Origin of the sequence: Olsenella intestinalis, from assembly GCF_023276655.1 — a bacterium.
Lineage (GTDB): Bacteria > Actinomycetota > Coriobacteriia > Coriobacteriales > Atopobiaceae > Olsenella_J > Olsenella_J intestinalis.
In genome coordinates this window covers 115,343-173,013 of sequence record NZ_JALGRK010000001.1, presented here as the reverse complement: position 1 = coordinate 173,013, position 57,671 = coordinate 115,343, and the positions used below count along the sequence as shown (strand labels likewise).

Sequence of the window (57,671 nt, the reverse complement as noted above, 5' to 3'; positions counted from 1 at the left end):
TCGAGGACCTCGGCCTCCTCGTGCTCCTCGGGGTGCTCCATCGCGTCCATCCACGCGGCCGAGTTGTAGGCGGCGTCGAAGTCGAAGCGCCCGGTGTCGAGCAGCTCGGACATCGGCACGTTGGCGCCCTCGGCCTCGACGATGACGGCGTCCTTCTGCAGGCTGCGGACGATGGCCTTGAGCTCGGCGATCTGCTCGGGGTTCACGAGGTCGCACTTGTTGAGCACGAGCGTCGAGCAGAACTCGATCTGCTGGATGAGCAGCGACTCGAGGTCGTCCTCGTCGATGTTGTCCTCGAGCAGGGCCTTGCCGCCGGCGAACTCGTCGAACATGCGGGCGCAGTCGACGACGGCGACGATGTTGTCGAGCGCGAGCGGCGCCTTGCCGCCGGCCTTCTTCTGGTCGCAGAACGCCGAGATGGTGTAGGCGATGGGGATGGGCTCGCAGATGCCGGAGGCCTCGATGATGATGTAGTCGAAGTTGCCGCTCTTGGCGATGTCGTCGAGCTGGCGCGCGAGGTCGTCGGAGAGCGTGCAGCAGATGCAGCCGTTGGTGAGCGGGATCAGGCTGTCGGTCTCGGACAGGCCGCCGTCTGCGATCAGGTCGGCGTCGACGTTGACCTCGCCGATGTCGTTGACGATCACGGCGGCGCGGACGCCCTCGTCGTTGGCGAGGATGTGGTTGAGAAGGGTGGTCTTGCCGGCACCGAGGTAGCCGGTGAGCATGATGATCTTGACCTGCTTGTCGCTGGTCTCGCTGGTGGTGGGCATGGTTGCTCCTTAGCTGGTTGGGGCGCGGGCGGCGGGTGCCGTCCGAGCGCACAGTATACAGAAGACCCTCGCAGGCTCCGTGGAGGTGGCTGTGTGCGCACACGGCAGAATCGCCGCACCGGCTCGGTCAGCAGCATTCTTTACTCTGTGGTTTCTGCCTCGTCGGATGCCGTCGATGTGCGCGATACTTCTGTCGGAAGACGACGCCGCAAAGCCCGCCCCTCCGACGGGGTGCCGCCCCTTGCGCAGAAAGGGAACGACATGAGCGAGAGCACCAGGCCCGAAGCCCAGGGCAAGGCCACGTCCGACGCCGCCGCGGTGGCCGACGATGCCCTCGACCGCGCTGAGTGGGCCATCGACAGCTCCTTCTCCACCGGCCGTGCCGACCGCGCGTCCATCACGCGAGCCGCGCGCGCCAGCGCAAAGGAGGCCGTGCGCATGGTCGACCTCGCTATGGGGGCCGACGAGCTTGCCGACGACGCGCGTCGTCTCACCCACATCGCCGAGAAGAGCGGCAACCGCGACAACATCCGCGCCGCGCGAAGGCGGGAGCGTGCCGCCCGCAAGAAGGCCAACTCCGAGCACGACGCGGCGACCAGGTCCGCGCGCAGCGCCCTCAACGCGATCAAGTTCAGCGCGCCCAACCGCCTGGGCATGATGCGCGTCGTCCAGGTCATCTTCGCGCTGCACATCGCATCCGTGCTCATCGCCCTGCTCCTGACCTCGCGCGACACGATCGTCTACAACTACGTCACCGTGGTCGACTGGGTGTCGGTCATCCTCGAGGCCGTGGCGTTCTGGTTCTTCGTCAACCGCTACCGGGTGGCCCGGCCGCTCGTGCTCGCCATCGCGGCCTTCAACCTCGTCGTCCCCATGGCGGCCGGCGCGATTGCGGGCAACCTCGCGCTGCCCGGCTCGATCGCCAACACGGTCTACAACGTCGCGCTCATCCTCTACTTCGCCACGTCAGCGCGCGTCAAGGCGACGCTGGTCAACGACTTCTCGCTCGAGCGCAACGCCTACCGGCCCGAGGAGGTGCGGATCGCCCGCCGCGGCTGGCCCTTCGTGCGCAACCTCATCATCTACTTCATCGTGTTCTCGCTGCTGGGCCACTGGATGGAGGCCGGCATGTGCCAGTTCATCCGGCTCGGCCTGGTGCAGGGCAAGTACGACCCCACTAACACGATGCTCTGGCGCGACTGGCTCTACCCCTACCCGATGGAGGGCGCGGCCGTCGTCGTCATCGCGCTTCTGCTTTACCCGCTGTGGCGGTGGCTGCTCGCCCACCTCAAGAGCCGCGTCGCCGCCTACGCGCTGAGCTTCGTCGCCAATGCCCTGACCTGCACCGTGATCGAGTTCTCCATGGGCCTCGTGGTCAACGCCAACCTGCAGCTCTGGGACTATCGCAGCAACTTCGGCAACATCATGGGGCAGGTCTGCCTTCAGAACACCATCGCCTTCGGCGTGGCCGCCTCGCTCATCGCCTGGTTCGTCTACCCGCTGCTCGAGCGCTGGCTCGCGCGCGTGCCCGAGGACATCATGAACATCGCCTTCGTGGCCATCGCGGTCGTCGGCGGAATCCTCTGGTCGCTCTACCTGGTCGAGCCGCCCCAGACCACCGAGGTCCAGCAGGTGATCGGCGCCACGTCGACCCAGGGCGGCGAGTCGCTCGGCCGCATGCGCGCGGACATCGAGGCGGAGCAGATCGTCAACGAGACCCTCTCGTCGCGCATCGAGGCGATCGACGACTCCGCCCTCAGCCCCGAGGACAAGGCGAAGGCCAAGGAGCACGTCCGCCAGGTCGACGAGCACCTGCGGTCTCTCGAGAAGATCGTGGATCCCACGTCCTAGCTGCCTCGGCTCCGCCTAGCGCCCGCGCCCGAAGAGGTCCCCGCCGCGGCGCGCGCTCTTCTCGTCCTGGCGGCGCGCCTCGTCGACGGCTCGCCTCAGCAGGCTCGGCGTGACCATGAGCCGCTTGAAGTCGAGCCTCTGCGCATGACGCAGGATGCGGCGCTGCCCGGTCGGGAGGCTCCCGACGAAGGCGCGCAGGCTCTCCTGGCGCTCGGAGACCGTCTCGCCCGCGCGGCCGAGCGCCTCGGCGCCGCTCTCGCGCAGGCGCCCCGGCGTCTCGCGGATGGTCGAGGCCGCCGACGAGATGGTCTCGCTCGTCGTCGAGTAGGCGCGCCCCATGGCCTCGTTGATGCTCGCGTCGTACTCCTGCACGCGCTTGAGCAGGTCGGACAGGGTCGACACCGTGAGCGTGGCGTCGACGGTCTCGACGATGGCGAGGAGAAGCGCGAGCGCCTCGAAGGCGACGGCGGGTACGGCCGCGTTCACGGCGCGGACCGGCGGCAGCACGAGGTAGGTGACCACGAGGCCCATCACGCCGAAGAGCAGGCTCGCCGGCAGGCAGATGCGTCCGTTGAGGTTGAGCGGCATGTTGGAGTAGTCCCACCACACGGCGCCGAAGGCGCGCTCGAGCGCAAAGGATGTGACGTACTCGATGACGGCGCTGCCGGCCGCGCAGACGAGAAACACCGCCCAGGGCGGGAAGGCGCCGCTTGAGATGGCCGCGTTGTCGAACAGCAGGAGCGCGAGCGTCGCGCTGATGCCGTAGATCGGGCAGATGGGGCCGAAGAGGAAGCCGCGGCGCTCCCACTCGCCGTTCGTCACGGCGCAGTAGGTCGACTCGAACACCCAGCCCAGAAACGACAGGGCGCTCGCCCACACGACAACCTGGCTTATCGACACGTGACCTCCTTCTGGGGGACTTCCATGGCTGCGGGCCCGCCGGCTTGGGTAGAGTGGGGGCAGCACGATCGCTGCGGCACGGACGCCGCAGTACGAACGATTCTAGCAGTGAGTTCGAGCGCGCCGCGTAAAGGCGGGCGGAGCGAGGGCGGGGGATTGCATGGACTCCTCGATCAAGTCGCAGCAGGAGACGCGCGAGCAGGCCGTGGTGCGCGTCAGCGCCATCGGCATCGCGGCCAACGTGGCGCTCGTCGCGTTCAAGATGTTCGTCGGTGCCGTCACCGGCTCGATCGCGGTCATCCTCGACGCGGTCAACAACCTGACCGACGCCCTCTCGTCGGTCGTCACCATCGTGGGCGCCAAGCTCGCGGCCAAGGCGCCCGACAAGAAGCATCCCCTCGGCTACGGCCGCATCGAGTACGTGAGCGCCATGATCGTCGCGGCCATCGTCCTGTACGCCGGCATCACGTCACTGGTCGAGTCCGTCAAGGGCATCATCTGGCCCGAACCCGCCTCCTACGACACGGTCTCGCTCGTCATCATCGCGGCGGCCGTCGTGGTCAAGCTCGTGCTCGGCCGCTACGTCAAGGCGCAGGGCGAGAAGCACAAGTCCGGCGCGCTCGTGGCCTCCGGCGCCGACGCGCTCTTCGACGCCGTGCTGTCGGCCTCGGTGCTCGCGGCCGCGATCGTCTTCATGCTCACGGGCCTCTCGCTCGAGAGCTACATCGGCGTCGTCATCTCCGTCGTCATAGTCAAATCCGGCGTCGAGATGCTCCTCGAGACGCTCGACGAGATCCTGGGGCACCGCGTCGACAGCGAGCTCGTGGAGCAGGTGAAGGAGACCCTGCGCTCCGACGACGCGGTCATCGACGCCTACGACCTCGTCCTTCACAGCTACGGTCCCGAGAAGTACATAGGCTCCGTCCACATAGAGATTCCCGACACCATGACGATCCCCGAGCTCGACGCCCTCGAGCGCAAGCTCGCGGGCCTCGTCTTTCAGGAGCACGGCGTGGCGCTTGGCGGCATCGGCATCTACTCGGTCAACACGAGGGACTCCGAGGCGATGGGGGTTCGCAAGCGCGTGTACGACTGCACCGCCTCGCACCCCGAGGTCCTCCAGACGCATGGCTTCTACCTCGACAAGCAGGCCAGGCAGATCCGCTTCGACGTCATCCTCGAGTTCGGCTGCGACACCGCGGAGGTCGTCTCCGCCATCAAGGGCGAGCTCGGCGAGCTCTATCCCGGCCACGACGTCTACGTGCAGGTGGACTCCGACATCGACCTGTAGTGCCTGCCCCCGCTCGTTCTGTGGGAATGCTTCTATTTGCCGGTCTAAAGCCAAGAACAAATGCATGGAGGCGTTAGTCGCATGATGCGGGGCTTCGGGGGTCGCGCGAACGGTGCAAAAGCATGCCTCCGTGGAAAGATTCGAAGGGTGGCCATGCAATTCGGGCGCCCCGTGGCAAGGTTATAGCGACTGCATACCGCCCGCGCCGACAGGCGTTGCATAAAGAACCACGAACTCCCATATACAAGAGAGAAACTATGCACATACGCCTGGCAACCGCCTGGCATATGCGTGCACCAGATTGCCACGGAGCATTGTTTTTGCGCACCGGACGCCCCTCACGGACGCCCTCGGAGGGACACGCGCAATCAGGATGCATAGACATCGGCATCGCAGCACGTAACCGCGAAGAATATGCAATACCGCAATCATCGCGGAGCGCACGAGGGGCGGGGCTGCCTCCCGCCCGCATGCACGACCGCCTCGAGAGGGCGCAGCCTCCCGGCCACCGTCGACGGCGCCCTGCCCTCCCCGCGCGATTTGTGCGCACCTTGCGAAGATGGTTGAACGCTCGCTCAACAGTCCTATAGTTGAGCGTCGGTTCAACAATTGGTGCGCGGGGGCATCTCCCGCGCGGCAGGGGAGGAGGTCCCGATGCCTGCAGGCACGCCATACGAGGACGCGATCCATCCGGACCTGGTGGCCAGCGTCGCCGCGCGCATGCCCGGCGAGTGCGAGCTCGACGGCCTCGGCCAGCTCTTCGAGGTCCTCGGAGACCGCACGCGCATGCGGATACTGCTCGCCGTCTCAGAGTCCGACATGTGCGTCCAGGACCTCGCGTCCCTTCTCGGCATGACCAAGTCGGCGGTGTCGCACCAGCTCGCGAGCCTCAAGGCGAACCGCCTCGTCTCCAGCCGCCGCGAGGGCCGCGTCGTCTACTACGCCTGCGCCGACGAGCACGTCTCGCAGTTCATGGCCCTCGGCCTCGAGCACGCCGCGGGATCCTGCCGCGCACCCCACGCGCACCACCACGAAGACATAACGGAGGAATAACCCATGGCTCTTCTCGTCACCTTCCTTGCGGGCGTCTCGATGGCGCTCGGCGCCCTCGTGGTCAAGCTCGACCGCCACCCCGACCTCATCGGCAACCTCTCGGTCGCGCTCGCCCTCGGCTCGATGGGCGCCCTCGTCGCGCTCGACCTCGGTCCCGAGGCGGTCGAGGCCGCCGAGGAGTTCGGCGCCACGCCCGCGATCCTCGCGGTTGCCGCCGGCGCGGCGCTCCTTCTCGCGCTCGACCGCTTCATCCCCGACCACGACGACGAGCACACCCACGAGCTGCACCGCAGCGCCGACGACATCGCCGTCCACATCGGCCTCATGACGGTGCTCGCGCTCGTGATCCACAACATCGTCGAGGGCATGACCATTTACGCGCTGTCCGCGGCCGACCTGCGCCAGGGCGCCATCTACGCGCTCGGCGTCGGCCTGCACAACATCCCGATGGGCATGCTCGTCTACTCCACCCTTCGTCACGAGAAGAGCACGGTCAAGCTCGTCGCCTTCGGCGGGGCCCTGCTCTCCACCGTGCTGGGCGGCCTGGTCATGATGGTGCTCAGCCCCGTCGTGACCGACCAGGTCATGGGGATGCTCACTTGCGTCGCGCTTGGCATGATCCTCTACATCGCCATCGCCGAGCTGCTGCCGCACTCGCTGAAGGTGCGTCCCGCGTGGGTGCCCGTGAGCGGCACCATCGTCGGCGTCGCCGTCGTGTGGCTCGCCACGATGCTCGGCTAGCGCCCTCGCGCCCAGCACCCTCGCTCCCATCGCCGGTCGCGCGGCCGCGACGTGCCGCTGCGCCGCGAGATTGGCTCGCTGCCCCCATTACCTGCCGTGCCAGGCGGCGCGCCCCCTGGCGCGTCGCCTATACTGCGGCTAATGACCGCTATCGCAGAGGGGGCGCCTGCCATGAAGGACGAGAGGGAGACCACCATCAGCTGGAAGACGTGCATGCGCGTCGCGTTGACGATCATCGTGCTGCTCCTTCTCGCGCGCTACTGGGAGGGGGTCGAGGGGTTCGTCGGTGCGCTCTTCGGCGGCCTCGCGGCCATGTTCGTCGGCTTCGTCGTTGCCTACGTCGTCAACATCCCCCTGCGCTTCTTCGAGGGCCTGTTTCCCGGCGAGCATGGCGACGGCACCATGAACCGCACGCTCTCGCTCCTGGTCACGGTCCTGTGCATGATCGTGATTGCGGTCTTCGTCGGCGTGCTCGTCATCCCGCAGCTCGTCAACGCCATCATGACCCTCATCCGCATCGCGCCCGAGGCGACCAAGCAGCTGCTCAACATCCCCTTCGTGCGCAACATCATCCCGCCCGACTTCCTGGCCGGCGAGTCCTCGATCGACTGGGCGCAGATCGGCGACAGCGTCATGAACTGGGCCAAGAGCGGCCTGTTTGGCTCCATCGCCCAGGTGACCTCGCTCTTCGGCGCCATCGGCGCGGTCTTCATGGGCTTCGTCTTCGGCTTCTGGTTCATCTCCGAGAAGGACGGCCTCTCCAGCCGCTGCCACCGCGTCGTCCGCACCTACGTCAGCCCCGCGGCCGACGACTTCATCACCCGCACGGCTCACATCGCCGACGAGTCCTTCAGTGGCTACATCGTCGGCCAGTGCACCGAGGCCCTCATCTTCGGCACGCTCGTCGCGATCATCAGCTTCGTCTGTGGCGTCGAGAACCCGCTCATGCTCGGCGCCCTCGTCGGCGTCATGTCACTCATCCCCATGGTCGGCGCGCTCATCGGCGCCATCCTCGGCGCGTTCATCATCATGGTCAGCTCCTGGCAGCAGGCGATCATCTTCCTCGTGGTCTTCTTCGTCGTCCAGCAGATCGAGGCCAACTTCCTCTACATCCGCGTCGTCGGCAAGAGGGTCGGCCTCACCGGCATGTGGCCCATCGTCGGCCTGACGCTCGGCGGCGCCATCTTCGGCTTCGCCGGCGCCTTCGTGGGCGTTCCGCTCATCTCGTTCCTCAACCGCGTCCTCGAGTCCGACCTGTCGCGCCGTGAGAGCGACCCCGAGGTGACCTCGACCCCGCTAGAGAAGCTCAAGGACACCATCAAGAATTAGCGCCCGCGCACCTCGCGCATCCCGTGCACTCCGCGCACTTCGCGCATCCCGCGCACCGCACGCGCGACGCACGCGCACCGCGCGCCAGTCGCAACCGCGAGACGACGGCGGCCTCGTCCCCACACTCGGGAACGAGGCCGCTCTTCTCGGCGTATTCGTGCTTCTCGCCCTGGTGGGCGAGAAGAGCCTGCCTTAGTGGTGGAAGAGTCGCATGCCGGTGAAGGCCATCGCGATGCCGTACTTGTCGGCGGTCTCGATGACGTTGTCGTCGCGGATGGAGCCGCCGGGCTCGGCGATGTAGCGCACGCCGGACTTGTGGGCGCGCTCGACGTTGTCGCCGAAGGGGAAGAACGCGTCGGAGCCCACGGTCACGCCGTCGAGCTTGGCGATCCAGGCGCGCTTCTCCTCCATCGTGAGCACCTCGGGCTTGGTCGCGAACCACTTCTGCCACTCGCCGTCGGCCAGGACGTCGTCGTGCTCCTCGGAGATGTAGACGTCGATCGCGTTGTCGCGGTTGGCGCGGCGGATGCCCTCGACGAACTGGAGGCCGAGCACCTTGGGGTGCTGGCGCAGCCACCAGGTGTCGGCCTTGTTGCCTGCCAGGCGCGTGCAGTGGACGCGGCTCTGCTGGCCCGCGCCGACGCCGATGGCCTGGCCGTCCTTCACGTAGCAGACCGAGTTGGACTGCGTGTACTTGAGGGTGATGAGGCTCACGATCATGTCGATCTGGGCGTCCTCGGGGACCTCCTTGTTCTTGGTCACCACGTTGGAGATGAGGTCGCGGTCGATCTTGAAGAAGTTGTGCCCCTGCTCGAAGGTCACGCCGAAGACGTCCTTGGTCTCGATGGCGGCGGGCTCGTAGGTGGGGTCGATCTGGACGACGTTGTACTTGCCGCCCTTCTTGGCGCGCAGGATCTCGAGGGCCTCGTCGGTGTAGGCCGGAGCGATCACGCCGTCGGAGACCTCGTGCTTGAGGTAGAGCGCGGTACGCGCGTCGCAGGTGTCGGAGAGCGCGGCCCAGTCGCCGTAGGAGCTCATGCGGTCGGCGCCGCGCGCGCGGATGTAGGCGCAGGCGATGGGGGACAGCTCGCCCTCGTCGTCGACGAAGTAGATGCTCTTCTCGACGTCGGAGAGGGGCTTGCCCACGGCCGCGCCGGCGGGGCTCACGTGCTTGAACGACGCCGCCGCGGGAAGGCCGGTGGCCTCCTTCAGCTCGCGGACGAGCTGCCACGAGTTGAGCGCGTCCAGGAAGTTGATGTAGCCGGGCTTGCCGGAGAGGACCGTGACCGGCAGGTCGGAGCCGTCCTTCATGTAGATGCGCGACGGCTTCTGGTTGGGGTTGCATCCGTACTTGAGCTCGAGCTCACTCATGCGAATCTCCTTGTCGTGTGGTCTTCGGGTTGCGGGTCGCGGGGCGCGGCTAGTCGCCGAGGTGCTTGTTGTAGAGGGTGACCTCGCCGTTCACGTTGGCGTAGAGCGAGACCTTGTTGTCGGCGTCGAGCGCGGCCCAGACCTCGTCGGGCTCGCACATCGCGACCTCGACGGGCTCGCCGGAGAAGGTCGGCAGCGGGTTGCCGTCGCCCTCGTAGGTGCTGATGAAGAAGCCCTGGCCCTCGTCGGCGCCCTCGTAGCAGAAGAACTCGCGCAGGCAGCGGCCGCTGGCCTGGTGCTTGAGGATCGAGAGGTCGAACGAGCCGTCGGGGTGCACGATCGCGGAGATGCGCGGCGTGAAGTTGGGGTCGTCGGGCTCGAACTCGCGCGCCATGCAGCCCGCGAAGAAGTCGTTCGCCTCGACGATCGTGTCGGTCTGGTCGCCGTTGGTGACCACGAGGTCGTCGCCCATGGTGCGCACGGGGTGGTAGATGATCAGGCTCGGGTCCTCGAGCAGCGCCGGGTCGTGCGCCTCGGTGCGGATGCCGTCCTCGCACGCCGTGAACACGCGGTTGCGGCTGTTGGAGCTGCGTCCCATGATCCAGTAGTAGACGCGCCCGCGTCCCACCACGATCCCGCGGCCGGGGTAGGGGTTGCCCCTCAGAAGCTCTGCCAGATCTTGCATCTATCATCCTTTCGCGACGGGCCGGAAGACCGGCGTCCCTACCACGCATGGGATGGGGCCAAAAGGAACCAAAAAAGGGCAGGCCCCTCCCCAAAGAGTGGCATGCCCAGACGGTCGGCAGTATGGTCTCGCGCCGCTCCCCCGTGGTGACCCACGACAATCCGTCAGTGACGGCGCGCTGTGTACGAGATGAAGTGTAGCACGACGCCCGCGCCCGGGCGCCCGCTTCCGCGCTAGGCGTCCATCCCCGGGAAGCCGTTCTGGCGCAGCGCCTCGTACAGCACGATCGACGCGGCGTTGGCGAGGTTGAGCGCGCTGATGCGCCAGTCGTCGGGGTCGACGAAGTTCCCGCAGATGTCGCGCTGCATGAGCGCCGTGTGCTCGAGGGTCGACGCCCCGCCGCCCAGCTCGTCGGCGCGCGCCGCCCACTCCTCGCGGTTGTCGAGCGCGCTTGCGTCGGGCAGCATCGGGATGCGCTCGCAGCGCTCGGCGAGCTCGGCCAGAAGCTCCTCGGGAAGTCCTGCGCTCTCCTTCCCGAACACGAGGTAGTCCTCGTCCGCATAGCTCGCCTGCGCGTAGGTGAGACGAGCCTTCTTCGTGAGCAGGTGCAGCCTCGCGGCCCCGGCCTCGCTCACGCGCCCGGACTCGTCGGCGAGCCCGCAGCGCTCGAGGAAGTCCGCCCAGTCGCGGTAGACGGTCACGTCGAGGCTCTCCCAGTAGGCGAGGCCCGCGCGCTTGAGCTTGTGGTCGTCGATGTCGAAGCCGAGCGGCCCCACCAGGTGCAGGCGCGCGCCGGCCACCACGCAGGTGCGGCCGATGGCTCCGGTGTTGGAGGGGATCTCGGGCTCGAAGAGGACGACGTTGAACACGGTGCTGCCTTTCTGTAGTCTGCGTATCGCACGACAGTATCGCACGACGGACGGAAAGGGAGGACGCGATGGCAGGGCCGAACGTGATGGAGGGAACCATCGCGCCCGAGGACGTGCTTTCCCCCGAGGCGCTGCGCACCCCCGGCGCCGAGCTCTTCTCGGGCACGCACTGGCGCGTCGCGGGCGAGATCGACTCGGGCCTGCCGCCCCTGCTCTGCCTGCACGGCGGCCCCGGCTCGACCTGCGCCTACTTCGAGCTCCTCGATGACCTCGCCGCAGGCGGCCGCGCCGTCGTCACCTACGACCAGATCGGCTGCGGCGGCTCCTTTCTCGACGGCGTCCCCTCGCTCTGGCGCGCCGAGACCTGGCTCGCCGAGCTCGAGGCCGTCGTCTCCCACCTCGGCCTCGACGACTTCCACCTCCTCGGCCAGTCGTGGGGCGGCATGCTCGCGATCACCTACCTCGCCGAGCGCCGCCCGCCCCAGGTTCGCTCCGTGATCCTCTCGTCGACGCTCTCCTCCTCCGCGCTCTGGGGACGCGAGCAGCGCCGCATGGCGCGCCAGCTGCCCGAGGCCGACCAGGCCGCGCTTGCCGCCGCCGAGAAGAGCGCCACCTTCGCCGGAGCCGCCTACCAGCGTGCGATCGACCGCTACATGGACCTCCACTGCGCCGACGTCACGCCTGCCGCTGACGCGCCCGACTGCCTCAGGCGACCCAAGAGAAGCGGCCGCGAGTCCTACGTCTGCGCCTGGGGCCCCGACGAGCTCACGCCCCGCGGCACCCTGCGCGACTGGGACTACACCGACCGCCTGCCCGGCATCGACGTGCCCGCCCTCGTCGTCAGCGGCACCGACGACCTCTGCACGCCGCTCGTGGCCAAGACCATGGCCGACGCCCTGCCGCGCTCGCGCTGGGAGCTCCTCGAGGGCTGCCGCCACCTCTGCTTCGCCGACGACCGCCCGCGCTATCTGGAACTTCTGCGCTCATGGCTCGCCGACGTGGAAACGGGCGCCATCTAGCAGATAATGGGCACGCGAAACGACACGTGCCCGCGACGACTACGCCGGAAGGCCAGGCCCCGCGCCCGCCCCGGTGCGAAAGGAAGACACATGATCAAGGAGCTCGTTAAGGACGAGGCCGTCCTCTCCAAGAAGTGCACCCGTGCCACCGCCGAGGACGAGAAGATCGCCCGGGACCTCATCGACACCATGAAGTCGATCGAGGACTGCGCCTGCCTCGCCGCCAACCAGATCGGCGAGACCGTCGCCATGGGCGCCTACCTCGACGACAACGAGGACGCCCACGTCCTCTACAACCCGCGCATCATGATGGGCCTCGGCGCCCAGAAGCTGACCGAGGGCTGCCTCACGCGCGAGGAGCCGTCCAAGGTCACCCGCTACGCCAAGGTCAAGGTCTCCTTCGACGAGCTGGTCGACGGCGAGCTCAAGCCTCGCAAGCGCGACTTCATGGGCTGGACCGGCCAGATGATTCAGCACATCTGCGACCACTGCCAGGGCAAGCTCGTCTAGGCGTCGCCGCGCCCAAACAACCCACGCAGAGGACCCGTCGGACGTCACTGTCCGGCGGGTCCTTTCATGTCACGCAACCTCATGTACCCCGATGCGCTTGTGTGAACTACTTCTCGCGTTATACAAATACTCGCATACATGAAGGTCAGATACCCTATCGCGCGGGTACTTGAAACCTCCACAGTTACATCTTTGTTGACTTGTCACAAGCAGCCCGTTTTGTAGATGTGGACGGAATGCCTAGCTGGCGTGTAGACGGTGTGAATCACGTGACAGAAAATTCACCATGCGCAAGAATATCCGAGGCCTAACGGCCGTAATCACCGATAGCAAGGCGCTCCATCTGCACGGCGGGGCGCATGTGGTAGGAGGATTAGCGTGTCTTTTGGTATGAACTCTCTTCTCAGGCCGCCCACGAGCTCGTTCACCAAGCGTGACCTGTGGTGCCAGAGCAACGGCGAGCGCCTGTACAGCGTGCTCGTCGAGCCGCGCGACGCCCGTGGCGCCCGTCCCGCGATCGTTTGCGCCCACGCCTTCGGCGGCAGCTTCCGTGACACCCTGGACTTCGCCGAGTCGATGGCTCGTGCCGGCTACGTCGCCACTGCGATCGACTTCCGTGGCGGCTCTTCCCGCTCCCAGAGCGAGGGCGAGGTTGAGAATTCCTCCGTGGCGACCATGACCCGCGACATCGAGAGCGTCGTCGCCGAGGTCCGCTCGCTGCGTTCCGTCGACTCTAACAACGTCTTCGTCATGGGCCAGGGCGAGGGTGCCTCTGCGGCCATGCGCGTGGCCGCCTCCCAGGGTGACGCCATTCGCGGCCTCATCCTGTGCTACCCCACGTTTGGCCTGCACGACCGCATGGTCAAGCAGTTCGGTCACACCGACAACGTCCCGACCACGATCAACCTCTGGCAGATCGCCGGCCGCGACTTCGGCGTCGACGCCGTCGAGTTCGACCCCTTCGAGCACATGGTGGCCTACCAGGGTCCCGCCCTCGTCTTCCATGGCGACGCCGACAAGATGGCCCCCATGCGCTACTCCGAGAAGGCCGTCGACGTGCTGCCCAACGCGCGCCTCGAGGTCTTCCCCGGCGCCTGCCACGGCTTCAACGGCGTCAACGAGCGCCGCGTCGTCGAGGGTGCCCTCGACCTCATCAAGCAGGCCGTCACCAAGGACGCCTACGTCGCGGCCTAGCGCCTCGCGCGAACGTCCCCAAGAGTTCCCCCTTGGCCGGGCACCCCATCGGGCGCCCGGCCTTCTTCATGTCGGCGGCCTTCCGCGCCCGAGGCTCGGCTGCTCGGCTAATGTCACCGCGCGCCTGTGGATTCTGCGTGTTTGGGCATGTCGCCCGATGGCGGCGGGCGTTGCAGAATAATGTTCCCAATCAAAAATTCGGGGTCGGCCCTGCTCGACGCGCGAGCCGACCGTGTGTTGCGTGCGTGCCGGTGGCCTGTGGGCGCCGAGCTTTGCGTGGGGAGATGAGTCGTATGGAGAAAGCCCTGGAGAAGTTCTTCCATCTCGAGGAGCGCGGGACCAACGTCAGGACCGAGCTGATCGCCGGGGCCACGACCTTCGTCACGGCCGCCTACATCCTCGCGGTCAACCCCTCCATCCTCTCCGAGACCGGCATGCCCCAGGGCGCCGTCTTCACCGCGACGGTCCTCATTTCGTTCATCGGCACGCTGCTGATGGCCGCCCTCACCAACTACCCGTTCATCCTCTGCCCCGGCATGGGCATCAACGCCTACTTCACCTACACCGTCTGCCTCTCGATGGGCTACTCCTGGCAGACCGCGCTCACGGCGATCTTCGTCGAGGGCATCATCTTCGTCATCCTCTCGCTCACCAACGTGCGCGAGGCCATCTTCAACGCCATACCCATGAACCTCAAGCTCGCCATCACGTCGGGCGTGGGCCTGTTCATCACGATCATCGGCCTCAAGGGCTCCGGCCTCGTGGTGCCGAGCCCCTCCACGCTCGTGACGATCTTCTCGGTCCACTCCTCCATCGCCAACGGCACCTTCGCCACGGCCGGCATCACGGCGATCCTCGCCCTCGTCGGCATCATCGTGACGGCGATCCTCGTCTGCAGGAACGTTCGCGGCAACATCCTGCTCGGCATCCTCATCACCTGGTCCCTCGGCATCGTCTGCCAGTTCGCCGGCCTCTACGTCCCCAACCCCGACGCGGGCTTCATGAGCCTGCTGCCCGACTTCTCGCACGGCATCGCCATCCCCTCGATCGAGCCGATCGCCTTCAAGCTCGACTTCTCCAACATCGCTAGCGTCGGGTTCCTCTCGGTGGTGCTCGCCTTCCTCTTCACCAACCTCTTCGACACCATCGGCACGCTCATCGGCTCGGCCTCCAAGGCCGACCTGCTGGACGAGAAGGGCAAGCTTCCCAACGTGAGGGGCGCCCTCCTCGCCGAGTCGCTCGCGACGACCTTCGCGGGCCTCATCGGCACCTCGTCGACGGCGACCGCGGTCGAGTGCACCGCCGGCATCGCCCAGGGCGGCCGCACCGGCCTCACGGGCGTGACCTGCGCCATCCTCTTCCTGCTCTCGCTCTTCCTGTCGCCGATCTTCCTGGCGATACCGTCGTTCGCGACCTCTCCCGCCCTCGTCGTCGTCGGCTTCATGATGTTCGGTGCCGTCACCAAGATCGAGTGGGGCACCCCGACCGAGGCGATCCCCGCCTTCATCGCGATCGTCGCCATGCCGTTCATGTACTCGATCGCCGAGGGCATCTCGCTCGGCATCATCTCCTACGTGGCGATCAACGCCACGACCGGCGCCGACAACCGCAAGAAGATCTCGGCCGTCATGTGGGTGCTGTTCGCGCTCTTCTGCGTGAAGTACTTCTTCATCTAGCCGCGCGCCCCGCACGCGCTCGTCCCCACGCCCGCCCGTCGCCTGCCGCGGCGCATGGCGGGGCGGGCGCCTGCGTTGCTATCATGGGGGAGGCTCTTCTCGGCGGCATCGCGCGCGCGTGGCACGCGCATGGCGCAGGGCGAGAAGAGCGTACGTTTCCAACGGAAGGCTGGTTCGTGGAGCTCGCGGCACAACTTCTCACCGTGCTCGGCATCGCCCTGATGACCTACAACGTCATCAGGGTCGGCCTCTACGTGCGCCTGCAGAACGACCTGCTGGTGGGCGCCAGCTCGGCGTGGCTCGCGCGGGTCGTGTTCGGCTCGATCGTCGTGTTCGACGTCGCGTACGTCGTGATCCTCCTGCAGAACCTGGGCCGCCTCAGCGTGGGGCTCATCCTCGCGTCCGGCGCGGCCTTCGTGACCGTGGTCATCTACTGGCTGATCTCGCTCGACGCGTCGATGCGCCAGGACACGACGCGCCTGGTCGAGACCCTCGTGGCCGTCATCGAGGCGCGCGACCCGAGCCTGCGCGGCCACAGCCGCCAGGTGCGCGACGTCTCGCTCATGATCTACGACGTGCTGCCGCGCCCGCAGCGCCGCAAGGTGAACCGCGAGCAGCTGGGCTATGCGGCGCTTTTGCACGACTTGGGCAAGATCGGCATCCCCGAGGCGATCCTCAACAAGCCCGGGCCGCTCACGAGCGAGGAGCGTGCGATCGTCAAGGCGCACCCGCAGATCGGCGTCGACATCGTGCGACCCATCGGCCTGCTCGACGACGCGACCGACTGGATCCTCTACCACCACGAGTACGTCGACGGCACCGGTTACTTCGGCATCGCCGGCGACGCCATCCCCCTCGGCGCACGCATCATCTCGGTGGCCGACGTGTTCTCGGCGCTGTACATGAACCGCCCCTACGCCGGCAGCATCGGCTACGACGAGTGCGTCCGCACCATGCGCGACGAGGCCGGCACGCACCTCGACCCCCAGATCGTCGAGGCGTTCTGCTCGATCCCGCGCGAGGACGTCCTGGCGACCGCGCCCGACGCCACGCCCGCCGCCGCGCCTGCCGCCGCATCCGCCCCCGCATCCGCCCCGCAAGCCGACTAGGAGCAAGCAGATGAGAAGAGCAGACCGCGAGCTGACCGACGTTGCCGACATCAAGCGGATCGTGGCCGAGGCCAAGGTGCTCCACCTGGGACTCGTCGACGACGGTCGCCCCTACGTGGTGCCCCTGCACTACGGCTTCGACCTCACCGACGACGCGCTGACCTTCTACATGCACGGCGCCCGCGAGGGCCGCAAGCTCGACGTGATCCGCGCGAACCCCACGGCCTTCGTCGAGCTGGACTGCGACGTCGAGCAGGTGAGCGGGGGCGACGTGCCCTGCCGCTATGGCTCGCTCTATGCGAGCGTGATGGGGGAGGGCGAGGCCTGCGTCCTCGAGGACGCAGACGAGAAGGTCCGCGGCATCGAGCTTTTGATGCAGAACCAGACCGGGCGCGACTTTGCGGTGACGCCCCAGATGGCCGCGGCCGTCTCGGTGATCCGCGTGCGCGTGCCCATGGGCGCCGTCACGGCGAAGAGCAGGGCGAAGCGCTAGGTCCCGCGCCAGGCGACGCTCCCTCGCTAGAGGTCGATCCAGTAGCGGCGCTCCAGGCCGCCGTCCTCTGAGGGCACCTTGTTCTCGAGCACGCCGCCATTCTTCTCGATGGTGCGCGCGGAGGCGACGTTCGTGTCGTCACAGGTCATGAGCACGCGCGTGATGCCGAGTCTCCTGCACTCGTCGAGGGCGAGCGCGACGAGGCGCGTGCCGAGGCCGCGCCCGCGCTCGCTGGGACGGATCCCGTCGCCGATGTGGCCTCCGTGGGCGAGGAGGACGTCGTTGAGCTCGTGGCGTATGTCGGCGGCGCCGAGCAGCCGGCCGCGCTCGTCGTCAAGCAGGAAGAAGACGGAGTTGGCCACGAGGCCCTCGGGCACGGGGTCGGGCTCGAGGCTGGCGACGTAGGCGTCGAAGTCGCTCGGGTCGGCCCTGAAGATGGCGGAGGGGGAGCCGTTGGTGTGCCTCGTCTCGATGTCCAGGCTCCACTCGTCGAGCATGCTGCGCAGCTCGTCCTCGTACGCGCGTGTCAGCTTGATAAGCCTGAGGCCCACGGCTCTCTCCCTCGTCGCGTGGCAGGTCCCGCGGCCTGCACCCGGTTCGTTGGGACGATTGTAGGAGGGCGGCTGGATGGGCAGGGGCGCGGCGCGCGGTCGTTTCGACGCCCGTAACACGGCTCCCTCGTGGCGGGCGTGGTACCGTTCAAGTTGAGAATTCGGCCGATTAGCTGCTGTGGTTCAAATTAACGTTGGCTTCGTCACATAAATTGAACATTAGAGTGCTAACGTGACACGAAATTGAACTTCAAATGAAGCTCAGTGAACCTAAATTGAACTTTTGGAGCTAGATGGTGGAAGAGACGTTTGCGGCCCGGCTCGAGGCCGCCATGGAGCAGGGCGGGCTCAAGCAGGTCGACCTCGTGCGCGGCGCGCAGGCCCGCGGGCGCAAGCTCGGCAAGAGCCAAGTCAGCCAGTACCTCAGTGGCAAGACCGTGCCGCGACCCTCGATCATGGCTCTTCTCGCCGAGCTGCTGGGCGTCGACGCTAAGTGGCTGGCAGGAGGGTCGCCTCCCGGCGTGGAGGGCGACGAGGGCAAGCGGCCCGTCGAGACCATCACCGAGGCACCATCTGCGAGGCAGACCAGCACGTCAACCGAGACGAAAGGCATCAAGATGCGCAAGTTCACGAAGTCACACAAGCTCGAGAACGTCCTGTACGACGTGCGCGGTCCCGTGGTCGAGGAGGCCAACCGCATGGAGGAGAGCGGCACGCACGTGCTGAAGCTCAACATCGGCAACCCCGCGCCGTTCGGCTTCCGCACGCCCGACGAGGTCATCTATGACATGCGGCGCCAGCTCACGGACAGCGAGGGCTACTCGGCCTCGCGCGGGCTCTTCTCGGCACGCAAGGCGATCATGCAGTACGACCAGATCAAGGGCATCCCCAACGTCGAGATGAACGACATCTACACCGGCAACGGCGTCTCGGAGCTCATCCAGCTGTCGCTGAACGCGCTGCTCGACAACGACGACGAGGTGCTGATCCCGAGCCCCGACTACCCGCTGTGGACCGCGTGCACCACGCTCGCCGGCGGCCATCCCGTCCACTACGTCTGCGACGAGCAGGCGCACTGGTACCCCGACATGGACGACATCCGCGCCAAGGTCACCCCGCGCACCAAGGCCATCGTCATCATCAACCCCAACAACCCCACGGGCTCGCTCTACCCGCAGGAGGTGCTGCAGGAGATCGTCGACATCGCCCGCGAGCACCAGCTCATCATCTTCTCCGACGAGATCTACGACCGCCTGGTGATGGACGGCAAGAAGCACGTCTCGATCGCGAGCCTCGCGCCCGACCTGTTCTGCGTGACGTTCAACGGCCTGTCCAAGAGCCACATGATCGCCGGCTTCCGCATCGGCTGGATGTCCATCTCGGGCAACAAGGAGCTGGGTCGCGACTACATCGAGGGCATCAACATGCTCTCCAACATGCGCCTATGCTCCAACGTGCCCGCGCAGTCCATCGTGCAGACCGCGCTCGGCGGGCACCAGTCGGTCGAGAGCTACATCGTGCCGGGCGGCCGCGTGTACGACCAGCGCGAGTACGTCTACGAGCGACTCTGCAACATGCCGGGCGTCACGGTTGAGAAGCCCGACGCCGCGTTCTACATCTTCCCCAAGCTCGACGTCGAGCGCTTCAACATCACCGACGACGTGCAGTTCGCCGTCGACCTTCTCAAGCAGCAGAAGGTGCTGGTCGTCCAGGGCACGGGCTTCAACTGGAAGGACCCCGACCACTTCCGCATCGTCTACCTGCCGCGCATGCAGGTGCTCGAGGACGCCATGGACAAGCTCGAGCGCTTCCTGGAGACCTACCACCAGGGCTAGTCGGGCCGCGCACGCGTCTGCGGCTGGGTGTCCGTCTGCGAGCTCAGCGCAAAACACCGTCGAGGGCGTGAGTGCGAAGGCCTTCAGCGCAAAAGGGCCTCGAGGGCGCGAATATTATGTAAAGTACAGCGCAAAACCGCCTCGAGGGCGCGATTTTTCGGGGCCTTGCAGCGCAAAACCATGTTGAGGGCGCGACCGTCAGCGCAGAATGGCCTCGAGGGCGCGACTGACCTCACGCCCTCGAGGCGGTTTTGAGCTGCAGCTCACGCCCTCAACATGGTTTTGCGCTGACCCCTCTCGCCCTCGAGGCTACTTTGCGCTCAGATTCACGCCCTCGAGGACATTCTGCGCTTACGGGTTCCCGCGGCTGGCGAGGGGAGTCCTTTGTTCGCGCGAGACGGTGACGTATCATCGACAGGGTCGCTACCTGCGGATGCAACCGCAGGGCGCGCGCAAGTTGCCATAAATGCAGCCGCAGGTTGGTGGAGACGCGGGCCTCGCAACCGCACCATGGATGCTGCAGTTGTTGATGCCAGCGAGAAAGAAGGTCGAGATGAGCTTTCGCGACAACCTCCAGCACCTACGCGCCACGCGCAACATGACCCAAGAGCAGCTTGCCATGATGGTCGGCGTCTCGCGCCAGTCCGTCACCAAGTGGGAGGCCGAGCGCGCCTACCCCGAGATGGACAAGCTCCTCAAGATATGCCAGATATTCGACTGCACGCTCGACGAGCTCGTGCAGGGCGACCTCACCGACCGCGAGGCCGAGCCGGAGAAGAGCGTGCCCGCCGACGCCGGCGCCCGCGACACCATCGGCTACGTCGACCGGTTCAAGACACGCGCCCGTCGCCTGGCAGTCGGCGTCATGTGCTTCATCATCGGAGTCGGCCTTGGCCTCATGGCCTCCGGCCTTGTGAGCGGCTCCATGGCCGACGGCTCCCTCATTGCCGTGTTCATCCTGCTCTTCGTCATCGCGGGCCTGGCGATCGTGATCCCCGAGGCCAACCGCCACGTCCTTTTCATGAAGGAGCACCCCTTCGTGATCGACTTCTTCAGCGCCGAGGAGCGCGCCGAGCAGAGCGCGTCGAGCTCGCGCGGCCTCGTCGTCGGCATCGGCCTCATCATCTGCGGCGTCATCCTGGTGCTGGTCTTCGGCGGCAGCGCCACGACCGACGCCGCGGGGTCGGTCCTCTGCGGGACCATGATGGTCCTGATCGCCGTGGGCGTGGCGTTCATCGTCCACGCAGGCGTCCTTCTGGACATGCTCGACGTCGAGAAGTACAACTACGACGCCATCTGCGAGCTCTCCGACTCCGAGGCCGACGCCCTCCTCGACACCTTCGACGCCGAGAAGCGCGAGCACTACCTGCGCAACCGCCGCGTCAACAGCATGGTCGGCACCGCCTGCGGCATCATCATGCTCGTCGCCACCGTCGTCGGCCTGCTCCTGCTCTTCGTCGCCCGCGCCGAGATGTTCTGGGTCCCCTGGCCCATCGGCGGCGTCTGCTGCGGCATCGCCGGCATCGTGGGCGGCTTCTTCAAGAACCGCAAGTAGCCGACGCCCCGCCGCTCGACGCCCCTCCCATGCGGCGCCCCGCCGCCCGAGCCCGACCGGCCCGGGAGACGGGGCGCCCTCTCGTTGCGAGGTCTTCGCCCAAGGCGCGTCTACAGTGCGTACCAGGCGATACCCTCGTCCGACCAACCCAGCGACACGAGGTGCTCGTGCTCCGCCGCGCTCGTCGTGTAGTTGTGGGTGCCGACGGTGGCGTTGGGGTTGTACTCGCGGTAGAGCGGCGTGGCCTGCGCGTCGTCGCTGTACCAGCCGATGCCCTCGTAGGACCAGCCCGCCGCCATGAGGCTGTCACGCTCGACCGAGCTCGTCGTGTAGTGGTGGTCGCCGGCATACGGGTTGTAGAGGCGATACACCGGCGTGCCGCTCGACGCGGGCGCGATCCAGCCGACGCCCTCGTACTGCCACCCGACGCTCACGAGCTGGTTTCGCTCGTAGGAGCTGGCGGTGTAGAAGTGCTCGCCGCTGTAGGGGTTGTACAGTCGGTACATGGCACCCTCCTGCTCCTGCTCGGTGCCGTCCTGTCCGCTCTGGCTGGGCGGCATGCCCTGTCCCGGCTGCGTGCCCTGGCCCGGCTGCCCGGGCTGCGTGCCCTGGCCCGGCTGCGTGCCCTGCGAGGCGCCCGAGCCCGTGGTGGCGCTCGTGCTGGTCGACCCGCTGGCAAGCGTCAGCGTATCGTTGCCCGACAGTCCGTCGGTCGAGAAGAGCGCATACGATCCGCTCGAGGCCGCGGTGGTGGTGAAGAGCGTCGTCGAGCCCGAGGACACGGTCGTCTTCTGTCCCGCCGAGACGATGCCGCTCGCCTGCGTGGTCAGCTCGTCTACGCTGGTCTCACCTTCGCCGGAGTCGTCCATGGGCCTCATGCCGCCCTGGCCGGGCCCTCCGCCCATGCCGCCGGGCCCGCCGCCCATGCCACCTTGCGCGCCGAAGAGCGCGTAGGTGCCGCTCGAGGGCGTGATGCACATGTCGGATCCCACCGCGAAGATCGTGCCGCCGGTGATCGAGAAGGTCCCGCGCACCTCGCCCTCGGCGCCCTCGCCGATGTCGAGGGCACCGTTGCCCGAGCCGGTGCAATAGACCTCGGTCGTGCCGCCCGAGATCGCAAGGTCGCCGTTGGAGTCGATTCCGTCGCCGCCTGCAACGATCCTCCAGCTGCCGCCGGAGACGTTGATCGCGTACTGCCAGCCGTACGTGGCGAGGTCGGCGTTGGCCGCGTTGACGCCGTCGTCGGCCGTCGTGATGTCACCGGTGCCGGAGAGGAGGTTCACCGTCGCGCCCTCCAGGCCCTCCTGGGCGCCCGCGACGTTGATGGTCGGCCCCGCCGTGCCCGCGGCGCCGATGGTCAGCGTGTTGTCCGCGTGCATCGCGTCGTCCGTGACGTCGATGTCGAACGTGCCCGAGAGGACCGTCAGGTCGCCCTCGCAGTTGATGGCGTCGCAGCCCTCGGTCTCGCCGTCCACGACCTCCGAGTAGCTCGAGCTCAGGCTCAGCGAGCCGGTGCCCGAGATGGTCAGGTCGCCGCCCTCGGTCGTGCCGTCGGACGCGTAGGCCACCTCGCCCGCGTCGTCGGTGGCGGCGTTCGCCTTGATGACCGCCTTGTCACCCGAGGTCGAGAGCGCGTTGGTCCCCTCGACCACGATGGCGCCCGACGACCCCGCCTTGAACTTGATCGCCTTGTCGTTCGCCTTCGAGAGCGTGAGGTCGCTCAGCACGATGGTCACGCCGCTCACGCCCTTCTTGACCTCGATCGAGCCGTCCGCGCAGGAGCCGCTGACAACGTAGGTTCCTGCCTGGGTGATGGTGAGCGTCGTGCCCTCGATCTTGTAGCCCTCGCCGGCGCTCGTCTCGGCGATGCCGGAATCCGAGAACGTCAGCCGCGCGCTGACGTCGGCCTGGCTCGAAAGCGTCCCGACGGACTCGGCCGCGGTCGACGCCTCTGTGCCGTCGGTGTTCGCGAGCGCCGTAAGGGGCGCCCCTCCAAGGGCCAGCGCCAGCGAGAGTCCCGCGGCGATGGCGGCGTGCGTCGTCTTCCTCATGGTGGTCACCTCTCTGATGTCGCCCATCATTGGATGACCCGATACTACGCAGGAAAACGCCAGTATGGCGCGGCATCGCGCCGCTTCTACAACCCTCGCTCAATGCTGATGGAAAGCCAAAGTTGGCTGAGCGAAGCCTGAACCTCGCCCCGCCTGGGCACCCGACCGGGCACCCGCCCTGGCGGGCGCGCCAGTGCCTGAGCTACCTGCGCGTGAACAGCGGCAGTCGCTCGACCCTGCGCTCGCCGAGCGGCCTCTCGCGCGCGGCCAGCCCCCGCTCGTTCGCCGACTCGCTCATGAACGCCGGCATCACGTCCGCGCCGGTCGCCTCGGCCTCGCGCGCCGCGCGGGCGATGTCGAGAAGAGCGTCCGCCACGGCGTCGTCGGCCGAGGCGCCAATGTGCCAGCGCGCCGCGGCCGCGACCTCCTCGGTGGCGTTCGCGACGGCCACGGAGTTGGGGAAGGCGCGCATGATGTCGAGGTCGTTCTCGGCGTCGCCGAACACGGCCACCTCGTCGCGGGAGAGCCCCAGGGCCTCGCAGAGGATGTCGGCGCCCACGTCCTTGCCCCACGCGGCCGGCGCGATGTCGAGCAGCGGCACGCTGTCTCCGGGCGAGACGAACGTGATCTTCTCGGACAGCGCCTCCATGCGGGCGCGCACCTCGGCCATGCGCTCGACGTTCTTGAGCACGTGGACGTTCGCCTTGATGATCGGCGCGTCGGGAAGGTCCGGCCGGCACTCCACGGTCACGCCGTCGGTCGTGTGGATCTTGGCCTCTACGGAGGGGTCGTCGCACACGATGACGCGGTGCGAGCGGGGCGCCTCGGCGCCAAGCACGACGTTGAGCACGTAGCCAGGCTCTTCTCGCAGAAGGTCGGCCACGAGGGCCAGGGCGTCGTGGTCCAGGTACTCGGCGTGGGCGAGCTCGCCGTCGACGAGCACGATCTGGCCGTTGGAGAGCGCCGCGGTCCTGCAGCAGGACTCGCGACCGTCGAAGGCGTCAAGCAGCCCGTCCATGATGCGTCCCGTCACGGCGGCCACGTGCACGCCGGCCGCCTGCGCCTCCTCGATCGCGGCAAGCGCGTGGTCGGTCGCGCGGCTCAGGCCAAAGTGGATGAGGGTCTCGTCGAGGTCCGTGAGTGCGAGCTTGATCATCTTGGGGCCTTCCGTTCGTGCGTCTCGCGTGTCGTCTGCCGTCTATTATGCGCCTGCCCTGCGCAGCTCGCCCGTGCGGGTTACTATAGTAAACAGTGCATTTTCGATGCGCGTGCCGCGACGCCGGATGATTCATTCGCGAGAGAGGATGAGACGCCCATGAAGACCGAGAGGTTCTCCCTTGAGTGCAAGGACCTGCAGAAGAGCTTCGACATCGTTCGCTACGGCGAGGCGGGCAGGCCCGTGGTGGTCTTCCCCGAGGGCAACTCCTCGTTCGTGAGCTGGCACGACGCCGGCATGATCGACGGGCTCTCCAGCCTGATCGACTCCGGCGAGGTGCAGCTCTTCTGCGTCGACTCCGCCGACGACCTTGGCTGGTACGCGCGCCACGCGTTTCTCGACTACCGCCTCGAGAACATCGAGGCCTACCTCGCGTTCGTGACCAAGCAGCTCGTTCCCTTCGTCACCAAGACGGCTGCCGCTGAGGCGCCCGTCGCGCTCGGCGCCGGCATGGGCGCGCTCAACGCGACGCTCGCGGTCCTGCGCGACCCCGGCAGCTTCAGCGGCCTGCTCGCGCTCTCGGGCACCTACGACGCCCGCCGCTTTACCGACTGCGACCTCGACGACGCATGGAAGCTCGTCTCGCCCGTCGACATGGCCGGCGCGATCAAGCCCCGCTCCGCGGCGGCCACCGCGCTGCGCGCCCTGCCCATGGCCTTTGTCTGCGGCCAGGAGCCCAGCGAGGCCGGCATCGACACCCAGCGCGCGCTGGACGGCGCACTTGCCGAGAAGGGCATCAACGCGACGTTCGAGTACTGGGGCTACGACGTGTCTCACGCATGGCACTGGTGGCTCGAGGAGACCCGCCAGATGCTGCCGGCCGTGCTCAAGGTCGGCGGCCTCGAGGAGCGCAAGCTGACGGCCGACCTCTCGTACGCGAAGGTCGAGGCGGAGCATGCCCGCGAGGTGCTCGCCGACGAGAAGGAGGGGCTCGCCTCTGCCCGCGACGCCCTCAAGGTCGCCGTGGCCGACGTGGCCACCACGGCCGAGCGCGTCGAGAAGGAGCTGAGCGTCGTCGAGAAGTGCCGCCTCGTCGAGAAGGACATGTGCGAGAAGGCCGCCGAGCTCTGGGCCGAGCGCGACCGCGTGGCCGGGCTGCTCGCCGAGGCCGAGGCCAAGGCCCGCGAGGCGCAGGACCGCGCCGACGCCGCGTCTCGTGCGCGCGCCGACGCCGAGTGGGTCGCCGGCGAGGCCAAGGCCGCGGCCGAGCACGCGGTCCAGAACAAGGCCGCAGCCGAGGGCGCCGTCGCCGACCACGAGGCTGCCGTCGAGGCCGCCAAGGACGTGAGGGAGACGGCCGCCACCGCGCTCGACGCCGTGAAGGCCGCCGTCGAGGCCGAGCGCGCCGCGGCCGAGAAGGCCATTGCCGAGGCCAAGAGGGTCGCCAAGCCCGTCGTCAAGAAGGCGGCGAAGAAGGCGGCCAAGAAGGCCGTCAAGGCTGGCGCCAAGGCGGCCGTCGCGACCAAGGCGGCGAAGGCCGGCACCAAGGCGGCCAAGGCGGCGGCGAAGCCTGCCGCCAAGAAGGCCGCGAAGCCGGCGGCGAAGAAGGCGGGCGCCAAGGCGGCTGCCGGCGCGAAGACCGCTGCCAAGGCCGTCGTCGCGACCAAGGCCGCGACGACCGTCGCCAAGAAGGCCGCCAAGCCTGCCGCCAAGCAGGCGGCCAAGAAGGCCGGCGCGTCTGCCCCCAAGCGCAAGAAGTAAGGGGCGGGCGCACCTCGGATGGAGCTCACGCATGAGGAAGTCGGGCTCTTCTCGCCTTGGAAGCGGGAGGTGAGGGGGCTCTACGAGCGGGCGTTTCCCGACGTGGAGCGCCTGCCCTTTGGCATGCTGCTCGTGAACGCGCTTAGGGGCTGCGTGCGCCTGGAGGTGCACGTGCTGGGCGGCTCTCTTGCGGCGATCACGTATTCCGTCGAGTCAGACGAGGGTCTCTACCTGCTGTACCTTGCCGTGAGCGACGAGATGCGCGGACGGGGCGTGGGCTCAGCGGTGCTTGCCGAGATGCGCCGTCGCGCGGGCTCGCGTCCGCTGGCGCTCGACGTGGAGCCGCCGTACGCGGACGCGCCCAACGCCGAGCAGCGCAGGCGCCGGATGGCGTTCTACCGCAGGGCGGGCGTGACGTCGACGGGGCGGTGCCTGATTGACGACGAGGGCACGTACCTGGTGCTCTCGACGCAGCAGGACATCTCGAGCGAGCGGCTGCGCCAGATCGTGGGCAACCTGGCGCCGATGTCGTACCGGCCGCGGATAGTAGACGCGGCCGAGGTGGGCGTGCCCGAGGGCGGCGAGGCCCGCTAGGGCGCGACGGGAAGCTGCGTTACCTGGCCGAGCGCGATGAGGCCGGTCGCGAAGGCGACGAGGACCAGCGCCGCGACGGCGTCCTCGCGGCCGAGGCGCAGTGGGTGCCAGTGCGTGCGGGGCGCGCCTGCCGCGAAGCAGCGCGCGTCGAGCGTGCGCGAGAGGCCGTTGGCATGGTGCAGGGCGCTCGCGAGCAGCGCCACGATCACGGGAACGAGCGAGCGGAGGCGTCGGGCGGGCGAGCCCTGCGAGAGCGAGGCGCCGCGGGAGCGCTGCGCGTCGAGGATGGCCGAGAGCTCGTCGGCGAGCGTGGGGATGAAGCGCAGCATGAGCGAGAAGACCATGGCGAGCTCGTGGGCCGGAAGGCCGAGGCGCGCGAGCGGCGAGAGGATCGCCTCGAAGGCGTCGGTGAGCTCGGTGGGCGTGGTCGCGAGCAGGAGCAGCAGGCCCGCGCAGATCGCGATGGCGACGCGCAGCGAGTAGAGCACGGCCGCCCAGGCGCCGGCCGAGGTGATGGTCACGGGTCCGAGCGAGACGAGGGTCTCGCCGCCGCGGACGAGCAGCAAGTTGAAGAGGCTCAGCAGGACGACCATGACGAGAAGGGGGCGCGCCGCCTCGAGCAGTCGCGCCGCACTGACGCGGGAGGTCGCCGTGAGGGCTGCCGCGAAGGCGAGCGCGAGGGCGAGCTGGGCCGGCGTGCGGACGAAGAACGTGAGCAGCATGAGCGCGAGGGCGCCGATGACCTTGGTGCGCGCGTCGAGCCGGTGGATGGGGGAGTCGGCCGCGTAGTACTGACCGAAGGCGATGCGAAGGGCCATGCTAGCGCACCTCCCTGGGACCGACGGGTTCACCCGGGGCGGCGGGCGCGCCCGGTGCGGCGGGGGCGGCGAGCGCGAGGCGGGAGGCGATCGCAGTCGCGAGCGCGTCGAGCGTGAGGGGCGCGCCGAGGTCGGGTGCGCCGGCGTCGCGCAGGGCGAGCGCCCAGGAGAGGGCGGTGGGAAGCCCGAGGCCGGCGTCTGCGAGGGATGCCGCGCTCTTCTCGGCGAAGACGGAGGCAGGCGTGCCGTCGGCCATGACGTGCGAGCGGTCGAGGACGATGACCTGCTGCGCGAGGGCTGCGTCGTCCATGGAGTGGGTCACGACCGCGACGGTGACGCCGCGCGCGTGGACGTCGGCGAGGATGCGCGCGAGCTGGGTACGGCCGCGCGGGTCGAGGCCGGCCGTGGGCTCGTCGAGGACGAGCGTGCGCGGGCGCATGGCCAGCACGCCGGCGATCGCGCAGAGGCGCTGCTGGCCGCCGGAGAGCTCGAAGGGGGAGGCGTCGGCCTTGTCGGCGAGGCCGACGATCGCGAGGGCGCGCCGGCTGCGGCGGGCGACCTCCTCGGCGGAGAGGCCCAGGTTGGTGGGGCCGAAGGCGACGTCCTTCAGGACGGTCTCGGCGAAGAGCTGGCGCTCGGGGTGCTGCATGACGTAGCCGATGCGCCCGTGGAGCAGGCGGCGGTTGCGGCGCGTGGCGGTGTCGATGCCGCCGACGACCATGCGGCCGGCGTCGGGCGTCTCGAGGGCGCAGGCGATGCGGGCGAGCGTCGACTTGCCCGAGCCGGTCTGGCCGACGATGGCGACCGAGGCGCCGGGGGCGACGCTGAGGCTCACGTGGTCGAGGGCGTGGGCGTGATCGGCGGATCCGTAGGCGAAGGAGACGTCGTCGGCGAGGATGGCGGGCTCGTCGCCAGGGGTTGCCGGCGACGGCTCGGCCGGGGACGGGACGGGAGCCGGTGCCGGCGCGGCCGGGGCGGCGGCGAGGAGCGAGGCGAGCCTTCGGGTGAGGGCGTCGTCGTCGACGGTCCAGTCGACGCCGACGCCGAGGGCCTGCAGCCGGGAGGCGAGGCGCGCGCAGAAGGGCTCCTCGAGCCCGAGGGCCGCGATCTTCTCGGCGTGGGAGAAGACCTGCTCGGGCGTGCCGGAGAGCGCGACCTTGCCCTCGCTCAGGACGATGACGCGGTCGGCCGCGAGGGCCTCCTCCATGAAGTGCGTGACGTGCACGATCGTGGTGCCGGCCGCGCGCAGGCGGCCCATGACGCGCATGATGGCGCGGCGTCCGCGCACGTCGAGCAGGGCGCCGGGCTCGTCGAGGACGAGCAGGCGCGGCTCCATGGCGAGCGCGCCGGCGATGGCGACGCGCTGCTTCTGGCCGCCGGAGAGGCGCGTGGGGTCGGCCTTGGCGAAGGCGCCCATGGCGACGCGGTCGAGCTCGCGGCGGACGCGGCGCTCGATCTGGGCGGGCTCGACGCAGAGGTTCTCGGGGCCGAAGGCGACGTCGTCCTCCACGACCGTGGTGACGATCTGGTCGTCGGGGTTCTGGAACACGAGGCCGAGGCCCCGGCGCGCGCGGCCGTACGCCGCGAAGTCGACGTGGCCGCCGGCGAGGACCTGCTCGCCCAGGAGCGTCACGTCGCCGGCGTCCGGGGCGAGGAGCCCTGCCAGCACGAGGGCGAGCGTGGACTTGCCCGAGCCGTTGGCACCCAGGACGCAGACGTGCTCGCCGGCGCGGACGTCGAGCGAGACGTCGTCGAGGGCGAGCGCGCCGCGCTCGTAGCGGAGGGTGACGTGGGAGAGCGAGGCCACGCTCTTCTCGGCGGCGGCCGGCATGGCTAGTTGTCGAGCGCGCGCACGATGGGCTTGTAGACCAGCACGCACATCGCGCAGTTGATGCCGATCTTGAGCAGGTTGAACGGCAGGAGCGCGGGAACGATCAGGTCGATGACGGCCTGGGTCGACATGCCGGTGTAGAGCGGCGTCACGACGATGTTGCCCGCGATGCAGGCGACGAGGGCGCAGACGGCGCCGAGTGCGAGGCCGACGATCGCGCCGCGCATGGTGGGCGTGCGGCGGTAGACGAGCGACGCGGGGAGCACGAGCGCGATGGTGGCGAGCATGGCCATCAGCATGCCGTAGATGCCCGACTGCGTGGCGAGGTGCACGAGGTAGGGGATCGTGGAGACGATGGCCCCGGTCGCGGGGCCGAAGGCGAAGCCGGCCACGAGCGCGACGATGCCCGACGGGTCGTACTTGAGCCAGGTCACGCCCGGCAGGATGGGGAACTCGACCATGAGCGTGCAGATGGCGGCAACCGAGCAGAACAGCGCCGTGATCGCGATCCGCTTGGTGGTCCAGGTGCCCTGCTCGCTGGTGGAGTGGTTGTCGTGGCGCGACATCGCGCCCTTGGGACGGCTGTCGCCGTGCGTTGACTGTGCCATTGCGGCCTCCGTTTCTTCCATCCGGACTGTCACCGTTGGTCCTGGAGTCGCACCAGGTCAGCCGCTTTCGCGGGTCGCGGACTTCGGCCTCGCCGTCACCGCCAGTGGGGAATTGCACCCCGCCCTGAAACTGTAGGCAGGATACAACAATGCCCTTGCCCGTGCATCCCAGGGCGGCCTCGCGCCGTGGCCCCTATGCGCAAAACCTCCTCGAGTCGCCATCCGGGCACGGCCTGACCGGGCCCCGCGGCCCTGCGCGCGGCCCTGCGCGTTCGTGGTGCATGTGTGGGCTATTCGGTGGCAAACGCAGGTGTTATATAATTCAGCAGTTGCGTCGTGGCGCACGGTCGCCAACGACGCCTTTGTAAGCGCACCCAAGGAGGATGAGAAGGGCATGTCCGACAGTTCCGACCATTTGGATTCACTGGCCTGGAAGCTTCGATCCGTCGTGGGGGAGGACAACGTCCTCGTCCGCGAGCCCATGAGCGAGCACACCACGTTCGCAATCGGCGGTCCCGCCGACCTGTACGTCATTCCCGACACCGTTGACGACGTCCGAGAGGTCGTCGCAATCTGCCGCGAGGCCGAGGTCCCCCACTTCGTGCTGGGCAAGGGCTCTGACCTGCTCGTCTCCGACGACGGCTACCGCGGCGTCATCATCGCGATCGCCGACGGCCTGGTGAACGTCTCCGTCGACGGCAGCGAGATGTGCTGCCAGGCGGGCGTCCCCCTGCGCGAGGCCTCCGAGATGGCCTGCGAGCTCGGCCTCACCGGCCTCGAGTTCGCCTGCGGGATCCCCGGCTCGGTCGGCGGCGCCTGCTTCATGAACGCCGGCGCCTACGACGGCTGCATGGCCGACGTCCTCAGCTCGGTCACCTGCCTCATGCCCGACGGCTCGGTGCGCGACATCGCCGCCTCTGACCTCAACCTCGGCTACCGCCAGAGCCGCATCCGTGACGAGGGCCTCGTGGTCCTCTCCGCCACGATGTCGCTGCGCCCCGGTAAGCGCGGCGAGATTCGCGCGAAGATCGAGGACCTCACCGAGCGCCGCGAGAGCAAGCAGCCGCTCGAGCTGCCCAGCGCCGGCTCGACCTTCAAGCGCCCCGAGGGCTACTTCGCCGGCAAGCTCATCACCGACGCAGGCCTCAAGGGCTACCAGTCCGGCGGCGCCGCCGTCTCGACCAAGCACGCCGGCTTCGTCGTCAACGTTGACCACGCCACGGCCGCCGACGTGCGCGCCGTCATCTCCCACGTGCAGGACGAGGTCGAGCGCCAGTTCGGCGTCCGCCTCGAGCCCGAGGTCCGCTTCCTCGGCTAGCCTGGCACGCCACCGCCCCCATAACCGACGCAGACGAGAAGAGCCTGGACCATCGTCCAGGCTCTTCTCCTTAGCTCTGCCCTGTCTTTGCTGCGGCAGCGCGTCCTCTAGTTCTTGAGGGAGTTCAGGGGCGCCGGGAAGCGGCCACCGCGGCGGGCGAACGTCGTGCCCGCGAACTTGTTCACGCTCATGATCGGCGCCGAGCCGAAGAGGCCGCCGAACTCGAGGACGTCGCCCTCGCTCTTGCCGATCGCGGGGATGAGGCGCACCGCGGTGGTCTTTGCGTTGATCACGCCGATGGCCATCTCGTCCGCGATGATGCCGGCGATCGTCTCGACGGAGGTGTCGCCGGGGATGGCGATCATGTCGAGGCCGACCGAGCAGACGCAGGTCATGGCCTCGAGCTTCTCGAGCGACAGCGCGCCGTCGGTGGCCGCGCGGATCATGCCGGCGTCCTCGGACACGGGGATGAACGCGCCCGAGAGGCCGCCGACGCTCGAGCTCGCCATCACGCCGCCCTTCTTGACGCAGTCGTTCAGGAGGGCCAGCGCGCAGGTCGTGCCCGGGCCACCGCACTCGCCGACGCCGATGATCTCCAGGATCTTCGCGACCGAGTCGCCTGCGGCCGGCGTGGGCGCCAGCGACAGGTCGACGATGCCCTTCTCGACGCCCAGGCGGCTCGCGGCCTCGCGGCTCATCAGCTCGCCGGCGCGCGTGATCTTGAACGCGGTCTGCTTGATCTTCTCGGCGACCTCCATGAGGTCCGCGTCGGTCGGCAGCTCCTCGAGTGCCGCGGCCATCACGCCCGGGCCGGAGACGCCCACGTTGATGACGGCGTCGGCCTCGCCCGAGCCGTGGACGGCGCCCGCCATGAACGGCGAGTCCTCCACCATGTTGGCGAACACCACGAGCTTGGCGGCGCCGTAGCAGTCGATGTCCTGCGTGAGCTCGGCCGCCTCGACGATCTTCTCGGCCATGAGCAGCACGGCGTCCATGTTGATGCCCGCGCGCAGGCTCGCGACGTTGACCGACGAGCAGACGCGCTCGGTCGTGGCGAGCGCGCCGGGGATCGAGTTGATCAGGCGGCGGTCCGTGGAGCCCATGCCCTTCTGGACCAGCGTCGAGAAGCCGCCCATGAAGTCGATGCCCAGGCTCTCGGCCGCGCGGTTCATGGCGTGCGCGATGGGGGAGAGGTCCTGGTCGGGGCAGGCGGCGGCGATCTGCGCGACCGGCGTCACCGACACGCGCTTGTTGGCGATGGGGATGCCGTACTCGCGCTCGAGCGCCTCGGCGGTCGGCACCAGGCGCTCGGCCGTCTTGGTGATGCGGTCGTAGACCTTGGTGCACATGCGGGAGAGGTCCTCGTCGGCGCAGCCATAAAGCGAGATGCCCATGGTGATGGTCCTGAGGTCGAGGTTCTGCTGCGAGACCATGCTCCGGGTCTCGGCCACCTCTTCGGGGGTGATTGGCATTGGTTCCTACTTTCGCGCGGCCCGCGGCCGCAAGCTCAGGGGCGCATCGCGCGCCCGCGTCCAAACCATCAAAAGCTTCGCGCATGAGAAGAGCCTACGCCTCGCCGCTCGCCGAGTCGTGACAGCAAGTTTACGTCCGACCCCGCCTAAACGCACCCTGGCAGGCAACATTTATGCCTGTACGTTTATGAAGCTTCAAACGATGTTGACCTGCTGAAAGTCCAATATTGATGTAAACGGAGCATGTGAACAATAGTTGAAACGTTTACAAAAACACTCAAATCGGCACGTCATTTCTAAGCCATCTACCTGCGTAAAATCCGTTCATAACTGTTTTTCAACCGTTCACAGTCAAGACGGTTCTCACGACGGCATTCAATAGTAGAAATGAATACGACAGATGGGCGTCGCGTGGAGCGTCGCCCTCCGGTCGTCTCGTTGGACGGCCATTCGTACAAGTTTCGTTAGGGGTTTGAAGGGAGTTTTTGGAATGGGCAATCTTTCTAGGCGCGATTTCCTCAAGCTTTCGGGCGTCACCGGCGCTGGCCTGGGTGCTTCCGCACTCCTCGCCGCGTGCAACAACGGTGGCGGCGCTTCTGCTGGGGGGTCTGCCAGCGCGGGCGATAAGGTGAAGATCGGCATCTCCATCTGGAGCTCGACCGACGCCCTTGGCTCGCTGTCCGTCGACATCTGCAAGAAGGCCGCCAAGGTCCTCGGCGCTGACACCACCGTCGTCGACCAGGGCCACGTCTCCGAGCAGGTCACTGCTTCCGCCGAGACCCTCGCTGCCGCCGGCTGCAACGGCATCATCATCTGCAACTCCGCGGATTCCGAGATGACCTCCGTCATCAACACCTGCAACCAGAACGAGATGTTCGTCACGCAGTTCTACCGCATCATCTCCGAGACCGCTTCCCCCGACGTCTATGACGTCGCCAAGAAGTCCAAGTACTACGTGGGCGCCGTCCACGAGGACGAGGTCCTCAACGGCAAGACGCTCATGGGTCTCCTCCTGCAGAAGGGTGGCCCCAACAAGACCGGCGCCCGTCACATCTGCCTCGAGGGCTGGACGGTCGGCGACGCCACGTTCCAGCTCCGCTGGGAGGGCTACAAGGCCGGCCTGAAGGAGTGGAACGACGCTCACCCCGACGACCAGGCCGAGATGACCGACCCCGTCTACGCGAACACCTCCTCCGCTGAGGGCGCCAAGGTCACCGAGCAGTTCGTCAACACCCACCCCAACATGGACGCCCTCATCGTCGCCGGTGGCGGCGGTGACCCGCTGGTGGGCTCCATCGGCCAGCTCAAGAACATGGGCAAGACCGGCCAGATCTCCGTCGTCTCGACGGACTTCCTCCCCGACCTCGCCGAGCAGCTCTCCACGGGCGGCATGTTCGCCGAGTCCGGCGGCCACTTCTGCGACCCGCTGTACGCCTTCATCCTCACCTACCAGGCCTGCACCGGCAAGCTCCAGGTCAAGGACGGCGAGTTCGGCTACGAGATCAAGTTCCCGTACGTCTACGTCTCCAGCTCCGAGGAGTACGCCGAGTACGAGAAGTACTTCGTCAACGACGCGCCGTACAACGACGACGAGATCAAGGCGCTCGCCGAGGACGACTTCAGCAAGCTCAACAGCGCCGCTGAGGCCCTCTCGATCGAGGACGTCAAGAAGCGTCACGCGTAAGAAAGCAGCAGCTCAGCTGCTGAGGTAAGTGCTTTGCAAAAGCGGAGGGGGAGCCTACGACTCTCGGCCCCCCTCCTCTTTTTGTAGAGCGGAACGAAACGGAAGGAGCGATGCATGCAATCGTTTCTCAAGAAGGCTAGGCAGAGCCAGTGGTATGGCGTGGGCCTTCTTCTCGTCATCTCCGTCGTGATCTGGGCGGTCTTCAAGATCGGTGCGCCTGCCACCTTCGGTGCGCCCGACAAGCTTCTGTCCTACATGCAGACCGCGCTCATCTACGCCATCGGCGGATGCGGACTGTACTTCATCTGCGTCATGGGCCTGTTCGACTTCTCCATCGGCTCGATGCTGATTGCAGCAGAGCTCTCGACCATCGCACTCATCCCGCAGGCCGGCTGGGTCGCGGTCATCGTGGTCCCCATCCTCGTCGGCGTCGTCCTGGGGCTCTGCAACGGCATCGCCTACATCAAGATGCACATCCCCTCGATCATCGTCACGACCGGCCTCTCGCTGATCTATGAGAGCTTCTCGGTCTACATCGCTGACGTGAACGGCACGCGTCTCGACAACGCGTTCAAGCTCTTCGGCGCCTACCCCTGGAACCTCATCGTGGCGCTCATCGCCTTCGGCCTGTGCTACTTCATCCTGAACTACACCAAGATCGGCACCTACACCAACGCCATCGGCGCCAACGAGCTCGTCGCCAAGAACATGGGCGTCAACGTCGACAAGTACAAGGCGATCGCCTTCACGCTCTGCGGCACCTTCGTGGGCATCATGTCGATCCTCTACCTCGGCTATGGCACCGCTCAGACCCCGCAGACCGGCATGCTCTCCCAGGCGCTGAACTTCCAGCCCCTGATGGGCACCTTCTTCGGCCTGGCCTTCAAGAAGTACGGCCACCCCGTCGTCTCGATCCTGATCGGTGAGTACATCGTCGCCATGATCTTCGCGGGCTTCGTCGCCCTCGGCATGCCGACCACCGTCAACAACATCGTCACCGGCGCGACTCTGCTCGCCATCGTCACGCTGACCACCAAGCGTCGCAACGGCGCCGTCGTCAAGTAAGGGAGGGAGAGAATAATGGCAAAGGAAATCATGCTTCACGCCGTGGGCATCGACAAGCAGTTCGGACCCACGCACGCCGTCGACCACGTCTCCCTTGACTTCTACAAGGGCGAGATCCACGCGCTCATCGGCGAGAACGGCTCCGGCAAGTCCACGTTCACCAACATGCTCACGGGCATCATCTCCATCGGTGAGGGCACCTTCGAGCTTGATGGCGAGCAGATCGCCCCCAAGAACCAGGTTGACGCCAACCACCACGGCGCCGCCGTCATCGTCCAGGAGCAGGGCACCCTCGACGGCCTCACCGTCGCCGAGAACATGTTCCTCGGTGACGAGAACCAGTTCATCACTGGCGGCATCAAGAACACCGGCGCGATGATCAAGAAGGCCCAGGAGCTGCTCGACAGCTACGGACTCGACTACATCAAGGCGGTCGACCCCATCGACAACTACAACTTCGAGGACCGCAAGCTCGTCGAGATCGTCAAGTCGACGTGGTTCGCCCCGAAGGTCCTGGTCGTCGACGAGACCACTACGGCTCTCTCGCAGAACGGCCGCGCCGAGCTCTTCAACGTCATGAACAAGGTCCGCGAGGACGGCCGCACGGTCATCTTCATCAGCCACGACATGGCCGAGGTCCTCTCGATGTCCGACACGATCTCGATCCTGCGTGACGGCGAGTACATCACCACCGTCTCCGCCGACGAGGTCGATGAGGAGCAGCTCAAGACCCTCATGGTCGGTCGCGAGATGTCCGACCACTACTACCGCGAGGACTATGATGGCTCGCTTGCCGGCGACGTCGCCATTTCGATGAAGGACGTCTCGGTTCCTGGCGAGCTCGAGGAGGTCTCCCTCGACCTGCACAAGGGCGAGATCCTCGGCATCGGCGGCCTGTCCGAGTGCGGCATGCACGAGGTTGGCAAGGCCCTCTTCGGCGCCTCCTACGAGCGCACCGGCGAGGTCGAGCTCGGTGACGGCACCGCCATCAACGACATCAACACGGCCATCAACCACTCGATTGCCTACGCGTCCAAGGACCGTGACAACGAGTCGCTGCTGATCGCCGACACCATCCAGGACAACATCACGCTGCCTTCTCTTCGCAAGATGGGCCTGCCCCTCTCCAAGAGCAAGCAGAAGAAGTTCGCCAACGAGTACGCAGAGCTGATGTCGGTCAAGATGGTCAACACCGACCAGTTCGTCTCCGCTCTCTCCGGCGGCAACAAGCAGAAGGTCGTCCTCGCGCGCTGGGTCGGCGCCGAGTCCGAGATCCTCCTGCTCGACTCTCCGACCCGCGGCATCGACATCAAGGTCAAGGCCGACATCTATGCGCTCATGGACGAGATGCGCAAGCAGGGCAAGGCCATTCTCGTCATCTCCGAGGAGATCATGGAGCTCATCGGCATGTGCGACCGAATCCTTGTCATGAAGGACCACAAGATCAACGGTGAGCTTCAGCGCTCCAAGGAGCTTACTGAGCAAGACCTCATCGCTCTGATGGTTTAGGAGGCGACACGAATGACTGAAAACGACACCATCACTGAGTCGGAGGAGCTTGCCAAGGATAAGGGCATTCTGAGCAAGATCAACATCCGCTCCGTCCTACCCGTCATCGGCTTCGTCCTGATTCTCGCGTTCTTCGCATTCGCGACGGGCGGCAGGATCGTTCAGCCGAAGAACATCAACCTGATTCTGAACTCGACCTACGTGCTCATGATCTCCTCGATCGGCGTCTTCATGATCATGTCCATGGGCTCGCTCGACTTCTCCCAGGGCTCGATGATCGGCCTCTGCTGCATCGTGGTGTGCTACCTGTCGCACATCAACCCGGCCCTCGCCGTCGTCGGCGGCATCCTCACCGGCGCGGTCATCGGCGCAATCAACGCGTTCTTCCACGTCCGCAGGCAGATCGCCTCGTTCATCGTCACGATCTGCATGATGTTCCTGCTTCGCGGCGTCGTCGCCTTCCTGACGACTGACTCGCCTGCCAAGGGCGCCGGCTACCTCCAGTCCGACCTCAACAACCCGACGCTGCTCCTGATCATCACGATCGTCTGCCTCGTCGTGTTCTACCTGGTCTTCACCTTCACGCCGCTGGGAAGCAACCTCAAGGCTATCGGCGCGGGCCAGACCGCTGCTCGCTTCGCGGGCATCAAGGTCCAGAAGACCAAGACGCTCGTCTACATCGCCGCGGGTGCCATCACCGGCTTCGCCGCCTTCGTGCTCGCCATCCGCAACGGCTCGGTCACCGCGACCGGCGGCAACATGATGGAGACCCAGATCATGCTCGCCCTCGTCCTCGGCGGCCTGCCCATCTCCGGTGGCGCCAAGGTTCGCTTCTCCAACATCGTCGTGGGCGTCCTGACCTACTGCATCCTCGACCGCGGCCTGTCGATGATGGGCTTCGAGGCCGCGCCCAAGCAGCTCGTCATGGGCGTCGTCTTCCTGATCTTCCTCGCCATCTTCTCTGACCGCGAGGGCAACCAGGTCATCAAGTAGCACTCTCTCCGGGGCCGCCTCCGGGCGGCCCCGTCTTTTCCGCCCCATTTAGGAGGAACCACAATGCTAGACATCAAGCAGTACAAGTTCTGGCTCTGCCCCTGCACCCAGGATCTCTACGGTGACGAGGTGCTCGAGCACGTCCATCAGCACGCCCTCGAGGTCGCCGAGGCCCTCAACGCCTCCGACAGCATCCCCTTCGAGGTCGTCGTCAAGCCCAACCTTCTCACGAGCGACGTCATCCAGGAGACCTTCAACGCCGCCAACATGGACCCCGAGTGCGCCGGCATCATCACCTGGGCCCACACCTTCTCGCCCTCCAAGTCCTACATCCTGGGCCTGCAGGACCTCCGGAAGCCCTTGTGCCAGTTCGCGACGCAGTACAACGAGGAGATCCCCTACGACACCATCGACATGGACTTCATGAACGAGAACCAGGCCGCCCACGGCGAGCGCGAGCTCGGGCACATTTTCGCCCGCATGCGCTGGAACCACAAGGTCGTCTTCGGCTTCTGGAAGGACGCTGAGGCCCAGAAGGAGCTCGGCGACTGGATGCGCGTCGCCGTCGGCGTCAACGAGAGCCGCAACATCCGCGTCTGCCGCTTCGCCGACACCATGCGTAACGTCGCCGTGACCGACGGCGACAAGGTCGAGGCCCACGTCAAGTTCGGCTGGACCGTCGACGCCTGGCCCGTCAACGACCTCGTGCCCTACGTCGACGCCGTCACCGACGCCGAGGCCAAGGCACTCGCCGACGAGTACTACGACACCTACGAGCTCGTCCTCGACGGCCGCGACCCCGAGGAGTTCCGTCGCCACGTCGAGGTGCAGGCCGCCCAGGAGATCGGCATCGAGCGCTTCCTCGAGGAGCACAACTACAACGCCTTCTCCGACCACTTCGGCGACCTCGGCGGCCTCAAGCAGCTGCCGTCCCTCGCGATCCAGCGCCTCATGCAGAAGGGCTACGGCTTCGGCCCCGAGGGCGACTGGAAGACCCCGGCCATGGTTCGCCTCATGAAGGTCATGACCGCCGGCATGAAGGACGCCAAGGGCTCCGCCCTCATGGAGGACTACACCTACAACCTCGTCAAGGGCAAGGAGGGCATCCTCGAGTCCCACATGAGCGAGGTCGACCCCTCCGTCGCCGACGGCCGCATCGCCATCCGCGCCACGCCGCTGTCCATGGGCGACCGCGAGGACCCCGCGCGCCTCATCTTCACCGGCAAGACCGGCCCCGCCATCGCCACCTCCCTCGTGGACCTCGGCAACCGCTTCCGCCTGATCATCCAGGACGTCGACTGCAAGCCCGTCGAGAAGCCCATGCCGATGCTGCCCACCGGCACCGTCTTCTGGGAGCCGCGTCCCAACCTCAAGGTCGGCACCGCGGCCTGGATCTACGCCGGCGGCGCGCACCACACGGCCTTCTCCTATGACCTCACTGCCGACCAGATGGTCGACTGGGCCGAGGCCATGGGCATCGAGCCCGTCGTGATCGACGCCAACACCAACCTGCGCGACTTCCAGCGCGACCTCAAGCTCGGCGAGGTCTACTACCGCTAGTCGCAAGCGCGTTCGGCAAGGCACGTCATACCGGCCGCGCTCCGATCGGGGCGCGGCCTTCTTTCTAGGAGCGAAACCACAATGGCTAAGACCAAAGAGCAGATCATCCAGGACATCGAGTCCGGCGCGACCACGCTCGGCATCGAGTACGGCTCGACGCGCATCAAGGCCGTCCTCGACGACGCCGACAACAACCCGATCGCCATCGGCACCTTCGACTGGGAGAACACCTTCGACGGCACCTACTGGACCTACGCCGAGGAGGAGCTCATCTCCGGCATCCAGGCCGCCTACGCCTCCCTCAAGGCCGACGTCGCCGAGAAGTACGGCGTGACCCTCACGAAGGTCGGCGCCATGGGCATCTCCGCCATGATGCACGGCTACCTGCCGCTCGACGCGGCCGGCAACCTCCTCGTGTCGTTCCGCACCTGGCGCAACACCACCACGACCAGGGCTGCCTCCGAGCTCTCCGAGCTCTTCAAGTTCCACATCCCCGAGCGCTGGAGCGTCTCCCACATCTACCAGGCCGTCCTCGACGGCGAGGCCCACGTGCCCAGCATCGACTTCTTCACCACGCTGGCGGGCTACGCCCACTGGAAGCTGACGGGCGAGAAGGTCCTCTCCGTGGGCGACGCCTCGGGCATGTTCCCGATCGACTCCACCACCAAGGACTACGACGCCTCCATGCTCGCCGCCTTCGACGAGCTCGTCGCCTCCAAGGGCGTCTCCTGGAAGGTCGAGGACCTGCTGCCCAAGGTGCTCGTGGCGGGCGAGGTCGCCGGCCACCTCACTGCCGAGGGCGCGGCTCTTCTCGACCCCGCGGGCGACCTCGAGCCGGGATGCCCGCTCTGCCCGCCCGAGGGCGACGCCGGCACCGGCATGATCGCCACCAACTCGGTCGCGCAGCGCACCGGCAACGTCTCGGCTGGCACCTCGGTCTTCTCGATGGTCGTGCTCGAGCACGCCCTCAAGGACTCCACGAGCCCCGAGATCGACCTCGTCACCACGCCGGTCGGCGACCCCGTCGCGATGGTCCACTGCAACAACTGCACCTCCGACATCAACGACTGGGTCGACCTCCTCGCCGACTACTCCCGCGTGATGGGGCAGCCCGTCGACAAGGGCGACATCTACGTCAAGCTCTTCAACGAGGCGCTCACCGGCGACAAGGACGCCGGCGGCCTGGTGTCGCTGCCGTTCATCTCCGGCGAGACCGTCATGGGCGTCCAGACCGGCTACCCGCTCTTCGTCCGCAGGCAGAACGCCAAGTTCACGATCGCGAACTTCATGCGCATGAACATCATGGCGGCCTTCGGCGCGCTTGCCGCGGGTAACGAGGCCCTGCGCGCGCAGGACGTCAAGATCGACAAGCTCTACGGCCACGGCGGCATCTTCAAGACCCCGAAGGTCGCCCAGAGCCTGCTCGCCGCGGCGCTCGACGCGCCCGTGACCGTCATGGCCACGGCCGGCGAGGGCGGCGCATGGGGCCAGGCCGTCGCCGCGTCCTACATGCTCAACAAGGCCGACGGCGAGACCCTCGCCGACTTCCTGAACGACCGCGTCTTCGCCGGCATGGAGGGCACGACGCTCGCGCCCGACGCCGACGACGTGGCGGGCTACAAGGCCTTCCTCTCCTCCTTCAAGCAGGCCAACGAGGCCGAGAAGGCAGCCGAGAAGAGCTTCGCCTAGGTCGCGACCATCTTCGGTACCACGGCGTCTCGGGCCGCGCACACCCGAGGCGCCTGGACAGAGACCTTCCTGGCGGACAGGGACGCGCCCCCTTCCGCCAAGCCCATGGGCGGGGACCGCATCGCGGTCCCCGCCCTTTCTTTGGTGCCAACGGGCCTCGCTCGCCTGCAGTCGCCGCGCCGCCGGCATACATCGCTCGCATGCCCCCTCGCTCGCTGTCATATGGCAACTCTCGCCGAAATGCAATGGCTAGCAGGGCATTTACCTGCCACAAACGGGTTACCATCCTGGTACTTCCTTATGTCGAGCAAAGGCTAGGGTACAGTACATGAGACGTTCCACCAGACATGATGGGGTCCGCGCGACGCTGCTGGCCCTCGTTCTCGTAGCGGGACTCCTCCCGCAGCCCGGCGTCGCGGCCGCGGCCGACGCCATTGCGCCGCAGCCCACGGCCGACGCCGCGAGCGCTGCGGACGAGCCGGCCGACCCCGTCCCCGCAGACGCCGTCCCGACCGACGACGCCTCCGTCACGACAGGCGCGCCGGACGCGCCGACAGACGATCCGCAGGGCGAGAAGGGCGACGCCCTCGGGCAGCCGGCCGTCCCGGCTGACGCCGGCGACCCTGTCGCCCCCGGCCAGGCTCCCGACGACACTGCCGACCCGGGCCCCGACGCCACTGGTCCCGACGCCCCCTCCTCCGATCTCGCGGACCTCGCCGACCAGATGGCGCCCGCCGCCGCGGGCATCGCGACCGAGCTCGGCGCCCAGGCCGACCGGGCCGCCGACACCGACCCGGACGCAATCGTTGATCCCGACCCCGATCCCGACGCGCCCGCGGCCGACGACTGCGCCCTCGAGCCCCAGGTCGACGTCGACCTCGCGCCCCAGGCCGTAACGGAGGGCGAGTCCGTCACGCTCTCCCGCGCCGACGCGACCTCCTGGTCCTCCGCGGCGGGCGGCACGCAGAACAGCATCACCCTCGCCGACGACGCCCTCTACGCCATCAGCATCACCGGCGGGAAGGGCGGCAACGTCCGCAACGGCAATATCACCGCCAACGGCGGGCAGGGCGGCACCACGAGCGCCGTCATCCGCCTCGAGCCCACGACCATCTTTGCCTGCCTCGCCGGCGAGGGAGGCGAGGGCAACGCCAGCAGGCGCGGTGCCGGCGGCGCCAACGGCGGCGGCACCGGCGGCGCGCGCCACGGCGAGTACACGCACGGCGCGGGCGGCGGTGGCGCCACCCACGTCGCCAAAGTCAGAGCCGAGCTCGCCAACATCCCCTCCGACGACGACCTCTACCTCGTCGCCGGCGGTGGCGGAGGCTCCCGCAACGACTACAACGAGCGCGTCCCGGGCGGCGGCCTGTCCGGCGGCAACGCCTGGGGCGTCAGCAACGGCGGCACGCAGACCTTCGGCTACGCACGCGGCCTCGGCCAGACGGGCGTCAACGGCGTCAACGCCTCCGGCAACCACGCCGGCGGAGGAGGCGGTGGCGGCGGCTACTTCGGCGGCTACAACTCCATTCGCCCCGACCCCAAGCGCCACCGCGGCACGGGCGGGGGCGGCTCGGGCTTCATCAACGCCGCGCTCATGGGCGGCACGCTCGTCGACAACGGCGGCGGCGCGGGCTCGGTCGTGGTGGACGGCGTGGTCGTCGCCACCACCTCGCGCGGTGGCGGCGCCGGCGCGGGCACGGCGTCCGTCACCTACCTCGCGAGCGTCGTCACGCTCGACGCGGGCCCCGCGGACGCCCCCGGCACGCCGACCCTCTATGCCGCCCCGCAGTCCGAGGCCTACTATGCCTCCTACTCCGTCTCCGGCCTCGCCGACGCCCTGACCTCGATCGACGTCCCCACGCGCGCCGGATACCGCTTCATGGGGTACTTCACGGCCGCCGAGGGCGGCGACCTCGCGATCGCCGACGACGGCACCATCGAGGCCGGGCTCTTCTCGCGCGGCACCTGCACCCTCCACGCGCAGTGGCGCCCGCTCGTCACGTTCGATTCGAACGGCGTCGACGCCACGGGCATGCCCGACGAGCAGGCTGTCGTCTCGGGCGAGAAGAGCACGCGTCCGGCCGACCCCTCTGCGGGCGGCAAGTCGTTCAAGGGCTGGTCCACGTCGGCGGGCACCTACGTCCCCTATGACTTCGACTCGCCCGTGACCGCGCCCGTCGAGCTGTTCGCCTTCTGGTCTCCCTACGTCGCCTTCGACCTGCAGGGCCACGGCCAGGCCATCGAGCCGCAGTGGCTCGTGCTCGGCGAGAGCGGTCAGACGGCCACGCGCCCGCCCGACCCCGTGGAGACCGGCTACACCTTCGGCGGCTGGTACACGGACCCCGAGTGCGAGGATGGCCAGGAGTTCGACTTCGCGACCGAGATCGTGAGCGACACCACGGTCTTTGCCAAGTGGTCCGCCAACGTCTACCGCATCAGCCTCAAGGACGGCGACGCCGAGAAGGGCGTGCAGTCCTTCGTCTACAACGATGCGCCCAAGCGGCTCATGACGGCCGCCGAGCTCGGTCTCGAGCGCGAGGGCTGGCGCTTCGCCGGCTGGCGCGAGGACGACGAGCTCGCGGTCGAGTTCGAGGACGGCGCGCAGATCCAGAACCTCTCGACCGGCACGGGCACGATCGACTTCCACGCGCTCTGGGTGCGCGACATCACGTTCGTCTCGGGCTCGTCCGCCCTCTCGGGCCAGGCCGACGACGCCTCCGCCACGAGCGTGCCCCAGCTCTCCGACCGCGCGAGCGACCAGGCCATCGCGGCGCCGCGCCTCGTCGACGTCGACGGCTGGCGCTCCATCGGCTGGCTCGGCAGCAGGGTCGCCGCGAGCGCGGCCGACGTCGGCGCGGGCACCACGTTCACCCCGCAGTCGGTCACGACGTTCTTCGGCCTGTACAACCGCGACGTCACGCTCTCCTTCGACGGGGCCGGCGCGACCGCGGGCGAGGTCGAGCCCCAGGCCGACGTCCAGCGCATGAACGCCTCGGGCGCGCTCACGCCCCTCACGTTCGTGCTGCCGGCCAACGCCTTCGAGCGCGACGGCTGGCGCTTCGCCGGCTGGAGCATGGGCCGCCCCGGCGACGCCGTCACGCTCAGGCCCGCCGCCTCCGACGCGCCCGACTTCGTGGCGAGCGCCCTGTGGGCCGGCCCCTACCAGTACTTCATCGCGTTCGACGCGAACGGCGGCGCGGGTGCCATGGGCGTCCAGCTCGCGCCCGAGCACGCGCCCACGCCCCTCGACGCCTGCGCCTTCGCGCGCGACGGCTACGCGTTCGCGGGCTGGAACACGGCGCCCGACGGCACGGGAGCGTCCTTCGCGCCCGGCCAGTCGGTTACGGACCTCGCCGAGCCGGGCTACCAGGTCGTGCTCTACGCCCAGTGGCACAAGCTCCCGGACGATCCCGCCGCCGAGACGAGCGTGGCATCCGGCTCGTCGGCGCCTGCGGGGCGCGAGTCGCCTCGGGCTGCGGCCCTGCCCGAGACGGGCGACCCGCTCGGGTGGCTGTTCGCGTGGCTGCCGCTTGCGTAGACGCGACCTGCGATCGAGGCGATCGCGAGACACAAGGCCGACATGGGGGAGGGGCGCGCCGAATCCGGCGCGCCTCCTGGTTGTCGCTCTTCTCGGCCGCGTGGGCAGGGTGCTGCGCGGATGCTTGCGGCGTGGCTAGGCCTCGACCCTGAACGCGAAGACCGTGGTGAACCTGAAGGCGTGGCCCTTGTCGTAGACGGGCTGCGGGAAGTTCTTGTGGTGGATCGCGTCGGGGAAGAACTGGGTCTCGAGGGCGACGCCGTCGAAGTTGCCGTAGTGGACGCCGTCGCGGCCGAGGCAGTCGAGGCCGCCGGCGGTGTAGACCTGCAGGCCCGGCGAGTCGGTGAGTACGTCGAGGGCGATGCCCGTGCGGTTGCCGACGAGCGTGCAGGCGCGCTCGAGGCGCTCGCCGTTCTTGAGGACGAAGTTGGTGTCGTAGCCGCCGGGGACCTCGGCGATGTCGTCGCCGAGGCGCTTGGGCGTGCGGAAGTCGTACGACGTGCCCTCGACCGGCGCGATCTCGCCGGTGGGGATGAGGTCGTCGCGCGTGGGGGTGTAGGCGTCGGCCTCGAGCTGGAAGGTGTGGTCGAGGACGGAGCCCGACGCGTGGCCGTTGAGGTTCCAGTACGCGTGGCAGGTCAGGTTGATGATCGTCTTGTCGTCGGGGGTGGCCTCGTAGGAGACGCGGAGCTGGTTGTCGGCGGTGAGCGTGTAGGTCACGTTGACGTCGACGGCGCCGGGGAAGCCCTGGTCGCCCCGGCGGCTCACGAGGTTGAAGGTGACGGAGTCGTCGGTGGTGCGGCTGGCCGTCCAGAGTCGCTCGAAGTACATGTGGGGCCCGGAGTGAAGGCTGTTGCCCTTCTCGACGGCGGCGAGGCGGCAGGTCGTGCCGCCGAGCTCAAAGGAGGCGCCGGCGATGCGGTTCGCGTTGCGGCCGACGAGCGCGCCGAAGCAGGCGCCGTTGTGCTCGTAGTCGGCGAGTCCGTCGTAGCCGAGGCAGACGTCGGGGCGACCGCCGTGCGCGTCGGGGACGCGGACGCTGACGACGCAGGCCCCCATGTCGGTGAGGGTGACGCTCATGCCCGCCTCGTTCTCGAGGGTGTAGAGGTGCGCCTCCCTACCGGTTTCCGTCGTGCCGAACGAGGTGATGGAACATGCCATGCTCTCCTCCAAACGTGCCGTGGTGCGCCGTGCGGCGCAATTCTGTTCGCCTTCTAACGATAGCCAAGCCGCGTGCGTGGGGAGCGGCTATTCGGCGACGTGGTCGCCGCGGGTGGCGTCAGGCGGTAGCGCGGGACTTCGGGACGGGTCGTGACGTGGGCGTAAACAGGGTCAAAACGGAATCAGCGTAAATCCAAGGCAAAATCGGTGAAAGGTGTTTTAACTCGTACACAAATGTCTATACAAATGAGGTCATTTAAGCCGTTAAGCTGCGGTTTAAAAAATAAATTTGCTAAACGGCCATATAAACATGTCCACTGGCGGAGTAAACACCCGTTTGCGCAGTTTATTCGCATATTGTTGTGCTAGAGGAAAGTGCGACGTACCCACGTCGTGTTAGGTAAACGTTTTTGGTAAGGGAGTTCAGATGACTGAGGATTTGGGTACCCCATGGAAGAAGCTCGACTTCCCCGTCTCGGAGGAGGAGGTCGCCTGGGTCGACAAGTACTGGCGTGCTGCTAACTACATGTCCGTCGGCCAGATCTACCTGCGCAGCAACCCGCTGATGCGCTCCGACTTCAAGGACGCCAGCGGTAACGTCCGCGACTTCGGCCGCGAGGACGTCAAGCACCGTCTCGTCGGCCACTGGGGCACCACCCCGGGCCTGAACTTCCTGATGGGCCACGTCAACCGCTTCATCCACGACCACGGCCAGAGCGTCGTGTTCTTCATGGGACCGGGCCACGGCGGACCTGCGGGCACCTCGCAGTCGCTGCTTGACGGCACCTATCGCGAGATCCGTCCCGACATCACCGATGACGAGGCCGGCCTCCAGAAGTTCTTCCGCCAGTTCTCCTACCCCGGCGGCATCCCCAGCCACTTCGCGCCCGAGACCCCCGGCTCCATCCACGAGGGCGGCGAGCTCGGCTACACGCTCTCCCACGCCTACGGCGCGGTTCTCAACAACCCGAGCCTCCTCGCGTTCGCGGTCGTCGGCGACGGCGAGGCCGAGACCGGCCCGCTTGCCACGTCCTGGCAGACCAACAAGCTGCTGAACCCGCTCACCGACGGCATCGTCCTGCCGGTGTTGCACCTCAACGGCTACAAGATCGCCAACCCGACGATCCTCGCGCGCATCTCCGACGAGGAGCGCAACGAGTTCTTCCGCGGCATGGGCTACCACCCCTACACCTTCACGGCCGGCTTCGACGACGAGAGCGTCATCTCGATCCACCGTCGCTTCGCCGCCCTGCTCGAGCAGGTCTTCAACGAGATCTGCGACATCAAGTGGCGCGCGCTTGCCGGCGAGACCGCCCGTCCCGAGTACCCGATGATCGTCTTCAAGACCCCCAAGGGCTGGACCTGCCCGAAGTTCATCGACGGCAAGAAGACCGAGGACTCCTGGCGTGCGCACCAGGTGCCCCTGGTGAGCGCCAAGGACACCCACGAGCACTTCCGCGTGCTCCGCGGCTGGCTGCGCTCCTACAAGCCCGAGGAGCTCTGGGACGAGAACGGCACGCTTCGCCCCGAGGTCACCGAGTTCATGCCTGAGGGCGACCTGCGCCTGGGCGCCAACCCCAACGCCAACGGCGGCATCCAGCGCACCGACCTCGAGCTGCCCGACATCCACGACTACGAGATCGACGTCAAGGGCCACGGCCACGGCTACGGCATGACCGAGGCCTCGCGCGTCTTCGGCCAGTACACCGCCGACGTCATGAAGCTCAACTTCACGAACTTCCGCGTCTTCGGTCCCGACGAGACCGCCTCGAACCGTCTCCAGGCCGCCTACCGCCTGACCGACAAGCAGTGGAACGCCGGCTTCAACGGCGACGAGGAGAACGACTCCTTCCTCTCCAGCTCGGGCTCCGTCATCGAGCAGCTCTCCGAGCACCAGTGCGAGGGCCTTCTCGAGGGCTTCCTGCTCACCGGCCGCCACGGCGTGTGGAGTACCTATGAGTCCTTCGTGCACGTCGTCGACTCCATGGTCAACCAGCACGCCAAGTGGCTCGAGGCGACCGTGCGCCACATCCCCTGGCGCAAGCCCATCGCCAGCCTCAACATCCTGCTCACCAGCCACGTCTGGCGCCAGGACCACAACGGCTTCTCGCACCAGGACCCCGGCTTCGTCGACCTGCTGCTGAACAAGAACTTCCACAACGACCACGTCGTCGAGATCTACTACCCGGCCGACGCCAACATGCTGCTCGCGGTCGGCGAGGAGGCCTACAAGTCCACGAACAAGATCAACGCGATCTTCGCGGGCAAGCAGCCTGCCCCCACCTTCCAGACCATCGACGACGCCAAGAAGGAGCTCGCCGAGGGTGTCGCCGAGTGGACCTGGGCCGGCAACTGCGCCTCGGGCGAGAAGCCTGACATCGTGCTCGCCACCTGCGGTGACGTGCCGACGCTCGAGATGCTCGCCGCCTCCGACGCTCTGCAGGACATGGGCCTCAAGGTGAAGTTCGTCAACGTCGTCAAGCTCCTCGCGATCCAGAACGCCGACGAGAACGACGCCGCCATCAGCGACGCCCGCTTCACCAAGCTCTTCGGCAAGGACGTGCCGGTGCTCTTCGCCTTCCACGCCTACGCCCACACGATCCACGGCCTCATCTACAACCGTCCGGGCCACGACAACTTCCACGTCCACGGCTACATGGAGGAGGGCTCCACCACCACGCCCTTCGACATGCTTCGCCTCAACGAGATGGACCGCTGGGCGCTCGCGTCCCACGCCCTCGAGCTCGTGGACGCCAAGAAGTACGCCGAGAAGATCGCCGAGTGGCGCGCCTTCCGCGACGAGGCCTTCACGTTCGCGGTCGAGAACGGCTACGACCACCCGCGCTTCACCGAGTGGTGCTGGCGTGACGTCGCCGGCACGCAGGACAACAGCGCTGCTGCCATGTCCTCCACGGGCGGCGACAACGACGAGTAGTCTCACTCGCCTATAGCGTGCACCCAAGTTCCTCGCACGCATGTTCCTTGCAGGGAGGGGAGGGGCCAGACGGTCCCTCCCCTCCCATTTTTTCGGGCTCGCTACACGTTGCCGCCCGCGTCCCGGACAGTCCCCGCGCACGCAAAGGCGGCGCCGACTCTCGTCGACGCCGCCCAGGGGAGGGAGCTATGTGTTTGCGCCTATCGCTCGCAGACGCTGTCTCGCTCGATGAAGGTCGTCGAGATGTGCGTGGTGCACGTGTAGGGCTGGGGGTGCTTGACCTGCTCGATGAGCTTGCGCACCGCCATCTTGCCGATGTCGTGCTTGGGTACGTGGATGGTCGTGAGCGCGGGGAGCATGACCGTGGCGACGGGCAGGTCGTCGAAGCCGATGAACGAGACGTCCTCGGGCACGCGGTAGCCCGCCTCGATGAGGGCGCGCATGGCGCCGCAGGCGAGCACGTCGTTCTCGGCGAAGAACGCCGTCGGGAGCTTGGGCTTGGTGCTGATCCACTCCTTGGCGTCCGCGTAGGCGGTGCGGACGGTCGTGCCCAGGGTGACGCGGAACTCCTCGTCGAAGGTGAGCCCGGCCTCGTCGAGCGCCAGGCGGCACCCGCGCTCGCGCAGGGGGAAGTTGCGGATCTGCGACTTGCCCTGGATGTAGCCGATCTTGCGGTGGCCCTTCTTGATGAGGTAGTGCATGGCGTTGTAGGCGGAGTTCTCGTTGGAGATCACGATCGACTCCATGAAGCTGTGCTTGCACCAGCCGTCGACCACGACGAGGGGCGCGGCGGAGTCGTAGAAGGCCTTGTAGTCCTCCTCGTCCATCTCGGTGCCGAGAAGGACGATGCCTCCGGTCGGGTCGCGGCACATGTCCCGCATGCGCCTCATGGCAGCGGGGTCGGAGAGGTCGATGGTGATGTAGGTGGTCGGCAGCCCGTGCTTCTCGGCCTCCCGCTCGACGCCGTCGACGACGGCGGGGTGGAAGTCGCTCTCGTCGAGGACCTTGCCGCTCTTGCGGGCGACGACGAACTGGATGCGGTTGAGGCGCGAGGGGCGCTGGTAGCCAAGCTCCTGCGCGGCCTGCAGGATGATCTCTGCAGTCTGCTTGCTGACGCCGCGCTTGCGGTTGAGCGCGTTGGAGACCGTGGCGGGCGAGAACCCCGTCTTGCGGCTGATGTCTCGAACTCCGACCTTCAAAATCTGTCTCCTCTGTTTACGAAATTCTAGGGGTACGTGTTTACATGAGTTTTAAACCAAGAATCATGAAGCAGCAGGATGTGCGCGAGATTTTTGTGTGAACGGTCACTCATTATCGGGGGATGGTAGTACGCATTGCTCGGCTGTTTCTAAACGGTTTAGGCGCCTCGTGAACTCCCGCCAAAACCCCTGCGCCACTCGTCTATCGCATCGCCCCTCGCGCCGCCGCCGGGGATACCATGGGGAGTTGATGGCCGCGTCGGCGCATCCGTGCAAGACGCGGAACCTGCCATGCCTTGCGAGAGAGGTGACCCATGCTCTTCATCGGACTGGACATCGGGACGTCAGCCACGAAGTGCCTTCTCATGGACGCCGAGGGGAGGGTCCTCAAGGTCACGAGCAGGTCGCAGCGGACGGCTTATCCCGAGCCCGGTTGGAGCGAGCAGGATCCCGCCATGTGGTGGGAGAGCGTCCGCTCGGGCGTGCGAGAGCTGCTCGAGGGCGTCGACGCGGGCGAGGTCTGCGCCATCGGCGCCTGCGGGCAGATGCACGGCCTGGTGGTCCTCGACGAGAAGGACGAGGTGATTCGTCCCGCGATCCTCTGGAACGACAGCCGCACGCGCTACCAGGTGAGCTACCTCGAGCGCGAGGTGGGCGAGGCTTTCATCTCCGAGCAGACGGGCAACCGTCCCTATACCGGCTTCACGGCACCCAAGCTCCTGTGGATGCGCGAGGAGGAGCCGGTCAACTTCGCCCGCATCCGCAAGGTGATGCTGCCGAAGGACTACGTCAACTTCCGCCTCACGGGCGTCCATTCCACCGACTACTCCGACGCCTCGGGAACGCTCCTGCTCGACGTCGAGCACAAGTGCTGGAGCAAGCCCATGCTCAGCATCTGCGGCCTGCGCGAGGCCTACATGCCCCAGCTCTTCGAGAGTTGGGAGACCATCGGCGAGATCCTCCCCGAGGTAGCCTCCGAGCTCGGCCTGCCGCCTACCGTCAAGGTCTGCGCGGGCGCCGGCGACAACGCGTCGGCCGCCGTCGGCACCGGCACGGTCGGCCCGGGCCGCTGCAACATCGTCCTCGGCACCGCCGGCACGATGCTCGTGACCACCGACGGCTACTTCACCGACAGGCGCAACGCCCTGCACAGCTTCTGCTCCGCCGATGGCGGCTTCAACCTCATGGGCTGCATCCTCACGGCGGCCGGATGCAACTCCTGGTGGATGGACGACATCCTCGGCGCGACCGACTACGAGGCCGAGCAGGCCCGCGTCCAGGGCGGCCACCTCGGCCACAACGACGTCTACTTCCTGCCCTACCTCATGGGCGAGCGCACGCCGCACAACGACCCCCGCGCCCGTGCGGCCTTCCTCGGCATGCGCATTGACACGAGCCGCGCCGACATGACCCAGGCTGTCCTCGAGGGCGTCGCCTACGCGCTCAACGACTGCCTCAACGTCGTCCGCTCCGAGGAGATCCAGGTCCTCGAGACCTCAATCTGCGGCGGCGGCGCCAACAGCCCGCTCTGGCGCGCCATCATGGCGGACGTCCTCGGCATCCCGCTGCAGGTCCCCACGACCGAGCAGTCGCCCGCCCTCGGCGCCGCAATCCTCGCGAGCGTCACCTCGGGCCTCTTCCCGGACGTCGCCAGCGCGGCTGACGCGCTCGTGCGCATGGAGGACGACCTCGTCATGCCCAACCGCCAGATCATCACGCTCTATCAGGGGCGCTACAATGTGTGGCATAGCCTCTACCCGGCAATAAAGGACTTCTACCAGCAGATCCTCTAAGGGGTCACCATGTTCAACCGGCATGCCTCGACGCCCGTCATGCGCGAAATGCTCGCGGACCCCAGCCCGCGCACGCGCGTCATGCTCACGGGCATGTTCCTCGAGCGCGACATCGCCGCCGTCAACGCCGCCCACCCCGACCTCTGCGGGTTCACGGTCAACCTCTCCTACTCGCGCCGCAACGTCGAGCGCGACCGCTTGGCCGCGCTCGTCCGCGAGCTCGACCCCGCCATCCCGGCCGTCGGCCTCTTCTTCGACCAGCCTCTCGGCATGGTCGCCGAGCTCGCCGACACGGTGCTCGACCTCGTCGAGCTCGGCGGCAGCGAGGACAACTCCTACATCTCGCTCATGCGCAACCTCGTCGACGTCCCCATCTGCCAGCGCATCCGCCTCGACGGCCCCGCCGCCGTCGAGCGCGCCAACCAGAGCGCCGCCGACATCGTCCTGCTCAAGGGCTCCTGGTACCTCCTCAACCGCCGCGACCTCGCGCTCATCCGCCAGGTCAGGCGCCCCTTCATCCTCTCGGGCGGCCTCACGCCCAACAACCTCGCGCGCACCGTTCAGATGATCCGCCCCTGGGGCGTCGACCTCGACACGGGCATCGAGCATAACGGGTTCAAGTCCGCCGAGAAGATCGCGGCCGCGGTCGAGGCCGCCGGCGGGTCGCCCGTCGCCCGCGCCGGAGACGAGACCCACTAGACCCGCACGACCGTGCGGATGTCGCGAGCGCCGCGCCGCAAGCGCGTCCGCGCGTGACGAACGCGCACCCTGCTCGTGGGGCTCAGCTGGCAGGACGAGGGCATCGGCTGGTACGGGCTGTAGCCCCGGCTGACAGACGAGTGAGGATGGGGCCGCTCGGCGCAAGCCGGGCGGCTCTTCTCGTCGGCGGTGCGTGCGGCGGGGCGGCTCGTCGGACCGCCTGCGAGTTGGTGGGTGCGGGCGACGCGGGGCGCCCCGTAAGCTGGAAGGGTGGGCACGACCGATGGGCCCGCGCCATGGAAGCTCCGAGTTGGAGGTGGTTCGCGTGAGACGAACGAGGCCCGGAGGATTGCCGTCGAGGATCGCGCTTGCGGCGGCTCTGGTCGTGGGGCTCTGCCCGACGCCCGCGGTGGCCGCGCCGGCGGAGGGCATGCCGGCGGGCGTGCCGGCGGACGAGTTGGCAGGCGTAGGTGGCGACGTGCGTCTGGAGTCGCAGGCCGACCCCGTGCTGTACCTTGGAGCCAATGACAGCGAGGAGACGTGCTCCGAGTACACCGTCGTCGAGGACAGCGTCGATCGCGTGGCGTGGAGCGGCGGGTGGTTCGTCGTGCCCGCGGGACAGACCGTCACGCTCAGCGCTGGCCTGGCGGTCACGGGAGACGTGAGCCTGATCCTGTGCGATGGTGCCACGCTGGTTATTGGGGGTGACATCCAGGGCGAGGTCGCGACCCCGGGATCGGACGACTATTCGCTCGCCGTGTACGCGCAAAGCCACGGCGACTTTGCGGGCAAGATGGTCGTGGGCTCGGGCCAGGAGTGGGACCGCGGCATCAGGATGGACCACCTGAGCATCTACGGCGGCGACGTGACCTCCGTGGCCGGCTGGCACCACCATGGCATCCAGGCGGGGATCCTGACCGTGGACGGGGGCGACGTCACGGCGTCGTCGACGGGCGAGGAACATGCCGGGATCTACGCCGCCAACAGCATGTACCTCGTGCGCGGAAGCGTGAAGGGCACGAACGAGAACCATACGGGCATCGCCAGCGCGGGGCACCTGATCGTCAACGGTGCCGACGTCGAGGCGACGGGCGGGACGTATGGCATGCACGCGGCGTCTGCCGACTACAGCCTCGACGTCCTCTCGGGAAGCGTCACGTGCCAGGGCGGCACGGCGGCCATCGCGACCGCGGGCGACCTGCACGTCAACGAGGGGATGATGGCGTACGCAGGCGCGGACGAGAAGAGCGCCGCGTACGTGGAGGACACTTCCACGTGGGGGCACACGGAGAAGTGGGCCCACATCGGGCCGCACGAGCACGACGGGAGGATCTTCCAGGCATGGGGCTGGACGGACAGCCTGCCCGTGGAGTCGGGCAACTATGTCCTGATGGACGACGTGACGCTTGACGGGGCCTGGGAGATCCCGGCGGGCGCGGACGTCTGCCTCTGCCTGAACGGCAAGACCATCGCGCTGGCAGGCGCGGACGGGCGCGTGGTGTGCGGCGGCTCGGCGGGCGACGGCGCGAGGAGCCTGACGGTCGTCGACCACACGGGCGAGGGCGTCATTTCGTGCGACCCCGGCGTGCGGCGGATGGAGCCGGCCGTGGCGGTTGGCGCTGGCGGCACGTTCACGCTGGAGGACGGGCGGATGAGCGGCTCGACCGGCGGTGCCGTCAACGTGGGCGCGGGCGGCACGTTCGCGATGCGGGGCGGCGAGATCAGCCGGAACGCGTCGACCTACCAGGGGGCCATTTGGGTCGACCAGGGCGGCGTCTGCGACATGAGCGGCGGCGTAATCTCCGAAAACGAGGGCCCCAAGGGCATCGGCTGCGGCGTGACCGTAATCGGCAAGGGGCCAGACGACCCTGCCGGCGTGCTGCGCGTCTCCGGGAGCGCGAAGATCTGGGGCAACCGGGAGTCGAAGACTGGCCGGGATTCGAACGTCCTGGTGGACGCTGGCTCCGACGGGCATGGCGGGAGCAAGGCCGAGAACAACGCGAGGATCGAGGTTGTCGGCGAGCTTACCGACGGTGCGCGCGTGGGCGTGTGGATGACGGTGCCCGATGTGTTCACGAGCGGCTGGGGCGAGCACATGGCGGGCCTCGAGCCTGGCGACTACTTTGCGAGCGACGACGACGCGTATTCCATCGAGACGGTCGGCGAGGAGCTAGCCCTGGTGGGCAAGCCTGCGCCCGTGGGCAGCCACGAGATGTATCGCCTGTACAACCCGTATAGCGGCGAGCACTTCTATACCGCAAGCGCCTACGAGCGTGACGTGCTCGTGGGGCTCGGCTGGCATGGCGAGGGCGTGGGCTGGATTGCGCCGGATGTGAGCGAGGTGCCGGTGTATCGCCTGTACAACCAATACGCTGGCGACCACCACTACACGACGAGCGCCGTGGAGCGCGACCACCTCGTCGAGCTTGGCTGGACGGACGAGGGCGTTGGCTGGCACTCCGCCGGCGAGAACGGTGTACCGGTCTATCGCCAGTACAACCCCTACGCCAGCGCGGGAACGCACAACTATACGACGAGCACCTTCGAGGCGCAGTACCTCGTGGGCGTCGGCTGGCGTGCCGAGGGCATCGGCTGGTACGGGCTGTAGTTCTCCGAGCGAGACGCGAGAGAGGCTGTGGGCCGCCCGGCATGTGCCGGGCGGCTCTTCTCGGCGGCGGTGGCGTGGTGTGACGATGCGCCGTCTGCCGTTGCGTTCGTGCGGCGTGGGCGTTCGCACATACAATTGTTAAGGACTTGCTACCAAGGTGCGGAAGATGGTCGACGGGCGTCTGGCCTGTGCCATAGTGCGTGGCACCGACCAGAGAAGTCGGCTGTTAGGAGAGGGATATGACCAGGTTCATGGTTGCAGACGTTAAGGATGTAGAGCGCGCGGTCTCGCGTGCCCTTGGCGTACGTGAGCCCGAGGTTCTAGTAGAGGTACTAGGCGGCCCGCTCCTGTAGCGCTTCGCGCGACCCGCGAAGTCGAGCGGGCAGGGCAGCGCCCCAGGCGCGCGGACGTCCGCCCAGGTCAGAGGACCAAAGAGACTCCCTTCGCACTTCCCCAAAGCATTTCAGCACGTGAGCGCGCCGCAAGGCGTCGCTCGAACCTACCACACCGTGGGACGGGTAGCAGACGTGCCGCGCGCGAGGTCGCGCGCCGGCCGAGAGGAGAGCCGCATGAGTCGCAAGATCGCCGTACTGGACACCACGCTGCGCGACGGGGAGCAGACCCCCGGCGCCTCCATGAACACGCAGGAGAAGCTCATCGTGGCGCAGCAGCTCCTTCGCATGGGCGTCGACGTCATCGAGGCCGGCTTTCCCGCCTCGTCGCCGAGCGACTTCAAGAGCGTGCAGGACGTGGCCCGGCTCGCGGGTGACCGCGCGGTGGTGTGCGCCCTGGCGCGCGCCGTCGACGAGGACATTGACCGTGCGGCCGAGGCGCTCGCGCAGGCCAAGCGCCCGCGCATCCAGACCGGCATCGGCGTCTCGGGCGTGCACCTCAGGGAGAAGCTCGGCCTGAGCGAGGACGAGGCCATCGAGTGCGCCGTGGCCGCCGTCAAGCGCGCCCGCAGCCACGTGGACGACGTCCAGTTCTTCTGCGAGGACTCGGGCCGTGCCGACCAGGCCTTCCTCGAGCGCGTCGTGCAGGCGGTCGTCGACGCGGGTGCCACGGTCGTGAACATCGCCGACACCACCGGCTACTGCCTGCCCGACGACTACGGCGCACGCATCGCCGGCATCATGGAGCACGTCTCGGGCATCGAGAAGGTCACGGTCGCGGCCCACACCCACAACGACCTGGGCATGGCGACGGCCTGCGCGATCGCGGGCATCCGCGCCGGCGCGACGCAGGTCGAGTGCTGCGTCAACGGCATCGGCGAGCGCGCGGGCAACGCGTCGCTCGAGGAGGTCGTGATGGCGCTCGCGCTGCACGGCGACGCGGTCGACGCCCACTGCGACGTGGCGACCTCCGAGCTCACGCGCACCTCGCGCCTCGTGGAGAGAATCACCGGCCTCACGGTGCAGGCCAACAAGGCCGTCGTGGGCGCCAACGCCTTCGCGCACTCGTCGGGCATCCACCAGGACGGCGTGCTCAAGTGCCGCGCGACCTACGAGATCCTCGACCCCGCCGCGGTCGGCGCCGCCGGAAGCGAGATCATCCTGACGGGGCGCTCGGGCCACGCGGCCCTCAAGCACCGCCTCGCCGAGCTGGGCTACACCTTCCCCGACGACGAGTTCGAGGACGTCTATCGTCGCTTCCTCGAGATCGCCGACCAGAAGAAGGAGGTCTTCGACGAGGACCTCGAGTCGATGGTGCAGGAGCGCCAGCGCGAGATCCAGGCCATCTACACCCTCGAGGCGCTGCAGGTGTCCTGCGGAGACCCCCTGGTCCCCACCGCGACGGCCACGGTCATCGACGAGGCCGGCGAGAGGCACGTGGTCTGCTCCACCGGCACCGGCCCGGTCGACGCGGCCTACCGCGCCATCGACCAGGTCGTGAGCGTCCACGGCGAGCTGCAGGAGTTCGCCGTCAAGGCCATCACGCGCCGCACGGACGCCATCGGCGAGGTGTCGGTGCGCATCACCGGCGCCGACGGCAGGCTCTTTTCCGGCCGCGGCTCCGACAACGACATCATCGTGTCGTCGGCCAAGGCCTACATCGACGCGATCAACCGCATGATCATCACCGACCGCACGAGGCAGGGCTTCTAGCACACAGGATTCCCATCGAGAGGGGGCGATCCGCGCATGACAGGCAGAAACGGTGCACAGGTCCTGGTCCAGACGCTCATCGACCAGGGGATCGACACGGTCTTCGGCTACCCCGGGGGCACGGTGCTCGACATCTACGACGCGCTGTACGACCGCGCGGACGAGATTCACCACATCGAGACGACCCACGAGCAGCACGCGTGCCACGCGGCCGACGGCTACTCGCGAGCCACGGGCAAGACCGGCGTCGTCATCGCCACGTCGGGGCCCGGCGCCACGAACCTCGTCACGGGCATCGCGACGGCCTACCTCGACTCGATCCCGCTCGTGGCGATCACGGGCAACGTCAGCAACGCCATGATCGGCACCGACGCCTTCCAGGAGCTCGACATCACGGGCGTCACGCTGCCCATCACCAAGCACAACTACTTCGTGCGCGACGGCAGCCGCCTGCAGGAGATCGTGCGCGAGGCCTTCGAGCTCGCGAACTCTGGCCGCAAGGGCCCCGTCCTCGTCGACATCCCCAAGGACGTCCAGGCCTCGCCGTGCCCCTACGAGAAGCTGCCCGCCGTGGGCGAGCCGAGCCGCGCGCCGGCGAGCGACGATGAGCTCGAGCGCGCCGCGGCGGCCATCAACGCCTCCAAGCGCCCGTTCATCTACTTCGGCGGCGGCACCGTCTCGTCCGACGCGGGCGCCGAGGTCGTGGCGCTCGCCGAGAAGAT

43 protein-coding genes and 2 riboswitches (2 of these 45 running past the window's edge) are annotated in these 57,671 nt (G+C 67.6%); of the genes, 29 read left to right on the top strand and 14 right to left on the bottom strand.

Annotated elements, in window-relative coordinates; translation table 11 throughout:
- Positions 1 to 770: the 5' portion of a CobW family GTP-binding protein gene (locus tag M5D76_RS00640; RefSeq protein WP_248921482.1), read on the bottom strand. The gene continues 379 nt to the left of window position 1, outside the view; the window shows 770 of its 1,149 coding nt (coding positions 1-770); its start codon is at positions 768 to 770; its stop codon lies beyond the left edge, outside the window.
- A 261-nt stretch (positions 771 to 1,031) separates the two neighbouring features.
- Between M5D76_RS00640 and M5D76_RS00635 the strand changes: the two genes are divergently transcribed.
- Positions 1,032 to 2,621 (top strand): putative ABC transporter permease, encoded by a 1,590-nt coding sequence (locus M5D76_RS00635; RefSeq protein ID WP_248921481.1) that lies wholly within the window; start codon positions 1,032 to 1,034, stop codon positions 2,619 to 2,621.
- 15 nt (positions 2,622 to 2,636) lie between these two features.
- On the opposite strand, the gene M5D76_RS00630 is transcribed toward M5D76_RS00635, so the two are convergent.
- Complete coding sequence (locus M5D76_RS00630; RefSeq protein WP_248921480.1) at positions 2,637 to 3,521, bottom strand: putative ABC transporter permease; 885 nt, start codon at positions 3,519 to 3,521, stop codon at positions 2,637 to 2,639.
- A gap of 160 nt (positions 3,522 to 3,681) precedes the next feature.
- Between M5D76_RS00630 and M5D76_RS00625 the strand changes: the two genes are divergently transcribed.
- From M5D76_RS00625 to M5D76_RS00610, 4 genes are all read left to right on the top strand, one after another.
- Complete coding sequence (locus M5D76_RS00625; protein WP_248921479.1) at positions 3,682 to 4,812, top strand: cation diffusion facilitator family transporter; 1,131 nt, start codon at positions 3,682 to 3,684, stop codon at positions 4,810 to 4,812.
- Positions 4,813 to 5,466: 654 nt separating this feature from the next.
- Positions 5,467 to 5,865, top strand: a complete 399-nt coding sequence (locus M5D76_RS00620; RefSeq protein ID WP_248921478.1) for an ArsR/SmtB family transcription factor — start codon at positions 5,467 to 5,469, stop codon at positions 5,863 to 5,865.
- 3 nt (positions 5,866 to 5,868) lie between these two features.
- Positions 5,869 to 6,606: a ZIP family metal transporter gene (locus M5D76_RS00615; RefSeq protein ID WP_248921477.1), complete on the top strand. Its 738-nt coding sequence runs from the start codon at positions 5,869 to 5,871 to the stop codon at positions 6,604 to 6,606.
- A 171-nt stretch (positions 6,607 to 6,777) separates the two neighbouring features.
- On the top strand, positions 6,778 to 7,935 hold the full coding sequence (locus M5D76_RS00610; RefSeq protein WP_248921476.1) for an AI-2E family transporter: 1,158 nt from the start codon (positions 6,778 to 6,780) through the stop codon (positions 7,933 to 7,935).
- 192 nt (positions 7,936 to 8,127) lie between these two features.
- On the opposite strand, the gene M5D76_RS00605 is transcribed toward M5D76_RS00610, so the two are convergent.
- From M5D76_RS00605 to M5D76_RS00595, 3 genes are all read right to left on the bottom strand, one after another.
- On the bottom strand, positions 8,128 to 9,306 hold the full coding sequence (locus M5D76_RS00605; protein WP_248921475.1) for a phosphoribosylaminoimidazolecarboxamide formyltransferase: 1,179 nt from the start codon (positions 9,304 to 9,306) through the stop codon (positions 8,128 to 8,130).
- 49 nt (positions 9,307 to 9,355) lie between these two features.
- Positions 9,356 to 9,991 carry an IMP cyclohydrolase gene (locus M5D76_RS00600; protein ID WP_248921474.1) on the bottom strand — a complete coding sequence of 212 codons (636 nt, stop codon included), beginning with the start codon at positions 9,989 to 9,991 and terminating at the stop codon, positions 9,356 to 9,358.
- A gap of 97 nt (positions 9,992 to 10,088) precedes the next feature.
- Positions 10,089 to 10,173: riboswitch (ZMP/ZTP riboswitch) on the bottom strand.
- Positions 10,174 to 10,224: 51 nt separating this feature from the next.
- Positions 10,225 to 10,860 (bottom strand): tRNA (cytidine(34)-2'-O)-methyltransferase, encoded by a 636-nt coding sequence (locus tag M5D76_RS00595; protein ID WP_248921473.1) that lies wholly within the window; start codon positions 10,858 to 10,860, stop codon positions 10,225 to 10,227.
- 68 nt (positions 10,861 to 10,928) lie between these two features.
- On the opposite strand from M5D76_RS00595, the gene M5D76_RS00590 reads away from it, so the two are divergent.
- From M5D76_RS00590 to M5D76_RS00565, 6 genes are all read left to right on the top strand, one after another.
- Positions 10,929 to 11,879 carry a proline iminopeptidase-family hydrolase gene (locus M5D76_RS00590; RefSeq protein ID WP_248921472.1) on the top strand — a complete coding sequence of 317 codons (951 nt, stop codon included), beginning with the start codon at positions 10,929 to 10,931 and terminating at the stop codon, positions 11,877 to 11,879.
- A 90-nt stretch (positions 11,880 to 11,969) separates the two neighbouring features.
- On the top strand, positions 11,970 to 12,389 hold the full coding sequence (locus M5D76_RS00585) for a peptide deformylase (protein ID WP_248921471.1): 420 nt from the start codon (positions 11,970 to 11,972) through the stop codon (positions 12,387 to 12,389).
- Between the two features lie 378 nt (positions 12,390 to 12,767).
- Positions 12,768 to 13,583 (top strand): alpha/beta hydrolase family protein, encoded by an 816-nt coding sequence (locus M5D76_RS00580; RefSeq protein WP_248921470.1) that lies wholly within the window; start codon positions 12,768 to 12,770, stop codon positions 13,581 to 13,583.
- Positions 13,584 to 13,876: 293 nt separating this feature from the next.
- Positions 13,877 to 15,259, top strand: a complete 1,383-nt coding sequence (locus M5D76_RS00575) for an NCS2 family permease (protein WP_248921469.1) — start codon at positions 13,877 to 13,879, stop codon at positions 15,257 to 15,259.
- 176 nt (positions 15,260 to 15,435) lie between these two features.
- Positions 15,436 to 16,368, top strand: coding sequence for an HD-GYP domain-containing protein (locus M5D76_RS00570; protein ID WP_248921468.1), 933 nt, complete (start codon positions 15,436 to 15,438; stop codon positions 16,366 to 16,368).
- 10 nt (positions 16,369 to 16,378) lie between these two features.
- The gene (locus tag M5D76_RS00565; RefSeq protein ID WP_248921467.1) at positions 16,379 to 16,861 is read left to right on the top strand and encodes a pyridoxamine 5'-phosphate oxidase family protein; all 483 of its coding nucleotides are present in this window, start codon (positions 16,379 to 16,381) and stop codon (positions 16,859 to 16,861) included.
- Positions 16,862 to 16,887: 26 nt separating this feature from the next.
- Here the strand turns inward: M5D76_RS00565 and M5D76_RS00560 are convergent, their stop codons facing one another.
- Positions 16,888 to 17,412, bottom strand: a complete 525-nt coding sequence (locus tag M5D76_RS00560) for a GNAT family N-acetyltransferase (RefSeq protein ID WP_248921466.1) — start codon at positions 17,410 to 17,412, stop codon at positions 16,888 to 16,890.
- Positions 17,413 to 17,705: 293 nt separating this feature from the next.
- Between M5D76_RS00560 and M5D76_RS00555 the strand changes: the two genes are divergently transcribed.
- On the top strand, positions 17,706 to 19,247 hold the full coding sequence (locus M5D76_RS00555; protein ID WP_283101999.1) for an aminotransferase class I/II-fold pyridoxal phosphate-dependent enzyme: 1,542 nt from the start codon (positions 17,706 to 17,708) through the stop codon (positions 19,245 to 19,247).
- A 553-nt stretch (positions 19,248 to 19,800) separates the two neighbouring features.
- A complete protein-coding gene (locus M5D76_RS00550; protein ID WP_248921465.1) occupies positions 19,801 to 20,802 on the top strand; it encodes a helix-turn-helix transcriptional regulator in 1,002 nt (333 codons plus the stop codon).
- A gap of 110 nt (positions 20,803 to 20,912) precedes the next feature.
- Here the strand turns inward: M5D76_RS00550 and M5D76_RS00545 are convergent, their stop codons facing one another.
- Both M5D76_RS00545 and M5D76_RS00540 read right to left on the bottom strand, forming a co-directional pair.
- A complete protein-coding gene (locus tag M5D76_RS00545; protein ID WP_248921464.1) occupies positions 20,913 to 22,853 on the bottom strand; it encodes a carbohydrate-binding domain-containing protein in 1,941 nt (646 codons plus the stop codon).
- Positions 22,854 to 23,055: 202 nt separating this feature from the next.
- Positions 23,056 to 24,009 carry an HAD family hydrolase gene (locus tag M5D76_RS00540; RefSeq protein ID WP_248921463.1) on the bottom strand — a complete coding sequence of 318 codons (954 nt, stop codon included), beginning with the start codon at positions 24,007 to 24,009 and terminating at the stop codon, positions 23,056 to 23,058.
- 159 nt (positions 24,010 to 24,168) lie between these two features.
- Between M5D76_RS00540 and M5D76_RS00535 the strand changes: the two genes are divergently transcribed.
- Both M5D76_RS00535 and M5D76_RS00530 read left to right on the top strand, forming a co-directional pair.
- Positions 24,169 to 25,770, top strand: coding sequence for an alpha/beta hydrolase-fold protein (locus tag M5D76_RS00535; RefSeq protein ID WP_248921462.1), 1,602 nt, complete (start codon positions 24,169 to 24,171; stop codon positions 25,768 to 25,770).
- A gap of 18 nt (positions 25,771 to 25,788) precedes the next feature.
- Complete coding sequence (locus M5D76_RS00530) at positions 25,789 to 26,364, top strand: GNAT family N-acetyltransferase (RefSeq protein ID WP_248921461.1); 576 nt, start codon at positions 25,789 to 25,791, stop codon at positions 26,362 to 26,364.
- Here M5D76_RS00530 and M5D76_RS00525 read toward each other — a convergent pair.
- From M5D76_RS00525 to M5D76_RS00515, 3 genes are read right to left on the bottom strand one after another with little or no spacing between them, the layout of a single operon-like run.
- Positions 26,361 to 27,182 carry an energy-coupling factor transporter transmembrane component T family protein gene (locus M5D76_RS00525; protein ID WP_248921460.1) on the bottom strand — a complete coding sequence of 274 codons (822 nt, stop codon included), beginning with the start codon at positions 27,180 to 27,182 and terminating at the stop codon, positions 26,361 to 26,363. The two genes, M5D76_RS00530 and M5D76_RS00525, sit on opposite strands and share 4 nt — an antisense overlap.
- A 1-nt stretch (position 27,183) precedes the next feature.
- Positions 27,184 to 29,013: an ABC transporter ATP-binding protein gene (locus tag M5D76_RS00520; protein WP_248921459.1), complete on the bottom strand. Its 1,830-nt coding sequence runs from the start codon at positions 29,011 to 29,013 to the stop codon at positions 27,184 to 27,186.
- A 2-nt stretch (positions 29,014 to 29,015) separates the two neighbouring features.
- The gene (locus M5D76_RS00515; protein WP_248921458.1) at positions 29,016 to 29,621 is read right to left on the bottom strand and encodes an ECF transporter S component; all 606 of its coding nucleotides are present in this window, start codon (positions 29,619 to 29,621) and stop codon (positions 29,016 to 29,018) included.
- Positions 29,622 to 29,626: 5 nt separating this feature from the next.
- Positions 29,627 to 29,757: riboswitch (FMN riboswitch) on the bottom strand.
- 258 nt (positions 29,758 to 30,015) lie between these two features.
- Here M5D76_RS00515 and murB point away from each other — a divergent pair.
- Positions 30,016 to 30,939: a UDP-N-acetylmuramate dehydrogenase gene (gene murB / locus M5D76_RS00510; RefSeq protein WP_248921457.1), complete on the top strand. Its 924-nt coding sequence runs from the start codon at positions 30,016 to 30,018 to the stop codon at positions 30,937 to 30,939.
- Positions 30,940 to 31,046: 107 nt separating this feature from the next.
- On the opposite strand, the gene M5D76_RS00505 is transcribed toward murB, so the two are convergent.
- On the bottom strand, positions 31,047 to 32,411 hold the full coding sequence (locus M5D76_RS00505) for a PFL family protein (protein WP_248921456.1): 1,365 nt from the start codon (positions 32,409 to 32,411) through the stop codon (positions 31,047 to 31,049).
- 490 nt (positions 32,412 to 32,901) lie between these two features.
- On the opposite strand from M5D76_RS00505, the gene M5D76_RS00500 reads away from it, so the two are divergent.
- From M5D76_RS00500 to M5D76_RS00470, 7 genes are all read left to right on the top strand, one after another.
- Positions 32,902 to 34,095: a sugar ABC transporter substrate-binding protein gene (locus M5D76_RS00500; RefSeq protein WP_248921455.1), complete on the top strand. Its 1,194-nt coding sequence runs from the start codon at positions 32,902 to 32,904 to the stop codon at positions 34,093 to 34,095.
- 114 nt (positions 34,096 to 34,209) lie between these two features.
- On the top strand, positions 34,210 to 35,160 hold the full coding sequence (locus M5D76_RS00495; RefSeq protein ID WP_248921454.1) for an ABC transporter permease: 951 nt from the start codon (positions 34,210 to 34,212) through the stop codon (positions 35,158 to 35,160).
- 15 nt (positions 35,161 to 35,175) lie between these two features.
- Positions 35,176 to 36,669 carry a sugar ABC transporter ATP-binding protein gene (locus M5D76_RS00490; RefSeq protein WP_248921453.1) on the top strand — a complete coding sequence of 498 codons (1,494 nt, stop codon included), beginning with the start codon at positions 35,176 to 35,178 and terminating at the stop codon, positions 36,667 to 36,669.
- Between the two features lie 12 nt (positions 36,670 to 36,681).
- A complete protein-coding gene (locus M5D76_RS00485) occupies positions 36,682 to 37,662 on the top strand; it encodes an ABC transporter permease (RefSeq protein ID WP_248921452.1) in 981 nt (326 codons plus the stop codon).
- A gap of 63 nt (positions 37,663 to 37,725) precedes the next feature.
- Positions 37,726 to 39,222 carry an L-arabinose isomerase gene (gene araA, locus M5D76_RS00480; RefSeq protein WP_248921451.1) on the top strand — a complete coding sequence of 499 codons (1,497 nt, stop codon included), beginning with the start codon at positions 37,726 to 37,728 and terminating at the stop codon, positions 39,220 to 39,222.
- 81 nt (positions 39,223 to 39,303) lie between these two features.
- Positions 39,304 to 40,911: a xylulokinase gene (locus tag M5D76_RS00475; protein WP_248921450.1), complete on the top strand. Its 1,608-nt coding sequence runs from the start codon at positions 39,304 to 39,306 to the stop codon at positions 40,909 to 40,911.
- A gap of 328 nt (positions 40,912 to 41,239) precedes the next feature.
- Positions 41,240 to 44,449: an InlB B-repeat-containing protein gene (locus M5D76_RS00470; RefSeq protein ID WP_248921449.1), complete on the top strand. Its 3,210-nt coding sequence runs from the start codon at positions 41,240 to 41,242 to the stop codon at positions 44,447 to 44,449.
- Between the two features lie 135 nt (positions 44,450 to 44,584).
- Here the strand turns inward: M5D76_RS00470 and M5D76_RS00465 are convergent, their stop codons facing one another.
- Positions 44,585 to 45,610, bottom strand: a complete 1,026-nt coding sequence (locus M5D76_RS00465; protein ID WP_248921448.1) for an aldose epimerase family protein — start codon at positions 45,608 to 45,610, stop codon at positions 44,585 to 44,587.
- A 427-nt stretch (positions 45,611 to 46,037) separates the two neighbouring features.
- On the opposite strand from M5D76_RS00465, the gene M5D76_RS00460 reads away from it, so the two are divergent.
- Complete coding sequence (locus tag M5D76_RS00460; protein ID WP_248921447.1) at positions 46,038 to 48,545, top strand: phosphoketolase family protein; 2,508 nt, start codon at positions 46,038 to 46,040, stop codon at positions 48,543 to 48,545.
- Between the two features lie 200 nt (positions 48,546 to 48,745).
- Here the strand turns inward: M5D76_RS00460 and M5D76_RS00455 are convergent, their stop codons facing one another.
- On the bottom strand, positions 48,746 to 49,744 hold the full coding sequence (locus M5D76_RS00455) for a LacI family DNA-binding transcriptional regulator (protein ID WP_248921446.1): 999 nt from the start codon (positions 49,742 to 49,744) through the stop codon (positions 48,746 to 48,748).
- Between the two features lie 314 nt (positions 49,745 to 50,058).
- Between M5D76_RS00455 and xylB the strand changes: the two genes are divergently transcribed.
- From xylB to ilvB, 5 genes are all read left to right on the top strand, one after another.
- Entirely contained in the window at positions 50,059 to 51,537 is a 1,479-nt protein-coding gene (gene xylB, locus M5D76_RS00450) for a xylulokinase (protein WP_248921445.1), read from the top strand.
- Positions 51,538 to 51,546: 9 nt separating this feature from the next.
- The gene (locus tag M5D76_RS00445) at positions 51,547 to 52,236 is read left to right on the top strand and encodes a phosphoribosylanthranilate isomerase (RefSeq protein ID WP_248921444.1); all 690 of its coding nucleotides are present in this window, start codon (positions 51,547 to 51,549) and stop codon (positions 52,234 to 52,236) included.
- 325 nt (positions 52,237 to 52,561) lie between these two features.
- Positions 52,562 to 54,844 (top strand): hypothetical protein, encoded by a 2,283-nt coding sequence (locus M5D76_RS09220; RefSeq protein WP_248921443.1) that lies wholly within the window; start codon positions 52,562 to 52,564, stop codon positions 54,842 to 54,844.
- A 569-nt stretch (positions 54,845 to 55,413) separates the two neighbouring features.
- On the top strand, positions 55,414 to 56,949 hold the full coding sequence (locus M5D76_RS00435) for a 2-isopropylmalate synthase (protein WP_248921442.1): 1,536 nt from the start codon (positions 55,414 to 55,416) through the stop codon (positions 56,947 to 56,949).
- Between the two features lie 36 nt (positions 56,950 to 56,985).
- Positions 56,986 to 57,671 carry the beginning of a biosynthetic-type acetolactate synthase large subunit gene (gene ilvB, locus M5D76_RS00430; RefSeq protein ID WP_248921441.1) on the top strand. Its footprint extends 1,009 nt past the window's final position, so only the first 686 of its 1,695 coding nucleotides appear in the window; it begins with the start codon at positions 56,986 to 56,988; the stop codon falls past the right edge of the window.

What these genes read in the sequence shown, in the direction of transcription:
- M5D76_RS00635 (WP_248921481.1), top strand. Translation starts at nt 1,032, where the DNA reads ATGAGCGAGAGCACCAGGCCCGAAGCCCAGGGCAAGGCCACGTCCGAC.
- M5D76_RS00625 (WP_248921479.1), top strand. Translation starts at nt 3,682, where the DNA reads ATGGACTCCTCGATCAAGTCGCAGCAGGAGACGCGCGAGCAGGCCGTG.
- M5D76_RS00620 (WP_248921478.1), top strand. Translation starts at nt 5,467, where the DNA reads ATGCCTGCAGGCACGCCATACGAGGACGCGATCCATCCGGACCTGGTG.
- M5D76_RS00615 (WP_248921477.1), top strand. Translation starts at nt 5,869, where the DNA reads ATGGCTCTTCTCGTCACCTTCCTTGCGGGCGTCTCGATGGCGCTCGGC.
- M5D76_RS00610 (WP_248921476.1), top strand. Translation starts at nt 6,778, where the DNA reads ATGAAGGACGAGAGGGAGACCACCATCAGCTGGAAGACGTGCATGCGC.
- M5D76_RS00605 (WP_248921475.1), bottom strand. Translation starts at nt 9,306, where the DNA reads ATGAGTGAGCTCGAGCTCAAGTACGGATGCAACCCCAACCAGAAGCCG.
- M5D76_RS00600 (WP_248921474.1), bottom strand. Translation starts at nt 9,991, where the DNA reads ATGCAAGATCTGGCAGAGCTTCTGAGGGGCAACCCCTACCCCGGCCGC.
- M5D76_RS00590 (WP_248921472.1), top strand. Translation starts at nt 10,929, where the DNA reads ATGGCAGGGCCGAACGTGATGGAGGGAACCATCGCGCCCGAGGACGTG.
- M5D76_RS00585 (WP_248921471.1), top strand. Translation starts at nt 11,970, where the DNA reads ATGATCAAGGAGCTCGTTAAGGACGAGGCCGTCCTCTCCAAGAAGTGC.
- M5D76_RS00575 (WP_248921469.1), top strand. Translation starts at nt 13,877, where the DNA reads ATGGAGAAAGCCCTGGAGAAGTTCTTCCATCTCGAGGAGCGCGGGACC.
- M5D76_RS00565 (WP_248921467.1), top strand. Translation starts at nt 16,379, where the DNA reads ATGAGAAGAGCAGACCGCGAGCTGACCGACGTTGCCGACATCAAGCGG.
- M5D76_RS00555 (WP_283101999.1), top strand. Translation starts at nt 17,706, where the DNA reads ATGGTGGAAGAGACGTTTGCGGCCCGGCTCGAGGCCGCCATGGAGCAG.
- M5D76_RS00550 (WP_248921465.1), top strand. Translation starts at nt 19,801, where the DNA reads ATGAGCTTTCGCGACAACCTCCAGCACCTACGCGCCACGCGCAACATG.
- M5D76_RS00545 (WP_248921464.1), bottom strand. Translation starts at nt 22,853, where the DNA reads ATGAGGAAGACGACGCACGCCGCCATCGCCGCGGGACTCTCGCTGGCG.
- M5D76_RS00540 (WP_248921463.1), bottom strand. Translation starts at nt 24,009, where the DNA reads ATGATCAAGCTCGCACTCACGGACCTCGACGAGACCCTCATCCACTTT.
- M5D76_RS00535 (WP_248921462.1), top strand. Translation starts at nt 24,169, where the DNA reads ATGAAGACCGAGAGGTTCTCCCTTGAGTGCAAGGACCTGCAGAAGAGC.
- M5D76_RS00530 (WP_248921461.1), top strand. Translation starts at nt 25,789, where the DNA reads ATGGAGCTCACGCATGAGGAAGTCGGGCTCTTCTCGCCTTGGAAGCGG.
- M5D76_RS00525 (WP_248921460.1), bottom strand. Translation starts at nt 27,182, where the DNA reads ATGGCCCTTCGCATCGCCTTCGGTCAGTACTACGCGGCCGACTCCCCC.
- M5D76_RS00520 (WP_248921459.1), bottom strand. Translation starts at nt 29,013, where the DNA reads ATGCCGGCCGCCGCCGAGAAGAGCGTGGCCTCGCTCTCCCACGTCACC.
- M5D76_RS00515 (WP_248921458.1), bottom strand. Translation starts at nt 29,621, where the DNA reads ATGGCACAGTCAACGCACGGCGACAGCCGTCCCAAGGGCGCGATGTCG.
- murB (WP_248921457.1), top strand. Translation starts at nt 30,016, where the DNA reads ATGTCCGACAGTTCCGACCATTTGGATTCACTGGCCTGGAAGCTTCGA.
- M5D76_RS00505 (WP_248921456.1), bottom strand. Translation starts at nt 32,411, where the DNA reads ATGCCAATCACCCCCGAAGAGGTGGCCGAGACCCGGAGCATGGTCTCG.
- M5D76_RS00500 (WP_248921455.1), top strand. Translation starts at nt 32,902, where the DNA reads ATGGGCAATCTTTCTAGGCGCGATTTCCTCAAGCTTTCGGGCGTCACC.
- M5D76_RS00495 (WP_248921454.1), top strand. Translation starts at nt 34,210, where the DNA reads ATGCAATCGTTTCTCAAGAAGGCTAGGCAGAGCCAGTGGTATGGCGTG.
- M5D76_RS00490 (WP_248921453.1), top strand. Translation starts at nt 35,176, where the DNA reads ATGGCAAAGGAAATCATGCTTCACGCCGTGGGCATCGACAAGCAGTTC.
- M5D76_RS00485 (WP_248921452.1), top strand. Translation starts at nt 36,682, where the DNA reads ATGACTGAAAACGACACCATCACTGAGTCGGAGGAGCTTGCCAAGGAT.
- araA (WP_248921451.1), top strand. Translation starts at nt 37,726, where the DNA reads ATGCTAGACATCAAGCAGTACAAGTTCTGGCTCTGCCCCTGCACCCAG.
- M5D76_RS00475 (WP_248921450.1), top strand. Translation starts at nt 39,304, where the DNA reads ATGGCTAAGACCAAAGAGCAGATCATCCAGGACATCGAGTCCGGCGCG.
- M5D76_RS00470 (WP_248921449.1), top strand. Translation starts at nt 41,240, where the DNA reads ATGAGACGTTCCACCAGACATGATGGGGTCCGCGCGACGCTGCTGGCC.
- M5D76_RS00465 (WP_248921448.1), bottom strand. Translation starts at nt 45,610, where the DNA reads ATGGCATGTTCCATCACCTCGTTCGGCACGACGGAAACCGGTAGGGAG.
- M5D76_RS00460 (WP_248921447.1), top strand. Translation starts at nt 46,038, where the DNA reads ATGACTGAGGATTTGGGTACCCCATGGAAGAAGCTCGACTTCCCCGTC.
- xylB (WP_248921445.1), top strand. Translation starts at nt 50,059, where the DNA reads ATGCTCTTCATCGGACTGGACATCGGGACGTCAGCCACGAAGTGCCTT.
- M5D76_RS00445 (WP_248921444.1), top strand. Translation starts at nt 51,547, where the DNA reads ATGTTCAACCGGCATGCCTCGACGCCCGTCATGCGCGAAATGCTCGCG.
- M5D76_RS00435 (WP_248921442.1), top strand. Translation starts at nt 55,414, where the DNA reads ATGAGTCGCAAGATCGCCGTACTGGACACCACGCTGCGCGACGGGGAG.